The 44741-nt window shown below is 35.8% G+C and carries 44 protein-coding genes (1 of these 44 cut by a window edge); 25 read left to right on the forward strand and 19 right to left on the reverse strand.

The window, feature by feature from the left end; translation table 11 throughout:
* The 5 genes from nadC to BW946_RS09785 form a co-directional block, all read left to right on the forward strand.
* Window positions 1-338, forward strand: the final stretch of a protein-coding gene (gene nadC, locus BW946_RS09765; RefSeq protein ID WP_076595999.1) for a carboxylating nicotinate-nucleotide diphosphorylase. 523 nt of this gene lie to the left of the window's left edge; only the last 338 of its 861 coding nucleotides appear in the window; its start codon lies off the left edge, out of view; its stop codon occupies window positions 336-338.
* A gap of 208 nt (window positions 339-546) precedes the next feature.
* Window positions 547-3186 carry a TonB-dependent receptor gene (locus BW946_RS09770; protein WP_076596000.1) on the forward strand — a complete coding sequence of 880 codons (2640 nt, stop codon included), beginning with the start codon at window positions 547-549 and terminating at the stop codon, window positions 3184-3186.
* A 78-nt stretch (window positions 3187-3264) separates the two neighbouring features.
* A complete protein-coding gene (locus BW946_RS09775) occupies window positions 3265-3696 on the forward strand; it encodes a hypothetical protein (RefSeq protein ID WP_034691532.1) in 432 nt (143 codons plus the stop codon).
* 65 nt (window positions 3697-3761) lie between these two features.
* Entirely contained in the window at window positions 3762-4754 is a 993-nt protein-coding gene (locus BW946_RS09780; protein ID WP_047427247.1) for an aspartate-semialdehyde dehydrogenase, read from the forward strand.
* 57 nt (window positions 4755-4811) lie between these two features.
* Window positions 4812-5807, forward strand: coding sequence for a cation diffusion facilitator family transporter (locus BW946_RS09785; RefSeq protein WP_076596001.1), 996 nt, complete (start codon window positions 4812-4814; stop codon window positions 5805-5807).
* A 19-nt stretch (window positions 5808-5826) separates the two neighbouring features.
* Here the strand turns inward: BW946_RS09785 and BW946_RS09790 are convergent, their stop codons facing one another.
* Together BW946_RS09790 and xrtF are read right to left on the reverse strand one after the other, a co-directional pair.
* Entirely contained in the window at window positions 5827-6264 is a 438-nt protein-coding gene (locus BW946_RS09790) for an exosortase F system-associated membrane protein (RefSeq protein ID WP_076596002.1), read from the reverse strand.
* Window positions 6251-6781, reverse strand: a complete 531-nt coding sequence (xrtF, locus tag BW946_RS09795; RefSeq protein WP_076596003.1) for an exosortase family protein XrtF — start codon at window positions 6779-6781, stop codon at window positions 6251-6253. Before xrtF ends, BW946_RS09790 begins: the two co-directional genes overlap by 14 nt.
* Before the next feature lie 227 nt (window positions 6782-7008).
* Here xrtF and BW946_RS09800 point away from each other — a divergent pair, with 227 nt between their 5' ends.
* From BW946_RS09800 to BW946_RS09825, 6 genes are all read left to right on the forward strand, one after another.
* On the forward strand, window positions 7009-8028 hold the full coding sequence (locus BW946_RS09800; protein ID WP_076596004.1) for an aminoglycoside phosphotransferase family protein: 1020 nt from the start codon (window positions 7009-7011) through the stop codon (window positions 8026-8028).
* 86 nt (window positions 8029-8114) lie between these two features.
* Window positions 8115-8522 (forward strand): RapZ C-terminal domain-containing protein, encoded by a 408-nt coding sequence (locus tag BW946_RS09805; RefSeq protein ID WP_076596005.1) that lies wholly within the window; start codon window positions 8115-8117, stop codon window positions 8520-8522.
* A gap of 93 nt (window positions 8523-8615) precedes the next feature.
* Complete coding sequence (locus BW946_RS09810) at window positions 8616-9329, forward strand: nucleotidyltransferase family protein (RefSeq protein ID WP_076596006.1); 714 nt, start codon at window positions 8616-8618, stop codon at window positions 9327-9329.
* A gap of 8 nt (window positions 9330-9337) precedes the next feature.
* Entirely contained in the window at window positions 9338-10090 is a 753-nt protein-coding gene (locus BW946_RS09815; RefSeq protein ID WP_076596007.1) for an LOG family protein, read from the forward strand.
* Window positions 10091-10148: 58 nt separating this feature from the next.
* Complete coding sequence (locus tag BW946_RS09820) at window positions 10149-10619, forward strand: DUF6702 family protein (protein WP_170872069.1); 471 nt, start codon at window positions 10149-10151, stop codon at window positions 10617-10619.
* A gap of 276 nt (window positions 10620-10895) precedes the next feature.
* Complete coding sequence (locus BW946_RS09825) at window positions 10896-11447, forward strand: inclusion body family protein (protein ID WP_076596009.1); 552 nt, start codon at window positions 10896-10898, stop codon at window positions 11445-11447.
* A 94-nt stretch (window positions 11448-11541) separates the two neighbouring features.
* On the opposite strand, the gene BW946_RS09830 is transcribed toward BW946_RS09825, so the two are convergent.
* Together BW946_RS09830 and BW946_RS09835 are read right to left on the reverse strand one after the other, a co-directional pair.
* Window positions 11542-12966: a DUF5689 domain-containing protein gene (locus BW946_RS09830; RefSeq protein ID WP_076596010.1), complete on the reverse strand. Its 1425-nt coding sequence runs from the start codon at window positions 12964-12966 to the stop codon at window positions 11542-11544.
* A gap of 26 nt (window positions 12967-12992) precedes the next feature.
* Window positions 12993-15869, reverse strand: a complete 2877-nt coding sequence (locus BW946_RS09835; RefSeq protein WP_076596040.1) for a carboxypeptidase-like regulatory domain-containing protein — start codon at window positions 15867-15869, stop codon at window positions 12993-12995.
* 248 nt (window positions 15870-16117) lie between these two features.
* Here BW946_RS09835 and BW946_RS09840 point away from each other — a divergent pair, with 248 nt between their 5' ends.
* From BW946_RS09840 to BW946_RS09855, 4 genes are all read left to right on the forward strand, one after another.
* Window positions 16118-17308, forward strand: a complete 1191-nt coding sequence (locus BW946_RS09840) for an endonuclease/exonuclease/phosphatase family protein (protein ID WP_076596011.1) — start codon at window positions 16118-16120, stop codon at window positions 17306-17308.
* A gap of 51 nt (window positions 17309-17359) precedes the next feature.
* Window positions 17360-17779, forward strand: coding sequence for a DUF6146 family protein (locus BW946_RS09845; protein WP_076596012.1), 420 nt, complete (start codon window positions 17360-17362; stop codon window positions 17777-17779).
* A 251-nt stretch (window positions 17780-18030) separates the two neighbouring features.
* Window positions 18031-18294: a hypothetical protein gene (locus tag BW946_RS09850; RefSeq protein ID WP_139325992.1), complete on the forward strand. Its 264-nt coding sequence runs from the start codon at window positions 18031-18033 to the stop codon at window positions 18292-18294.
* 57 nt (window positions 18295-18351) lie between these two features.
* Entirely contained in the window at window positions 18352-19119 is a 768-nt protein-coding gene (locus BW946_RS09855; protein ID WP_076596014.1) for a GLPGLI family protein, read from the forward strand.
* Between the two features lie 133 nt (window positions 19120-19252).
* Here BW946_RS09855 and BW946_RS09860 read toward each other — a convergent pair whose 3' ends face one another.
* Together BW946_RS09860 and rho are read right to left on the reverse strand one after the other, a co-directional pair.
* Entirely contained in the window at window positions 19253-19849 is a 597-nt protein-coding gene (locus tag BW946_RS09860) for a superoxide dismutase (RefSeq protein ID WP_076596015.1), read from the reverse strand.
* Window positions 19850-20043: 194 nt separating this feature from the next.
* Entirely contained in the window at window positions 20044-21867 is a 1824-nt protein-coding gene (rho, locus tag BW946_RS09865; protein WP_076596016.1) for a transcription termination factor Rho, read from the reverse strand.
* Window positions 21868-22011: 144 nt separating this feature from the next.
* On the opposite strand from rho, the gene BW946_RS09870 reads away from it, so the two are divergent.
* The 4 genes from BW946_RS09870 (at window position 22012) to BW946_RS09885 (ending at window position 25903) form a co-directional block, all read left to right on the forward strand.
* Window positions 22012-22401: a DUF4293 family protein gene (locus tag BW946_RS09870; RefSeq protein ID WP_076596017.1), complete on the forward strand. Its 390-nt coding sequence runs from the start codon at window positions 22012-22014 to the stop codon at window positions 22399-22401.
* A 144-nt stretch (window positions 22402-22545) separates the two neighbouring features.
* Window positions 22546-23466, forward strand: a complete 921-nt coding sequence (locus BW946_RS09875; RefSeq protein WP_076596018.1) for a M28 family peptidase — start codon at window positions 22546-22548, stop codon at window positions 23464-23466.
* 232 nt (window positions 23467-23698) lie between these two features.
* Window positions 23699-25537, forward strand: a complete 1839-nt coding sequence (locus BW946_RS09880) for an ABC transporter ATP-binding protein (RefSeq protein WP_076596019.1) — start codon at window positions 23699-23701, stop codon at window positions 25535-25537.
* Between the two features lie 18 nt (window positions 25538-25555).
* Window positions 25556-25903 carry a DUF1801 domain-containing protein gene (locus tag BW946_RS09885; RefSeq protein WP_076596020.1) on the forward strand — a complete coding sequence of 116 codons (348 nt, stop codon included), beginning with the start codon at window positions 25556-25558 and terminating at the stop codon, window positions 25901-25903.
* 50 nt (window positions 25904-25953) lie between these two features.
* On the opposite strand, the gene BW946_RS09890 is transcribed toward BW946_RS09885, so the two are convergent.
* The 9 genes from BW946_RS09890 to rsfS form a co-directional block, all read right to left on the reverse strand.
* Complete coding sequence (locus tag BW946_RS09890) at window positions 25954-27738, reverse strand: hypothetical protein (protein ID WP_076596021.1); 1785 nt, start codon at window positions 27736-27738, stop codon at window positions 25954-25956.
* 365 nt (window positions 27739-28103) lie between these two features.
* Window positions 28104-28424: a transposase gene (locus tag BW946_RS09895; RefSeq protein WP_076596022.1), complete on the reverse strand. Its 321-nt coding sequence runs from the start codon at window positions 28422-28424 to the stop codon at window positions 28104-28106.
* Window position 28425: 1 nt separating this feature from the next.
* Window positions 28426-28839, reverse strand: coding sequence for a transposase (locus BW946_RS09900; protein ID WP_076596023.1), 414 nt, complete (start codon window positions 28837-28839; stop codon window positions 28426-28428).
* Window positions 28840-28936: 97 nt separating this feature from the next.
* Window positions 28937-29929 (reverse strand): helix-turn-helix transcriptional regulator, encoded by a 993-nt coding sequence (locus BW946_RS09905; protein ID WP_083688841.1) that lies wholly within the window; start codon window positions 29927-29929, stop codon window positions 28937-28939.
* 434 nt (window positions 29930-30363) lie between these two features.
* On the reverse strand, window positions 30364-31020 hold the full coding sequence (locus BW946_RS09910) for a phosphatidylserine decarboxylase family protein (RefSeq protein ID WP_076596024.1): 657 nt from the start codon (window positions 31018-31020) through the stop codon (window positions 30364-30366).
* A gap of 4 nt (window positions 31021-31024) precedes the next feature.
* Window positions 31025-31897, reverse strand: coding sequence for a phosphatidate cytidylyltransferase (locus BW946_RS09915; protein WP_076596025.1), 873 nt, complete (start codon window positions 31895-31897; stop codon window positions 31025-31027).
* A 24-nt stretch (window positions 31898-31921) separates the two neighbouring features.
* On the reverse strand, window positions 31922-32503 hold the full coding sequence (locus BW946_RS09920; protein WP_076596026.1) for an LUD domain-containing protein: 582 nt from the start codon (window positions 32501-32503) through the stop codon (window positions 31922-31924).
* A gap of 136 nt (window positions 32504-32639) precedes the next feature.
* On the reverse strand, window positions 32640-34661 hold the full coding sequence (gene ftsH / locus BW946_RS09925) for an ATP-dependent zinc metalloprotease FtsH (RefSeq protein WP_076596027.1): 2022 nt from the start codon (window positions 34659-34661) through the stop codon (window positions 32640-32642).
* Between the two features lie 21 nt (window positions 34662-34682).
* Window positions 34683-35048 (reverse strand): ribosome silencing factor, encoded by a 366-nt coding sequence (rsfS, locus tag BW946_RS09930; RefSeq protein WP_047376360.1) that lies wholly within the window; start codon window positions 35046-35048, stop codon window positions 34683-34685.
* A gap of 87 nt (window positions 35049-35135) precedes the next feature.
* On the opposite strand from rsfS, the gene BW946_RS09935 reads away from it, so the two are divergent.
* On the forward strand, window positions 35136-35849 hold the full coding sequence (locus BW946_RS09935) for a biotin--[acetyl-CoA-carboxylase] ligase (RefSeq protein WP_076596028.1): 714 nt from the start codon (window positions 35136-35138) through the stop codon (window positions 35847-35849).
* Here the strand turns inward: BW946_RS09935 and BW946_RS09940 are convergent.
* From BW946_RS09940 to BW946_RS09955, 4 genes are all read right to left on the reverse strand, one after another.
* The gene (locus BW946_RS09940) at window positions 35843-36955 is read right to left on the reverse strand and encodes an LptF/LptG family permease (protein WP_076596029.1); all 1113 of its coding nucleotides are present in this window, start codon (window positions 36953-36955) and stop codon (window positions 35843-35845) included. The genes BW946_RS09935 and BW946_RS09940 overlap by 7 nt on opposite strands.
* A gap of 6 nt (window positions 36956-36961) precedes the next feature.
* Entirely contained in the window at window positions 36962-38092 is a 1131-nt protein-coding gene (tgt, locus tag BW946_RS09945) for a tRNA guanosine(34) transglycosylase Tgt (RefSeq protein WP_076596030.1), read from the reverse strand.
* Window positions 38093-38159: 67 nt separating this feature from the next.
* Window positions 38160-38528, reverse strand: a complete 369-nt coding sequence (locus tag BW946_RS09950) for a DUF4296 domain-containing protein (protein WP_076596042.1) — start codon at window positions 38526-38528, stop codon at window positions 38160-38162.
* 5 nt (window positions 38529-38533) lie between these two features.
* On the reverse strand, window positions 38534-39250 hold the full coding sequence (locus BW946_RS09955; RefSeq protein WP_076596031.1) for a polyprenol monophosphomannose synthase: 717 nt from the start codon (window positions 39248-39250) through the stop codon (window positions 38534-38536).
* Between the two features lie 242 nt (window positions 39251-39492).
* On the opposite strand from BW946_RS09955, the gene BW946_RS09960 reads away from it, so the two are divergent.
* From BW946_RS09960 to BW946_RS09980, 5 genes are all read left to right on the forward strand, one after another.
* Window positions 39493-40161: a DUF4271 domain-containing protein gene (locus tag BW946_RS09960; protein WP_083688843.1), complete on the forward strand. Its 669-nt coding sequence runs from the start codon at window positions 39493-39495 to the stop codon at window positions 40159-40161.
* Window positions 40162-40173: 12 nt separating this feature from the next.
* Window positions 40174-40914 carry a uroporphyrinogen-III synthase gene (locus BW946_RS09965; RefSeq protein ID WP_076596032.1) on the forward strand — a complete coding sequence of 247 codons (741 nt, stop codon included), beginning with the start codon at window positions 40174-40176 and terminating at the stop codon, window positions 40912-40914.
* Window positions 40915-41280: 366 nt separating this feature from the next.
* On the forward strand, window positions 41281-42012 hold the full coding sequence (locus tag BW946_RS09970; protein ID WP_076596033.1) for a T9SS type A sorting domain-containing protein: 732 nt from the start codon (window positions 41281-41283) through the stop codon (window positions 42010-42012).
* 143 nt (window positions 42013-42155) lie between these two features.
* Window positions 42156-44204, forward strand: a complete 2049-nt coding sequence (locus BW946_RS09975; RefSeq protein ID WP_076596034.1) for a S9 family peptidase — start codon at window positions 42156-42158, stop codon at window positions 44202-44204.
* Entirely contained in the window at window positions 44201-44542 is a 342-nt protein-coding gene (locus BW946_RS09980; protein ID WP_076596035.1) for a hypothetical protein, read from the forward strand. The genes BW946_RS09975 and BW946_RS09980 overlap by 4 nt, the downstream gene beginning before the upstream one ends.
* The last annotated feature ends 199 nt before the right edge of the window (window positions 44543-44741 follow it).

The raw sequence follows: 44741 nt of genomic DNA on the forward strand, positions 1-44741 counted from the left end.
ATTACAACGGAAGCATTACTAATGCCGTGGCAATGGCAAAGGATTATGTTAAAAAGAATAAGAAAAAGTTAAAAATAGAGGTTGAAACCAGAAACCTTGAAGAGGTACAGGAAGCAATCAATGCAAAGGTGGACAGAATCATGTTAGATAATATGGATGTAAAAACGATGAAGCAAGCTGTAAAAATGATCAACGGTTCTTGTGAATCTGAAGCTTCAGGTGGAATTACCCGCGATATGCTGAAAGAAATTGCCTCTACAGGCGTTACCTACATCTCTGTAGGAGCCCTTACACACTCTGCTGAGAATATAGATCTGAGTCTCAAAGCAGTGAAATAGCGTTGAGTTTTTAACAAAAACACCCCCACTTTGTTAAAAATTCAATAACATGACTTTTTTCATACAAAAATTCAATTTTTAGCCATAATATTGATTTTTAACAATTTAACATTATTAAGACTGATTAAAAATTAACATTGAGTTAATAATAGTTAAATTTTATTTTGCGAATTTTGCAGAAAATTAAATCTAATTATTACTAACGATTATGAAATTAATCAACAAATCGATGCTATCTGCGGTTATTACTTTATCTACAGCTAGTGTTTATTACGCACAACAGGTTCAGGACACTGTTAAAGACACAAGGTCGAAAGACATTGAGCAAGTTGTACTAACAGGAGTTGCTGATATCGCTAAAGATAGAAAAACACCAGTTGCAGTTTCAACAATCAAAGCCGCTCAAATTGTAGAGAGGCTCGGAAATCAGGAGCTTCCTGAAATTCTTAACACAACACCTTCTGTGTATGTAACAAAAGGTGGTGGTGGTTTCGGTGATGCTTCAATCCGTATCAGAGGATTCGGAAATTCAAACATCGCTGTAATGATTAATGGTATGCCGGTTAATGATATGGAAAACGGAGCTGTTTATTGGTCAAACTGGGCAGGGCTTGCTGATGTCACATCAGCCATTCAGGTACAAAGAGGTTTAGGATCTTCCAAACTAGCCATTGCTTCAGTAGGGGGAACGATGAACTATGTAACCAAGTCAGCTGATAAAAAGAGAGAAGGTATTGTTAATATAGGAGTTGGTAATGATGGATATCACAAGGCATCTTTTGCCTACAATACAGGGAAATCAGCAACAGGCTGGTCTTCATCTTTCTTATTAGGAAGAACTGCAGGTGCAATGTATATTAATGGTTCTGATTTCGAAGCATATAACTATTATTTTGCTTTGGGTTATCAACCAAATAAAAAACACGACCTACAGTTCACATTAACAGGAGCTCCACAGTGGCACAATCAAAACTTTACTAATACTATTGGCACTTATATAAAGTACGGTAATGGTGTAGATCCAAACAGAAGGTATAATTCAAACTGGGGGTTACTAAATGGTGAACAATTCTCTACGAATACAAATTATTATTCTAAGCCTATAATGTCCATCAACTGGGATTGGAATATTTCATCTAAATCAAAATTATCAACTGTAGGTTATGCTTCTTTTGGTAGAGGTGGTGGAACAGGATTTCTAGGTTCTATCAATGGTAATAATGTTTTTAGTAATAAACTGAAAGATGCTAACGGACAAATCCGTTGGGATGATATTGTAACATGGAACCAAGGTGGTCTTGTTGCAGACTTTACAAATAATACAGGTGCTGCACCTTTGAATGCAACTCCAGGAATTGCTACCAGAAACAACGGTTTAGTAAGAAGAGCCCATGTAAACTCTCATAACTGGTATGGTATTTTATCCAATTTCCAGCACAAACTTAATGACAACTGGAACTTCTCAGTAGGTATCGATGCCAGATATTATTTTGGTTATCATCCAGGTGTAATTACTGATTTCTTAGGAAACAATCAGTACAGAGAAAATCAAAACCTCAACACACAGCCATACTACGTAGTAAATCAATCTTATAACGCCACCCCATCTGCAAATCCATTTGCAAAGGCAATTAAAGATGATTCTCAAATTGCAAGTAGAAATTATAATGGAGAAGTGTTATGGTATGGAGCTTTTGGTCAAGTAGAGTATTCTAATGACAAGATTTCAGCTTTCGCTCAAGGATCCCTATCAAATCAGGCCTTCCAAAGAATTGACAACTGGGTTATTGATGGTGTTACAAAACAACAAGGACAGGTAGTTAATACAAAAACAGGGTTCAAAGATATTTTAGGCTATAATGCAAAAGGGGGTATTAACTATAACATTAATGAAGTACATAACGTATTTGCTAACATAGGTTATTATTCCAGACAACCATTCTTAACAGCAGTTTATCCAAACAACCAACAAGTTGTTAATCCTAATCTGACAAATGAAAAGATTTTTAGTGCTGAACTTGGTTATGGATTAAGACTTTCAAACTTCAAGGCTAATGTTAACCTTTACAGAACTTCTTGGGCAGATAGATTTCAAAGAAGAACCAACCTAACTATTACCGATGCTAATGGGACAGTATTCCAAAACGCTTATGCTGAAGTAAACGGAATAACAGAAGTTCACTCAGGAGTTGAATTTGAAGCATTTTATAAGCTTGGAAACTATGTAGAATTAGAAGGTGCACTTTCATGGGGTGACTGGAGATACAAAGGAGATGCAAGCAGTGTTTCTTATGATGAAAACAACAATCCAATCAATGTAGCAGCAGGAAATAACGTCTCTACATTAGCATTAGATGGTGCTAAAGTAGGTGATGCAGCACAATTTACAACTTCATTGGTAGCCATTATAAAACCAGCAAAAGGGCTAAGAATCTTTGCAAACTGGAGATACTTTAACCAATTGTATGCAGGTTTCAACGTAAATGATTTTGATAACTCAAGAAACTCAGCTACTTATACTGCTCCAGCAACTGAATTTGGATCATTAGAACTTCCTTCATACAGCTTGTTTGACTTAGGTGCATCTTATAAGTTTACCATAAAAGGAGGACAAAGTTTCACAATAGGTGCTAATGTTTATAACTTGTTTGATACTACTTATATTTCAGAATCTACTTCTAATATCCATGCTAATCAAACCAGGAGAAATTTTGCAGCCGGAGCTTCAGGTGATTCCGCCTTTGCAGCATATCAGGCAGCAGGTACCTGGAAGGGTATAAGCCAACAAAACCAAGTTTATTTCGGTTTCGGAAGAACTTGGGCAGCTAACCTAACATTTACATTCTAAAAATTTATATCTTATAAATATCAATCCCGGCTTTGAGCCGGGATTTTTGTTATCTTTGTGTACAAAAAAAATAGGATTATGGATTTTTACAACATTTTACTTAATGCCCACAAAGGATTCGGGTATCTTGAAATTCTTTTGGTAACATTATTTGTTATCGCACTTTTAGCTACCATGTTCGGTTTCAGTGGAAAAGTGAACAAGTTTTTGAAGAAGACAACGCTATTCACGATGATTTTCTTTCATGTTCAATTTTTATTGGGAATCATTATGCTGATCACCACTTTCAGCAAAGGATTAAACATGGGAGAAGTAATGAAAAATGCAGCATTAAGATTCCAATATGTTGAACATCCATTCTCTATGCTTATTGCAGCCGTTTTGATGACCATTGTCAACAAAAAAGTAAAATCAAATGATACTATTTCTTTAGGAGTAGTAATTATGGGATTGATTGCAGTAGGTTTATTTGCATTCGCATTCCCTTGGACAAGAGTCTTCGGGGCTTAAAAAGATAAAAAAATTATATGTGTTATAATTTATAAATAGTTTAATCTTAAATTTTAATTAAATCAATGAAAGTAGCTGTAGTAGGTTCAACAGGAATGGTTGGACAAGTTATGCTTAAAGTTTTGGAGGAGAGAAACTTCCCTGTAACAGAATTAATTCCGGTAGCATCCGAAAGATCTGTAGGCAAGAAGGTGAAGTATAAACAGAAGGAATTTACCATCGTAAGCATGAAGGACGCTATAGCTGCCAAACCGGATATTGCAATCTTCTCTGCAGGAGGTTCTACTTCACTTGAATTCGCTCCTCTGTTTGCAGAAGCAGGAACAACAGTCATTGATAATTCTTCTGCATGGAGAATGGACCCTGACAAAAAATTAGTCGTTCCTGAAATCAATGCTGATGTTTTAACAAAAGAAGATAAAATCATCGCAAATCCGAATTGTTCTACCATCCAATTGGTAATGGTTCTTGGACCTTTGAACAAAAAATATGATTTAAAAAGAGTAATCGTTTCTACCTACCAGTCTGTAACAGGAACAGGAAAAGCTGCTGTAGACCAGTTAAACGGTGAAATCAGCGGAGATGATTCTACTGAAAAAGTATATCCTTATCAGATCTTCAAAAATGCATTACCACATTGTGATGTATTTGCTGATGATGATTACACCAAAGAAGAGATCAAACTGATGAAGGAGCCTAAGAAGATTTTAGGAGATGATACCTTCAACCTAACAGCAACTGCTGTAAGAGTTCCGGTTCAGGGAGGGCATTCTGAAAGTGTAAACATTGAATTTGAAAATGAATTTGAACTGGATGAAGTAAGAAAAATCTTATCTGAAACTCCTGGTGTTATTGTAATGGATGATGTAAAAAACAACCACTACCCGATGCCGCTGTACTCTGAAGGAAAAGACGAAGTTTTCGTTGGAAGAATCAGAAGAGATCTGTCACAGCCTAAAACGCTCAACCTCTGGATTGTTGCAGACAATCTGAGGAAAGGAGCAGCAACAAACGCTGTACAAATTGCAGAATACCTTGTAGCAAATAACTTAGTATAAACTAACAAAATAAAAAAGAGTCTCAAAATTGAGATTCTTTTTTTTATCAAACTCTATATGAATACCCACAAAGAAAAAATAGGATTCCAGAAACTTATTGCCGTATTTGGAGTTATTCTTTTTATCGGAAAGATTATTGCCTGGAAACTTACCAATTCTGATGCTGTATTTTCCGATGCCATGGAAAGTATCGTTAATGTTATCAGTGCATTCATGGGATTATATTCTCTCCACCTTGCCGCCAAACCTAAAGATGAAGATCATCCTTACGGTCATGGAAAGGTAGAGTTCGTGACTTCCGGTATTGAAGGTGCACTTATCGCTATTGCCGGCGTGATGATCATTTATGAAGGAATCCATAGTCTTATTGTAGGAAAAACGCTAAGTAAAATTGATCTTGGGATATGGATTATTGCAGCCACTGCAGTTGTTAATTATCTGCTGGGATATATCTCTATAAAAAAAGGAGAAAGAGAGAATTCTCTGGTTCTTATTTCGTCCGGTAAACACCTTCAGTCAGATACTATTACAACCCTTGGAGTAGTGGCCAGTTTAATCATTGTTTATTTCACTAAAATCTATTGGCTGGATTCCGTAGTAGCATTAAGTTTTGGACTTTACATCATATTTGTAGGCTATAAAATAGTCCGAAAATCATTAAGCGGTATTATGGATGAACAGGATCCTGAAATACTCAATCAGGTCATTAGAATCCTTGAGGAAAACAGGCATGTAGAATGGATTGATATACATAATATGAAAATCCAGCAATTCGGATCTTCTCTTCACATTGATGCTCATATTACGCTTCCCTGGTATTATGATCTTCGCGATGCCCATGGTGAAATGGAAAAAGTCATTATTCTTCTTGCAGAAAATATTAAACGTACTATTGAGTTTAATTTTCATATGGACGACTGTAAACCTATTTCGTGTCCGGTATGTCAGATCAAAGATTGTCCTGTCCGCGAAAAAGATTTTATCAAACGTGTAGAATGGACTCCGGAAAATGTTACCAGTGTGGATAAACATACAATCATTGAAGGAGAATAAGCAAATCGCTTTTAATTTCTCAGCTTTCTTTACTGATCACCTGTTTTCTATAATAGAACATCGGAACAATCAAGAGTATAATCAACGGCTGAATCACAAATCTTCTCATATAAAAAGAAAAAAGATATCCTATTTCAAATTTGCTGTGAATACAGTAAAGGTAAATCGGAAATGTAATGGAAAATACAACAATCATTAACACTACTCCCTGTATCGTCCAGTCTTTATTTTTAAATAAACCGTAAATAATCAGGCAGGAAAAAAAAAGATTTAAAATAAACCTGAGCACATGTCCGGCAATCAGTTTTCCCCATTCAAAGGCAGGGAATTCAATATTTTTATTCGCTTCATGAAAATAGCCTAGGAAAGGATCATAAAAGAGGGTATCCTCCAGAACTCTTACTCCTATCAAACCGCAGATTCCTGCGATAACCAACACCCAGCTAAGAATTTTCATATTTTAAAGCAAAAAATTTAATCCAGATCAGCCAAAGTAAAACAACGCCTCCATAAATAATAGCAGGGAAAATGAAATCATGAAACATTTTACCATATTCCTTATAGTCGGACATCACGATATTTAACCCTACAATTCTCAAAAGATTTATAATGTATAATAATACTAATCCTGCTCCTGCAAAAACAAAGGTTTTCACTCCTTTATAAAAGGCAAAAACAAAAGACACAAATAAAATGATGACAGAAACGGCATTGCATCCTTCCACCATTCTCGTCACATAATTCTGTTTTACATAAAACCAAACCTGCTCATTCTTTACATCATTATAAAGTTCTGTAGGGTATCCTATCGCATTCTGGAGAGACATTACCTGATTGGCAATCATCCTTGAAAAAGCATCCAACCCGGAATCTTTACCGCTGTTCAGGTAGAACTGATAGGCAAAAAGCAATACCAGGTAGATAACAATAAAACGCAATAAAATACCTAAAACAGGCTTAAAGTCTTTCAGCATAGTGCAAAGATAAAAATTAGACTGTAATATACTGAATTTGAATAAAGAAAGTTAAAACCCAAAAAGTAAATTTTACAATATTGAGGCACAATTCTGAAAATTTTTCACAAAAACATTTAATAAAAAAAATTATACAACTCAATTATCATACTCTTCAACCCTAATCGATCGGTTCTTTAAACTATGATTTCCAACTCATGTTAATTTAGTATATTTGTTTTCATATTATGACTTCTGAAAACGCAAAACGATTTTTTGAAAACCATTTAGGTCAAAAATCTTCTGAATTCGTCACATTAGCTCAAAGCGGTTCTGCGAGGGTAAATTTTCTGGCCACTGCAGGTACCGGGAAATACATTATCACGTACAATGAAAATATCCCGGAAAACGAAAGTTTTCTTTACTATTCCCAAGTATTTTCAGAACTAAATCTTAATACTCCTTACATTTTTGCTGTTTCAGATGACAGGAAAATGTACATCCAGGAATTCTTAGGACAGCATACTCTTTCTGAGGTGATTACCAAAGAGCAGCGGTCTCCCACTGTAAGACATTTGGTACAGCAAACCTTAGAAAAGCTTTTCCAGATGCAGATGCAAACACAGGGAAAAATTGATTTTTCAAAAACCTTTGAATACGAAAGTTATGATGAACTTCCCGTGATTCATGATCTTTACTATTTTAAAAATTTCGTTGCCGATTTTCTGGAACTTGAATACAACAAATCTACCCTTCTGAAAGAATTCAAAAGAATTGCAGCTTTTATTGAAAATATTGAACCTAAAGGAATTATGATCCGTGATTTCCAGGCAAGAAATATCATGGTGAATGAAAAGAATGAAGTCTCTTTCATCGATTATCAATCGGCCATGAAAGGACCTTTACTATATGATGTCATATCTTTTCTTTTTCAGGCTAAAGCCAATTTCCCGGAAGATTTCAAACAGGAAATGCTGGATTTTTATATTGAGCATTTTGAAAATCCTGAAACAAAGACTCAGTTAAGAAATGCAGTGATGCCTATTCAAATGATGAGATTTTTACAGGTTTTAGGAGCCTACGGATTCCGGGGCCTGATTCAGAGGAAACAACATTTCCTGGGCAGCCTGGAAAAAGGGATCCAGAATATTATACAGTTTTCAAATTCCTGGGACTCAATGAAGGATTACCCTGAACTAAAAAAAGTAATTCAGCAGTTAACGTCTGATAAGGCAAAACAAAAAATTGAGGAAATATTAAATAACTAAGTCTTCGACTCCGCTCAGACTGACAGAAAAGAAATAAAACACTTCAACATCACTAAATAAGCCTTAATGGTTTAAAAATAAAAAATATGCTACACATCGAGATACACAGTTTTTCATACAAAAAAGGAGGAATACCTAAAGACCACTCAGGAAATGGCGGAGGTTTCGCTTTTGACTGCCGTGGAATTTTAAATCCGGGAAGAATTGAAGAATATAAAATCCAGACCGGAAATGACATAGGAGTTCAGGAATACCTGGAAACAAAAACGGAAATGCCAAAGTTTTTAGAACTGGTAAAATCTCTTGTTTCCATCAATATCGATGATTACCTTGCAAGAGGTTTTGAACATCTTCAGATCAATTTCGGATGCACAGGCGGGCAACACAGATCAGTATATTCCGCTATAAAAATTGCAGAATTTATCAAAGAAAAATATCCTGAAGGAACTGAGGTTACTCTTCATCACGATGAACAGCCGCAACTGAATCAATAAATGATAAGTGATCATTGATAAATGATTTAATTGTCATTTATTGATGATAAAAAGTATTATCATTCATCAATTACCATTTATCAATTATAAAAAATGAAAGCTTTAATCTTCGCAGCAGGGAAAGGCACCAGATTGAAACCCTTTACAGATCATCACCCAAAAGCATTGGCAAAGGTAAATGAAGTTCCGCTTCTGGAAAGAAATATCAAATACCTGAAAAGTTTCGGAATCACTGATTTTGTTATTAATATTCATCATTTTGGAGATCAGATTGTCGATTTTTTGAATAAAAACAGTAATTTCGGATGCAAGATTGATATCTCTGATGAAACCAACGAACTTCTGGAAACAGGGGGCGGCTTGATATTTGCAAGAAAATTTCTTGATCACGGAGAAGATTTTTTAATCATGAACGCTGATATTCTAACAAACCTGAATATCAATGCACTGGTAGACTACCACAAAAAGATAAAAGATTTTGCTACTTTAGCGGTTTCGGACAGAGAAAGTTCGAGAAAACTCCTTTTCAATGATGATATGGTTTTGAGAGGCTGGCTGAATGTACAAACCGGAGAACAAAGGCTTGCAGAATTCAACAAAGGATTCAGACCCCTTGCATTCAGTGGAATTCATTGTATCAATCCTGTCATCTTTGAAAAAATAAAAAGAACAGGCAAATTCTCTGTTATGGAAGAATATCTTGATCTGATGCAGACCGAACATATACATGGTTTTGTACACGACAGTATTCTTATTGACGTTGGAAGACCTTCGTCCGTAATAGAGGCTGAAAAACATTTTAAATAAATTTTACAATGGAAATTGATGGAATCAGGGATGAAAGTTTAGTAAATCCAGAACTTGACATAAACGAAACAAAACTGCACAACAGTTTCAGACAGAAAACCTGGGACGAAACAATCACCAAAGACAGCTGGATGGTCTTTAAGGTCATGGCTGAATTTGTAGATGGTTATGAAAAACTGGCTAAGATTGGCCCGTGTGTTTCTATATTTGGTTCTGCCCGACTGAAGCCGGAGAACAAATACTATGAAATGGCAGTCGATATTGCTGAAAAAATCACCAAGCTAGGTTTCGGAATTATTACAGGAGGCGGTCCGGGTATCATGGAAGCAGGAAATAAAGGAGCATTCAATGCCAAAGGGAAATCTATAGGACTTAATATTGATCTCCCTTTTGAACAGCATTTTAATCCCTATATCAATAAATCCTATTCCATGAATTTTGATTACTTTTTCGTGAGAAAAGTAATGTTTGTAAAATACTCTCAGGGGTTTGTAGTAATGCCCGGAGGATTTGGAACATTGGATGAGCTGACTGAAGCGATGACCCTGATTCAAACCAATAAGATTGGAAGATTCCCAATCGTTTTGGTGGGAAGTGAATTCTGGAGAGGATTACTGGATTGGTTTAAGGCAACGCTGTTGAAAGAAGGAATGATTGCCGAAGATGATCTTGATCTTTATCGTGTGGTAGACACTGCTGACGAGGCTGTAGCGCATATTAAAGCCTTCTATGATAAATATTCTGTGAATGTAAATTTTTAATTGGCATATTATTTGTGACTTATAACAAACAGCTATGATTGTAAATCTATTAATTAAGATGAAAAAACTTTTATATATATCAGGAATTTTAACATTTTTTGTGTTAATGAGTTTTATGTATGCAGACTTTTTCTCTTCAATGACCAAAGTTGACTATATTGATGGAAGCAAGACGTTGAAGTTTACCACAAAAATGAATACAAGCCATATCTCTGATGCTATTAAAATAAACCCTAATACGGCAGGATTTGAAGCGGAGGTAAAAAAATATGTGAACAATAATTTTGATGTATTTGTCAATGGGTCTCCTAAAACGATTACCTTCACAGGAAGTCAGGTCAGCGGAGAAACTGTATGGGTGTATTTTGAAGCCGGAGGCGTTTCGGACATCAGCACCTTAAAGATTAAAAATACGATCCTTTTAAGCGCTTTTCCTAAGCAGATCAATCTGGTAAACATTGCTTATAAAGGCAGCCAGAAAACAATGAACTTCCAAAGAGGAAAAGAAGTAAACGAGGTCTCTTTTTAAACGAAAATTAGATTTAACCATTATAAAATGGGTACCCTGGAAAGTTGAACTTTTCAGGGTATTTTTATTCCCCGAAAAATAATCACACAAAAGGGACTAATTAAGTACAAATACCTAATCTTAAATTTCAGCATTTTCACTCTAACATTTTCACTTTCACCCATGTACATTTGTATTGTAATTACAACCAACAATGTGAAGCCGGAATCACTTAAATAACGGGGCGGAATCTGAAAAGCCATATGAGTAAGAAAACACCAGACAAAACTAAATATCATGGAAGATATAGAACTAAAATCGTCCAGTCAGGAAATTGATGTCCTGATCGTTATAGACACGGATTATGTAAGAAATACTTATAAAAGCCCAAGTACAGATCCTAATAATCCTACAGGAATTGATCATAACAGCCAGCATATGATTGTTTCGAATGCCAATGCTATTTCCGGGCAAGGTACAGCCGATCTGAACTTCAGTGCAAGAGCCGGAGACACCGTTTCTTTCAGAGGAACTTCAATTTATCAAAACTCTGATGATGCTGTCATTATCTACAATATTAAATACTGGTCCGGAGATCAGGTTTTTAACAGCTTTATCTACAATTCTGTTGAAAGAAGACAGGCTGCGGTACCTAATTTGAATTCTCAAAACGGTCTTCCTGCTGCCAGCGCTGATATTACTTTTGCAAGTATCGACTCTAAAGTAAAAGCTACAGGAACAGAGAATTTCTATGTACAGTTTGGACTTTACATTTTAGATCCGAATGACAGTAACAAACAGATTCTATACGGTTACTTTTACTGGGATCCAACAATTACGGTTAAATAAACGCAGATAAAATCTCGTATAAATAAAAATCGGGCAGCTTTTCAAGCTGCCCGATTTTTATAAATTGTATCAGAATATATTTTATCCTAATGTTTTATTCAATTTTGATGTTATCAATCTGAAGATCATACACACCGTCTTTTCCTGTTTTAAGGGCAAACATTGGTTTTCCAGCGGTAGTATTAAGATCGGTAAGGCCTGTAAGCGTAAGCTCAATCAGTCTCCATTGTCCGTTCGTATTGATAGATCCGTTATATGAATTCGTACTTTCCGGGCTTAAAGTAGCACCTGTAGAGAATGTTGCTAAATTGAATGTATAGAAAGCAGATGTATTAGGAGCTAACGGTGTTGCTCTGTATACATTGAAAGAAAGTGATTTTCCTGATGCAGTACCTTTAATATACATTGTAATTCTCTTTGGAGTTGCTGGTATTCCTGACGCAGCATTTGCTGTAAATACATAGTCGTTATTGGCAGGTGTCCCTTTAATCTGAAGGGAATTTGTACCGTTATACCCCAAACCAATACCTTGAGATGCATAAGGCATAAGCCCAAAGCTATTTAAACTTGACAGGAAAGATGGCCAGTTTTCAAAATCAGAGCTAGGGAAAAGATTGACAGCATTGGCAGATGGAAGTTCCGGCTCACCTGGAGTGAATCTCGCGTTCGGAAAGTTTATATCATCCAGATTTCTGATATAAGCCTGATCTGTGAAAATCGTTGCATTACTTGAGCTGGTAAAACGGCTCAGAAGAAGAACGATATCACCACTTTTTGCATACTTAGGAGAGATCGGTGATTTCGCAAAAGTTGCATAGTTACTGAAACGAAGATCTAATCTACCCGCCTTTTTATCAGTGATATAACGGTCTCCTGTTCCTGATTCATCAGCAAAAGTTTTTGTCAATTCAGGATCTTCGAACTGAACATTTTTAATTTTTACGAGCTGATTGATGTGAGCACCATTTTTAAGAGCATCAGAGATAGAGTTGAACTCTAATGGCTTCATTGCAGCTACTACAGGCTTTTGTCCATCGCAAACTCTTGCCATGTAATTGGATAATTTATTAGGGTTGATTCTTCCAATAGGATAGTTAGGGTCATAAGAACCTACTTTAATGTTTCCATTAACTCCCTGAACGATCAATCCTTTCAGGTTGATTCTTACTAAAGCTCCAATAGGATAATCAAGATACTGATTTCCGCCATCGATGTCAATTTCAATCCCTTGCGTTGGGTTTTCAGGTTTATCCTGAAGGAACATCATTTTGTAAAGGTTTGAAGATTCATCACTTGAAGAGACATAAGCTTCTACGATGAAATCCTCTTTAATGATATCGGCTTCACCCGGTTTTGCTTTGGCAATTGTTGTAATCTCAGATAACTGATGATTAGCCGCTGCAAATTTGTTGTTACATTTGATTTCCGGTACCTCATAATCATCAGTTTTCACACAAGACGAGAATGCCAGCATTGAAATAGCACTAAAGATCACCGCTTTAAAATATATATTTTTCATTGTTTTCGATTTTTAATTTTAGTTTTTTAGAATCTGAATTGAAGATTAACAAAATAAGATCTACCCTGGTTATACCAATATTTAGGAGCGAATACCATGTTTCCGCTGTCGTAATCATTTGCATAATCAATATAGTTAACGTTTCTGGTCTGCTCAAATCCTCCTGTAATATAATTTCTGTTATTAAGGATGTTATTAACCGATGCAGACACCAATACATAATACTTACCAATCATCCAGGACTTCCCTGCATTGACATTGAAGAAGAATGCTGAAGGAAGCTTTGTAGGTGTAAGAACTCTTGCAAGTTCTTCATCAGTTACCTGATCATAAGGAACTCCAGGTGTGTTAGGATTGGTATAGAATCTTGCGGTTCTGGTTACCGGAGACGGATCCAGGAACGAATGTCCGAAATAGTTCCATGTTGCTCCCAGCCACCAGTATTTAGGGCTGCTGTAACGAAGACCTAGCGTATATGCTTCCTGAGGCGTTCCACCCTGTCTGTAGTTTTTAAGTGTTGCTTCCCCCATATTGGTATAAGATCTTGATACGATATTTCCGTTCCCATCAAGCTCTCTGAATGTTCCAACAGCGTCAGATGCGAAATAAACAGTAGGATTATTGGTATACGTATATTGCCCTAAGCTTAATAAACCACTTGCTGTTAAAGTAGGAGTTACTTTTACTTGTGCGCCAAGCTCAATCCCCATATTTCTCTTATTGGCTCCTGCCAATACCTGTGTAATGAAGGCACCATCCTGAATCGGAGCCTGATCACCGCTCTCCGTAAGGTTTGTCAGTTTAACACCTTGCGCAAAATATCTCTGTACGCTTGTTTCGTTTTGAGTATTAACAAGGTAACCTGTCAGTCTAAGTTTAACAATCGGAGTAGAGATTACATAACTAAGATCGTTGGCATCAACAACAACATTCTTGATTCCCGGCGTTGTAACACCACTTACTCTTGTATTAAAATAAATATCATTTAAGAAAGGAGACTGTGAGAAGTAAGCTCCGTTATAAACAAGGAAGTTTCTACCATTGATTTTATAGGTAACCTGACCTTTCACCCCTGCATTCCAGAAGTTTTGGTCTGCACCTTTTCCATAAGAAGACTCATACAGATAATGTTGGAATAATCCTTCTCTGCTGTTTGTCGTATATCCGAATAATCCGGAAATAAAAACATCAAATTTCCCTGTTGAGAATTTGAAAGCGGGGTTTATTTTGAATTCCTGTCTTCTGAAAATATAGCTGTACCCGATTTTATCGCCTTCTCTTTTAGCAACATCTGTATCGCTTTCTCTCGTATTAAATTTTCCCCAAACGCTTCCTGCATTCGTATTGGATGCAAACGGATCCATATTCAGGGCAAAATCAGCACCTAAAAGGTCATTTACTTCTCTATACTGTTCAGATCTGTAATTCTGGTAAGATAAGTTTAAGATAAAACGGGAAGTATCCGTGAAGTTATAAGTATAGTGAGTAGATACATTCCAAACTTTATCGTCTTTTACATCATCTACAAGATAATAAGCAGCTCTTCTTCCGCCCAATAATGCATTGTATTCTACATTTCGGTTGGCATTATAAAGATTATCCCAGTTGATCTGTGTGTGTGATTGATCGTCATTGGTCCACCAGTCTCTCGTAATTCCGATATTGGCAGCCTGTTCCGGTGATGGATTTGTATAATTTAACCAATAGCTTGGCAGATTACGGTAATAGGTTGGAGAAGGGTTATTGGCTCTGTACCAATCCAGTCTTGAACTGTACTCTTTACCGAACTGGTAAGAAACAGATGTCCATAGCTGAGAGTTTTTATTGATTTTCCAGAAATCCTGCAACTGGATCATCGGCTGGAATCCTCTTTTCACTCTTTCATTTCTTTTATCTCCGTTCTGCCATCCCCAATAAGAGTTGTAATGAACTCCTCTGAAGTCATATACTTCCTGAGTACTTGGACTTGAGGAACTTCTTGCATATTTAGATCCAATGGCATTTAAAGTCATGGTATGACTATCACTGAATTTTTTTTCAATACCAAGATACCCACTGTATGCATCATAAGCGGTACCATCCTGGATCCCTTCCTGTGCCCATCTTCTGGCAATCATTCCTGTAAATGCCCATCCGTTCTTATTCATTCCGGATGAAAACCTGTAGGATAATCTATTGGTATAATTTCTGTTGGTCAGAGAGTAGGTTAACTGACTTCCTTTTCTATACTCGCTGGCTCTTGTATTCTTATAAAATACTCCGGTAGTTCCTCCGAAAGCATATTCTGAAGGGGCATGGTTGGCTGCAATTTCCGGGTAACGGGTAATTTCGTTCAATCCTCCCCAGGTACTGAAGTCTACATCTCCATTATCTGCAGCGGCCATAGAAACCCCGTTAATCATATTCTCACCTGTTCTGCTGTCAATTCCTCTTGGGCGAAACCAGTAGGGCCCCAAATCAAAACTTGCCATTCTGTTGAAAACATCCTGAGAAGACTGTAGTAGTCCTACGGTTGCAGTTTGCTGTGCACCACCACCGTCACTTTCCCCGGAATCTTCTATGATAGCCAACCCCTGATCTGCACCATTCAGTGCAGAATAAAGAGTAATTACTCCAAGATCTTTTCTTTTCTCATCACTGGTTACATCAAATTCAAAAACTTTAGTTTCAAAATTGGGTTTTGTAACCATAATCTGATAATGTCCGGGCATCAAATCCGTAAATTGGAAATATCCGATTTTGTCTGCCTTTGCATCATTTCCTGCTCCTTTTAAATCTACACTTGCCTGCTCAACAGGCTTGCCTTCCGCATCCTTAAGATACGCAAACACTGTTGTCTGCGCATAATAATATGATGCAGGCAGCAAGGTAAATAAAGAGATCAATGATAATTTTTTAATCATGAGTATATTTATTTTTTTAATACTTTTCTTGTTAATTTTCAACAGTTTAAAAGTTGGGGGCACAAATTTAATCAAATTTTGCAATCCGGAACTTTTTTAACGGATTTTTTTCTTAACATTGCAATCTTTTAAGAATCATTATAAAAGAGAGATTCGAATTACTGCTTTTAAATTTACAAATATTTAAAACGCAGTGAGTTAAAAAAAAGTAAATTTGTAATTAATAGAATAATAAAAACTCTAAAGAGATGAAGAGATTTTCGAGTTTGTTTGCCCTGTTTATTTCGATCGTGGCATTCTCACAACAACAAGGAAAACTGAGAAAAGTAGCAACCGTGGGTTTCTTAAATGTAGAAAACCTTTGGGATACTATTCGCTCAGCAGATTATATAGACGGAACCAAAGACATTAAAAATCCCGCTTTCCACAGAAGTATTCCTATAGATTCTATTAAGTTTCTGGAAGCTGAAAAATATGACGGGCCATGGAGTGACGGAGCTTTAATTGGCAAAAAAGTAGTTAGAGAACAAGGTGGTTCTGAAGAGTTTACTCCAAAAAGTGCAAAGAACTACGGAAGTAAAATTTATAAGGCAAAGCTGGCTAACGAAGCTAAGGTAATTTCTGAAATGGGAGCTCAATATACCAAAACAGCTCCCGCGGTAGTGGGTCTTATTGAAGTTGAAAACAGACAGGTGATTCAGGATCTTGTGAATGAGCCGGCTTTAAAGAAATATGATTACGGAATTATCCACTACAATTCTTATGATTACAGAGGAATTGATGTGGCGTTGATCTATCAGAAAAGAAGATTTACTCCTACCAATTCATTAAAAAAAGAACTGGTCATTTACGGTGATAGCGGAAGAAGAGAATATACAAGAGATATTCTTGTGGTAACAGGATTTTTAGATAATGAAAAAGTAGCATTTTTCATGAACCACTGGCCTTCAAGAAGAGGTGGTGAAGCAATTTCTTTACCTAAAAGAAATGCTGCCGCAGCGTTATTAAAAAAACAAATGGACAGTGTAAGAGCAGCAGATCCCACCACAAAGCTTTTTGCAATGGGCGACTTTAATGATGACCCTGTAAGCCCAAGTTTAAAAAACCATTTGAAAGCTCAGGCCAATCCAAAAGATTTAAGCGAGGAAACTCCTTATCTTAACCTGATGTATCCTTTATATAAGAAAGGGGTTGCTTCTTTGGCTTACCAGGACGCTCCCAACCTGTTTGACCAGATTATCGTTTCAAAAAACGTAATTTCAGATCAGGTAACTAAAGAATATTCTGTGTACAAAGCAGAAATTTTTGCCCCGCCTTACCTCGTTAATAAAGAAGGGAATTATAAAGGATATCCTTTCAGATCCTGGAATGGAGACCAGTTTACTGGAGGCTACAGTGACCACTTTCCTGCATTTGTAGTTCTTCAGAAAGAACCATAAAAAACTTAGGCACTCTTATTGGAGTGCTTTTTTTATATAAATACCTATATCATGAAAAGTATTATTTTATTAGTAATGATTGCCTTGATTCCTTTCAGCTGTTTTTCTCAGGAAACTCCAAAGAAAAATAAGGAGCAACATGAAATGAAGCCCTCTAAAAATGAAGACGGAGAATGGGATCTTACGGTCATTGATACCCAATTTGACTATTTTCTGAGCGCTGTAGCCCGACCCATCAGCCAGTACACAGAATCTTATCTGAAAACAAAAAATACGTTTTTGGTGAATGAATGGAATGGTTATTATAATTCCGGCAGATACAGAAATATTATAGAATCCGGAATAGATTATGATCCTAAGGAAAATTACGGAATCAGGTTTGAATATAAATTATATCAGGTTTTCGTATATGTAAACTGGAAGTATAAGCTAAGATTGAATGGATTATCCGGAAGCGATGCGATAAGATAAATTTAAAACATCCTCAATAAAAAGGTTCAAAGTAATTTTGAACCTTTTTTATATAAATGCTGTTTAAATTCCATTGAAATACTCAATAGAATGTCTTTCTTAATAGTATTTCGAATTTCCGTAGTAAAAACACAATCCTTTAATTTAACGACGCAAAAAACAACTAAAAAACAGAGAGTTAACATAAAAAAATAGTTCACGACAAGTTGATTTTATTTTATATTTTAGTAATGAATAAAAAAAAACTCATTATGAAAAAAATTATTTTATTAGCAGCTTTCGGAGTTGCTGGATTAGTAAATGCTAAAAGCACAGTGGCATCAAATCTTTATTACAAGGTTACAGAAATCAAAGAAGAGGAAAAGGAAAACAAAGTAAAAGCATTTGGATGTATGCAAGTTTTTGTTCAAACATCTTGCGGACTTAATTCATACACAACATGGTGTAGCGAATGGGGAACCGAGTGTTTAATGAGCGATGCAGAAGCCGTTGAACAAATTAACTGTCATCAGTAATAAAAAAAATAACTCAGATAGTTTATTTACTATCTGAGTTTTATAATTATGTAAAAAATGAAAAAAATATTACTACTATTTATTATTAGCATAACAACTTTCATTCAAGCACAAGAAGTGAAATCAAGTACCGTATTTTATTATAAGTACACGTTCATGCGTGATTCCTTAGATAAAGACCGGAAATTTGAAGAGACGATGGTACTACTTTCAGATGGTAAAGGATCTATCTATAAAAGCTTCTCAAAAATGCGTAGAGATTCAATCGTACAAAGCAACTTTGACAAAGGAAATTACACTATAAACTTTGCGTCCATGCCTCAAGCAAGGGTAAATCATGAGGTATTTTACAGTATAGACAAAAAAATCAAAGTACTTGATAAAATTGTCAATAAGTTTTACGGATATCCCGCCGAAACAATAAACTGGACAATAGAAAATGAGAAAAAGAAAATAGGTGAATTTAATTGTCAGAAAGCAGTTTGTATGCTCGACAATAGAAAGTTTACTGCTTGGTTTACTTCTGACATACCATCTCATGATGGACCATTTCGATTTAAAGGACTCCCAGGACTGATTGTTGAAGTGTATGATTTAAACCATTATTTTACATTTAGTTTGGTTGGTGTTAAGAAACAAAGTTTGAATATAACCTTACCAAAAAACTTTATTGAAACAACAAAAGCAAATTTCATTAAAGAAAGAAACGATTTTTACGCTGATCCTGCTGGAAAAGCTAAAATGTATATGGGGAGTAGTGTTCAATTAGCAGACCCAAAGGTTATTAACGAAAAATTTAAAAAAGACAATCTATTCATAGATTAAAGGACAAAGGAGACTGTCTAAAATCACCTTTCTCTCAGACTCTTGTGTGACAAATTTTGTCATTTAAGAAATTCTCAGAGTATTGGTCTACCTTTTGAGACAGTCTCCTTTTAATTTTTATAATAGCTGAAAATTATTTATTGAATAATTCCTCTACTTTATCCCAGTTTACTACATCGAAAAATGCAGAAACATAGTCAGGTCTTCTGTTTTGGTAGTTTAAATAATAAGCGTGCTCCCAAACGTCTAATCCTAAAACCGGAGTTCCTTTAACGTCTGCTACAGGCATTAATGGGTTATCCTGGTTAGGGGTAGAAGAAACAGATACAGAACCGTCAGTATTTTTTACTAACCAGGCCCATCCTGAACCGAATCTTGTTTTAGCAGCCTCAGAAAAATCAGTTTTGAATTTATCAAAACCTCCGTAATTTTCGATAGCAGCCTTTACATTTCCTACAGGCTCTTTGCTTCCACCGGGAGTTAAAATTTCCCAGAATAAAGAGTGGTTAAAGTGACCTCCTCCGTTATTTCTTACTGCTGGCTTGTCAGTTCCTGTCTGGCAGATTTCTTCAATAGTTTTTCCTGCTAGTTCAGTTCCTTCAACTGCTTTATTTAAATTGTCAATATATGCCTGGTGGTGTTTTGTATGGTGGATTTCCATAGTTCTTGCATCGATCGTTGGTTCCAATGCATCGTATGCATATCCTAGTTTTGGTAATTCAAATGACATAATCTTTATTTTTAATGTTATTATTCAAAATTAGCCAATATTTAAGGTATTATCAAGGATTGTGGATTACTTTAATAAATCTTTAACATTGATATATTGATTTAGAATGAATTAAGTTTTAATTTTTTTATCATATTAATAAAAAGCACGAACCCAATGATCCGTGCTTTCTATTTAACAATATTAAATTAAATTTATTTATTCATAGACATCAGAAATTCCTCATTATTGAGAGTACCTTTGATGTTTTTATTAACAAATTCCATTGCTTCTACAGGATTCATTTCAGAAAGATATTTTCTGAAGATCCACATTCTCTGAGAAGTTACTTCATCCAGAAGCAGATCATCTCTACGTGTGCTGGAGGAAATAAGGTCAATAGCAGGATAAATTCTTCTGTTCGCAATTTTTCTGTCTAGCTGAAGCTCCATATTACCGGTACCTTTAAATTCTTCAAAGATAACTTCATCCATTTTAGATCCTGTATCAATTAATGCCGTTGCAATGATGGTAAGAGATCCTCCTCCTTCAATTTTTCTTGCCGCTCCGAAAAATCTTTTAGGCTTGTGAAGAGCATTGGCATCTACCCCACCGGAAAGTACTTTACCAGATGCAGGCGTTACGGTATTGTAAGCTCTTGCTAGTCTTGTAATAGAGTCCAGTAAAATCACTACATCATGTCCGCATTCTACCATTCTTTGTGCTTTTGCAAGAACAAGGTTGGCTACTTTTACATGTTTTTCTGCTGCTTCATCAAATGTAGAGGCAATTACTTCTGCATTTACGCTTCTTTCCATATCAGTAACTTCTTCCGGACGCTCATCAATCAGAAGAACCATCATATAAACTTCCGGGTGGTTTGCCGCAATAGAGTTAGCGATATCTTTAAGCAACATCGTTTTACCGGTTTTAGGCTGTGCAACAATCATTGCTCTCTGACCTTTTCCGATAGGTGCAAATAAATCTACAATTCTGGTAGAAATGGTAGAATTACTTCCTGCCAAATTGAATTTCTCTTCCGGGAAAAGGGGAGTAAGATATTCAAAAGCAACACGGTCTTTGATAAATGCAAGGTCACGTCCGTTAACTTCTGTTGGCTTTAACAATGAAAAGTATTTCTCCCCTTCTTTTGGAAGTCTTACAATTCCTTTCACCGTATCTCCGGTTTTTAACCCGTAATTCCTGATCTGAGCTGTAGAAACATACACATCATCAGGAGAAGATATATAACTGAAATCTGAAGAACGTAAAAACCCGTAGTTATCCGGTAAGATCTCCAAAACCCCTTCAATACTTACCAATCCATCGAAATTGAATTCTTTTTTATGGTCGTGCTGCTCCTCTCCTTTTTCAGAATTTCTGTTTTGATTCTGATTTTGGTTTTGATGCTGCTGGTGCTGTTGGTTTTGATTTTTATGTTGGTTTCCACCGTTCTGTGGATGGTTGTGTCCTTTTGGAGGTCTGCTAGCCTGCTGTTGTTGAGGGTTGTTAGGCTTTTCTTCAGCCTGAACAGGCTCTTGAGGTTCTGTGTTTTTTGGAGCTTCAACTCTTTCCTGAGATACTTCTGCGTTAGCTGTATTGGTAGAAACTCTTTTTCTTTTCTTTTTTGCCTGAGCGCTTGCTGCTGATTCTTCTGTTGCTACAGCGGTTTCAGCTTTGGGTTCTTCCGGTTTTATTTCTTCAGAAACAGGTATCTTTTCTTCTGTTATTTCCTCTGTTTTAGTTTCTACCGGAGCTTTTGCAATTGCTTTTGGCCTGGCTGCTGTTTTTTTCGGGGCAGCTTTTTTTGCCGGGGCTTTGGCAGGTTTCTCTGCTGGAGCCTCTTCAGTATTTACACTGGCGGTTTCTGTGGCGTTGAAATAATCTTTTGCAACTTTAGGGTTAGAAGCCTGAAAGTCAAGAATAGCAAAGATCTTGTCATTTTCATTGCTGGTTCTTGCAACTTTAACGCCCAAATCTTTTAAGATTTTAGTCAGTTCCGTTACGGATTTTGACCTTAACGTTTCTATGTTAAACATATTTAATGTAAAAATGTAATTAATTGTGAGTAAGAAAAGTAAGTCCGGCGACTTTGGTTTTCAAGTACATTGTATAATGCAAATCTACACTTATTTTTGAATTGTGCAAAATTTATATTATTTTTGCCAAGAATTTAATATTCAATGCTACAGAGAATACAAACCATATGGACCTTATTAGCAGTTTTAGCTGCAGTTTTCCTTTTTATAACAGGACAGGATGTTGTCATTTCAGACAGTATTCCTCTACTTAATATAGGCTGTATGGTACTTGTTATCACCGGAGCATTAAGTATTTTCAGTTTCAAAAACAGAAAAAGACAAATTTTGCTGAATACCATCAGCATCATTATAAACGCTTTGTTGATTGGTGTGTTGGCGTACTGGTTACTAAACTTATCCGGAGGAATTCAAATTCCTGAGAAGGGTATTGAGCCGATTTTCCCATTGATTGCGGTAATCTGTCTGCTTATAGCAAACGTTTACATCCGTAAAGATGAGAGGCTCGTAAAATCTGTAGACAGACTTCGATAGCCTTACAACGATTTTTTGAGTGAGAACAGCTTCTTTTTAGGAGCTGTTTTTTTATTTGTCATCTATTCTTAATTTAAATTATGTAAATTCATTGCAACTTTTTGATTAAAAACACGACATATCATATAATTTTAACAAAAGACAATGAAAAAGTTAACCTATCTTACTTTATCACTATTCTCCATATTTACCTTTGGACAGGAGGTTTCCAAAGAAAGAGTAAAAACAGTTCTTTCCACTCTCGCTTCAGATGAAATGAAAGGCCGTGAAATCGGGACTCAGGAAAATGAAAATGCTGCCAATTATATCGCTAAACTTTTCAAAGAAAATAATCTGGAATACTGTACCGGAACATCTTATCTGGTTCCTTTTGAATACAACGGAAAGACGGTATACAATGTTTGCGGAATCAAAAAAGGAAAATCAGGTCAGTATCTTGGTTTTTCAGGGCATTTTGATCATATCGGAACCAGTGATAAAAGCGGAGACAATATTTATAACGGAGCAGATGATGATGCCAGCGGAATCACTACTCTGGTAGGTATTGCCGATTATTTTAAAAACAAAAAACCGGAATTCTCCATGGTATTCATGGCATTCAATGGAGAGGAAAAAGGAATGCTGGGCTCACGAGCTATTTCCACAGATAAAAATCTGGATCATATTTATAATAAGATGACAGCTCTTTTCAATTTCGAAATGGTAGCTACAGAATCTCAATGGGGGAAAAACGCATTATATATGACAGGAGACGGATTCTCAGATCTTGACGAGCTTTTCAATAAAAATGCAGTAAACGGATTAAAAATTAATGCAGATCCTTATGCGAAACAGCAGTTGTTTTACCGTTCAGACAATGTGAGTTTTGTAAAAAAGAAAATCATTGCCCATTCATTTTCTACCGTTGATATGACAAAAGCATCTCATTACCACCATGAAAATGATGATGTCAATATTGTAGACTTCGATAACATGACACAGATCATCAATAACTTTGGAAAAACACTGGATCAACTGGGTCCTAAAAATTTTGCTCCGAAGTACAATGACCGGGTTAAATTGTAAGTGAAATCATAAAAAATTGCTGTTGCAGCAGTTTTTTTTTACTAAATAGCAATACCTTTTTATCTCCTGTTCTTAAGCCATGTTAAGGTTTATTTATTCAAAAAATAAAGCTGAATAGCGCTGGGTTGTAACAAAAAGATACTTTTTGAAACTTATCCAATAAAGTAAAACAGGATTAAGAACGTCTTATCTTGTAATTTTACGTAATTTTGCTATCCAATTTTTTCATTGAATGAACGAGTATAAAAAAATCTTAAAGTTCGCGAGACCGCATCAGAAATATATCTACGGCAGTTTATTTTTCAATATCCTGTACTCTGTATTTCAGATTGCTTCCTTAGGGACTATTCTACCGGTTTTGGGAATGCTTTTTGGCACCATAAAACCCGAGAAATATAAAACTGCACCTGTTTATTCCGGTGATCTTATTGACTTTTTCTCTTTTGCAAAAGATTATTCCAATTATTTTATTCAGTCATTAGTTTCTGAATATGGCTCTCTAAAAGTACTTGCCTGGCTATGCATTATCACAGCATTTATGTTCCTCTTAAGAAATATTTTCAGGTATTTAGGCTCACTTTTATTGATCAACTACCGTGTAGGTGTTACTAAAGATTTACGGGGAGCTATGTACAGGAAAATATTGACTTTACCCGTTTCTTTTTTTACAGAAAGCCGAAAAGGAGATATGATGTCCCGTATGTCTAATGACGTAGGAGAAGTGGAAGGAAATATTCTGGGAAGCTTAGTTGAATTAATCAACGCGCCTTTTATGTTGATCAGCACTTTGATTTCTTTATTTATTGTGAGTCCGGAAATGACACTTTTCTCATTATTGGTATTGCCTGTAATGGGAACAATGATCGCTTTGATTGGAAAAAGTCTAAAAAAAGACTCCCATGAAGCACAAAATGAGCTGGGAACCATCTTTTCTATCGTAGACGAAACACTAAAATCTTCAAAGGTTATTAAAATATTTAATGCTGAAAAGATCATGGATAACCGCTTCATGCAGTCCATGAACAGATGGATTTCCAGCTCAATGAGTTTGGGAAAAAAGAAAGAATTAGCATCGCCAATGAGTGAATTTCTAGGTTCTATTACCTTTTTAATCATTGCATGGTATGGAGGAAAACAGATTATTGTAGACCAAAGTTTATCGCCTGCAGGGTTTTTGGTATTCTTGGGAATGTTTTTCCAAATCTTACCACCGGCCAAAAGCTTATCTACATCCATTTCCAATGTACAGAAAGGAGAAGCTTCATTGAAAAGAGTATTGGAAATTCTTGATGCAGACGTAAAAATTGATGAAATACCCAATCCTGTTTCGATCTCAACATTAAATCATTCCATCGAATTTAATAATATTGGTTTTTACTACGATAAAGATCATACCATTCTTAAAAACTTCTCACTTTCTATCCCTAAAGGGAAAACAGTTGCTCTTGTTGGGCAAAGTGGAAGCGGTAAAACAACGATTGCCAATCTTTTAGCCAGATTCTATGATGTTTCGGAAGGAGAAATTCTGATTGACGGAACCGATATCAAGCATTTAAAATTACAGGAATACCGTAAGCTATTGGGAATGGTAACCCAGGAATCTGTATTGTTCAATGATTCCGTTTATAATAACATTCTGATGGGTAAACCTGATGCTACCAGAGAAGAAGTAATTGCTGCAGCAAAAATTGCCAATGCAGACTCATTTATTACAAGGCTTCCTGAAGGTTATGATTCCAATATCGGAGATGACGGTGGTAAACTTTCCGGAGGTCAGAAACAAAGAGTTTCTATTGCCAGAGCGGTATTAAAAAACCCGCCAATCATGATTCTGGATGAAGCAACCTCTGCGCTGGACACGGAATCTGAAAGATTCGTACAGGATGCACTGGAGAAAATGATGGAAAACAGAACGTCTTTAGTCATTGCCCACCGCCTTTCAACCATTCAGAAAGCAGACTGGATTGTAGTGATGGAAAAAGGAGATATTGTGGAACAGGGAACCCACCACGATCTGATCGCAAAAAGAGGAATGTATCACAAACTTGTTGAACTTCAAAACTTCGACTAACCTTTTAACTGAATTAAAATGAACCCTATACAAGAGTATTTCTACAGAATCCAAGAACCTGAAAGAAGTACTCTTTTATTTTTGCGTGATACCATCTTAGCTTCAGATCCGGAAAATATTACAGAAACATTCAGTTTCGGACTTCCGTTTATCAAATACAAAAAGAAAATGCTGTGCTACTTTTATTACAGCAAAAAATATCAAAAGCATTATCTGAGTTTTTATCATGGTGACAGACTTGATTATCCTGAATTGATACAGGATGGCAGAAAGAAGTTTAAAATCCTTCTTATCGATATGGATAAGGATATCCCTGTGGAATTAATATTAAACATGATACAGGACGTTAAAAAACATATAAAATAAAAAACTCCGGCACGAATAATCGTGCCGGAGTCATCTTTAAAAAACTTTTATCATTGTGTGTTTATTCCATTGAATTCTGCCTGTTTGATTGCCCAAGCCACTACATTAGCGAAAATAATTGAGTTCTGTACAGCCATACTTCCTAACGTATTTCCGTTACCTGCAAAACCATAAGCAGTTTTTGCTACCGGAAAATTACTGGTATTTGTAGCAAATGGATAAGCCGTATTACTTGCAATTGTTCCATTGGCGTTGAAGTTACTCAAAAATCCACCATCGCCTACATAGAAGAGATTTAAATTCTTATGCTTAAACATAGTTGTTCCTGCGAATACACTCGTAGAGTTTATAGCACTAGCCCCGCTATATGAAGTAATAAAAGATTCAGAGACTCCGTCTAATGCGGATGTTGCACTCGCATCTTCACCCCAGTTTTTACCTCTTACATCACCAAACGGACCATTAAGAATCTCATCATTGATATTGATCATCTGATATACAGCTCCTCCACTGTTTCTTCCCGTAGCATTAATCTGAGGACTTGCAAATATACTTCTCATCAAAGCCTGAATAGAAGCATTTTCTTCCAGCTGGGCAATTACTACTCCTCCTTTATTAAGATAGTCCACAATAGCGGTTCTTTCTGCTGCGTTTGGAGAATAAGGATACCCCATGATAACAATATCAGGTTTGTTATTAAGAGCCGCAATAGCAGGCGCTCCATCTGCGGGTGCAAGGTGAGTAAATCCTTCAAATTTAACCACACTAGTTGCTAATGTTCCGAAATTAGCAGCAGCATCCATTAAATTTCTGGAGGCATCTTCTTCTGCACTGTAACCATGATCTCCAGTACCACCAAGATGTACAACTGTTTTTACAGGGATAACTACAATTACATTTACTGTACAAGTTGTAGATACGCCTCCCTGGCTATCGGAAGTAATAGTAATTGTCTTCACTGATGTAGAAGTTGGAGTTCCTGTTCCGCTTAATGTAATATTCTGATTTCCTGTAGAGGTAAATGTCCCTGATCCGCTGAAAGAAATTCCGTCAACGGTATTGGTTGTAACCGTGTAACTTCCCAATGCCGAAACATTTACAGGCAATGTAATTGTATTGGACGCTGTAAGTGCTGTTCCCACTTTATACACGCCATTTACGGTTGCACTTCCACAGCTCATGGTATAAGATCCGGCCGGGCTTAGTACTGCAATAGAAATTGCTGGTGTACAATTAACTGCTGCCCCATTGGCTTCAAGTGTTATATTATCCGTCTGCACATTCTGAGGAGTTCCCTGCCCCGGAATCTGTATTGTTTGTACGCCTGTATTAAGGAAAACACCTGTTCCATAAAAGTTATATCCATTCGGTGTAGTTCCTGTAATTGTATAATTTCCTAATTTAGTTACATTTACAGCAATACTCAGGTAATTTGAACTGGTAAGTTCTTTTCCTTTAACATAGCTTCCCATTGCTTTGGAAGAAGAGCAATCTACTGTAAAAACAGCTTTCCCCATCTGTCCGCAGACACTTTTCCACTCATTATCAGCAAGACTCCAGTAATTAATACAGTCTTCTGTTGTATTATAAATTGTCAAGCCATCATCTTGAGCATTGTTGATTACAATAGCATTTCTTTGTGCTTCAGTAAGTCTAGGGATAAGAACCCCTTTGTTGTTATTACTAGAAACAACATCCAATACAGAATTGGCATTAGGTGTTGTAGTATTAATCCCTACTGCACCATTGGTGCTTTGAGAATAATATTCTCCAAAAGTAAAGAGAAGTGCAATTAAAATGCACTTGATCGAGGGCGATTTAAATTTTGTACTCATCATATTAAGTTATAATTGTTTAATGGTTAATTATTTTAACTAAAATTATAAAACTTTTCGCAAAATAACAACAACTTTTATTTAATATCATGATTTTAGCTACGCAATACTACTCATGCGTAGCTAAACTCATAAACAACCAACGAATTATAACACATATTAAATAATAATTAAACTTAAGTGATTTTATAAAAAAGAAAAATGATTATGAACATTAAAAAAATAATCAAAACATTAAGAGCATTAAAACATGCACCGCTTTAAGCATAAAAACAGAACAATGTCTTATGTTTTAAGTTTTTCATAAAGACCTTAAATAGTAAATAGTCTTTGATAACGTAAAAGTTGTTGGCAAAAACACCTTTTCATTCATTAAAAATAGTTTTCCATTTGGAAATAGTATTTCTACTTATCTTAAACAGTCTGCTCAGCTGGAGATTATTAAGTCCGTTCTGTTTCTGATATTTCAGAATTTTCAATATAGATTTTTCGTCATATGAACGAAGTCTTTGATTATTAAATCCAACCGCATATTCAGGCTCTCCAAAAACCAGCTGATTAAACTTGAGAACATCAAAAGCCGAATTCAATGTTTTAAGCTTAAGCCTGATTGTAGCGTCTATTAACTTTTCCGGGAACTTTTCCTCGAGAATATCAGTATAAATCTGTTTGTAATCGGGAGTCATATTATATTTTTTTCATCCATTTGTATAAAGTAGTTTTAGGTATTTTATACCTTTCCACAGCATCGCTGACAGTCATTGTTCCGGTTTTTATTTTTTCCAGAATAAAATCCTTAACCTCTTGCGTATAAATGCTTTTTCTGAAAATCAGGGTATTTTCCTTTTTTCTGAATGCATTATCAATTCTGGACTGCGGAGAATACAAAATAAGATGCCCGGTATAAAATCTAAAGAAATCAAACTTTAAAAGCTTGCACCATTTCAGAAGGATATCGGTATCCATACTTTTTGTATGGTACATTTTTTCTATATCTTCTTCCGTTTGCTCGAAAAATCTGCAGATTCTTTCTATAGAAATCTGATGCTCTTCTACTTTGGACCTGATCAGATCCCCAATATTAATGTCCTTAATATTCATCACAATATTTTTAAGTAAAAATATTGACAAGAGAAGCAAACATCACTAAGAAAAACTACTCAAAACTACGTATAAGTAATAAAAAACAGGATTCTGTTTAAATTTTTATAAGAAAGCTGTTGATATTGATCTCCGAGGAAATATTCAGTTTTTTCCGGATTCTGTATTTTTTACTTTCTACGGCGCGAATACTGTTATTGGTACACTGTGCTATTTTCTTAGTATCAAAATCCAGCTTCATCAAAGCACAAAAATACAACTCAGAATGAATGAGATTAGGATTGATCGTTAAAAGATCTGGAATAAAATGAGGAAAAAACACCTGAAACTTTTCAAAAAACATAGGCGAATTGTTTTCTGCCAACATTAAAATTTCCCTGATATTTTCTTCCGAAAGATGATTGATAAGCATTTGATGCTTCATCAGCTCTGCATTCGTTTTTACAAGATCTTTGATGGTAGAATCTTTCTCATTTTTATCTGTAATTAAGCCATGGATCAACTGATCTTTCTGGGTTATAAAAACGATATCCACCAGAAAAGAGGCAACAGAAAACAAAATATTCAGCAATTTTATGGTCTTAAAATCCTCTTTTTCTATAAATCTGCTTTTAGGAAGAAAATCAAAATCAAAGTAAAGGCAAGCAATAAAGTTAATGCTGATAATAAAAGTAATAAAAAAAATTGCAAAAGCATCTTTTTTATAGTTCAGAAAGAATGGAACGGCAAACAAAAGACAAAAATAGAAATACTCTACTCCTGCATTTTTATAGGTATAGATATTAAAAAAGTTCACTATAAAAGTAAGTAAAACGAATATTCCGATTATGGAGGTTTTCAAAATCTTTTTAAAACGTTTCGTTTTTCCTTTTATAGCAATCAGAAACAGCCAGAAAAAGGTAATGACAGTAAGGAATATGGAGATCAGCATATCTCCGAAAAAAGTAATAATAAAAATAGAATAAAACAGGAATATGAAAAACAATAAAAGCAAATACCGGTTAATAAGATGAAGATAATTACTTTCAAAATCATCATCCATGTTCTCAGCTTCGTCGTTGATCACCTTAAATAAAAATTTATAAATCATCTTGATGTTTTTTATGTTTTCACAAGCTTAAGTTGGCATTTGTACTCCTGAAGGCATAAATTTCCCAATATTAACAGCTTTTTATGCAAAAAAAACTACAAATGAAATTTACTAGTCTTTTTCAGCATTAAAAGAATATGATTAAGGTGTTTTTTCTAGCTACAATTTACTAAAAATTGATATTAAAATTATCAAATGAAATATCATTTTTGAAAACAAATTAATAAGCATTTACCTCATATCACTTAAAAAGCATGAGCTTGTGTTTTTTGAGCATGCAAAATTATTAATCACAATGGAAAAGCACCCATCTTACAATACGCAATATTACTCATGCGTAATTTAAACTTTATACACTTAAATGTGGTTTCGTATTACTAAATAAAAAAGAGAGCTGTATAAGCTCTCTTTTCATTCTATATGCGATAAGAATATTAATTTTCTTTCAGTTTGGCGATAACATCCTCACCACCTTTTGTAATATCTCCGATTTTACAGATAATCTCAGTATCCAAAGGCAGGAATACATCCATTCTGGAACCGAATTTGATAAATCCGAATTCATGTCCGGCTTTTGCCTTATCTCCTTCATTACAGTAGAAAACGATTCGTCTTGCAACATAACCTGCAATCTGTCTGAAGACTACTTTATGATCAGTCATCGTCTGAATAGCTACCGTAGTTCTTTCGTTCTCCGTAGAAGACTTTTCATGCCATGCTACAAGATACTTTCCAGGGTGGTATTTTTTGTAAATAACATCTCCCGAAACCGGATATCTACAAATGTGAACATTGAGAGGAGACATAAAAATAGAAACCTGGATAGCTTTTCCTTTGATAAACTCATCCTCTTCCACTTCTTTGATCATTACCACTTTTCCGTCCACCGGAGCAATTACGTTTTCTTTGTGATCAAGAATATTACGATCAGGAACTCTGAAGAACCAGAAAACTAAACCGTAAATAACCAATAAAGGCATAATGATCACCAGTGACCATATTTTAAGGAAATAGATTGCGAGAGCACCCAGTATAATAAAAAGCAGGGTTGCAACGGTAATCGTTCCTTTTGATTCTCTATGTAATTTCATGAGACTAAATAAATTTTTCTAAAATAAAGTACAAATATACGACAGGAACGCAGATAATAAAACTATCAAGTCTGTCTAAAACTCCTCCATGTCCAGGAATAATGTTTCCACTGTCCTTTACACCGAAGTTTCTCTTCAATTGACTCTCCACCAAATCGCCTAATGGCGCAAAGGCAGCCACTAAAAATCCTACGACCATCCAGTTCCCCCTCAACTCCGGCTGATAATGCTCAATAAAGTAGGATAAAACCAGTGTTAACACGACACCTCCCGCATATCCTTCCCATGTTTTTTTAGGAGATATTTTAGGGGCCATTTTATGTTTGCCGAAGAACTTCCCTACCAGGTAAGCAAAGGTATCGCTACTCCAGATCAGAATGAACAGAAACAGAACCTCCAAAGAGAAACTATCACTATAGCTGGAGAACTTTGGCAGCCCTAATGCAAAACTAAATGGCAGTGCTACGTAGATAACAGTAAAAATAAGCTTTCCGCTGTCGAAGTATAATTCGTTAGGATATTTGAATAAAGTAACTACAGCAATACCAATAAGTGCCAGTGCCAGTATTTCACTGAGCCTGAAATCAAAAAAGAAATCGTGATTAAAATATCTTTTGGAAAACATGTAGAAAATAAAAATGACCAATGGATATACGACCCATTTTTCATAGCCGTTTCCAAACTTCATGATTTTAACACATTCCCAGGTTCCTACAATCAGCAGCAGACTCATCAATCCATGATAAAGATACTGTTGCTTGATAAGACCCGGTACAATATTGTTCAGCAGCTGTGCTCCCAGCGGAGTAGAACAAAGAATAATGATAGCTACATAAACGATACCTGATATGGTTCTTTGAATGAGATTTTTGTCCAAAATTTAAAATTTAGAAATGGTTGCTTAATCTTCAAGCAGCAATAAAAACAGTTTTGTACTGGAATTGGAAGAACTGTCCATTTTTGATTGGCTTCCGCTAATGGAAGTAAGGTTCTTGATATTTCCGTTCCTTTTTATTTTCCCCATAGCATCATTCAGGTTGTTTACAATCTGAGAAACATTGGCAATGATGATAATTCTATCGGGAAGCCTTGAAGAATGATAATGAAGAATATTATTATGTGAAAGCATAATTCTGCCATCATAGGCGATCAGGTATTCACAGGTGATGAATGCGGCGTCATTAGACGGCTGAAGTTCTGAAGTGTAGGTAGACTTCACAACATTCAAAAAGTTCTGAAGTTCTTTATCCCAACAGAAAAGGCTTTGAATAGCTTCTATTTTGACAATCTGATTTAAAGTTTGTAGAGCTTCCGCTTCGTCTGCACAATAATTAAAAAATCCCCCGGAATGCGTAAATAATTGCGCAAACTTATAGTCAAGATCCGCATTTTTCAGCGAATCCCCAAGCTTCTCCAGGCTCTGTTTATCCTCTTCTTCAGGCTGGTTGGTAAGTTTGCTTACAATCCTCTTGAATAAATTCAACTTAATCTATTTTTAGTCAACTTTATACAAAAATAGAAAATAAATTACAATAGTGTCCAAAATATCTCCTTAAATATGAAAAAACCTGACAATTTTACAGTTGTCAGGTTTTATGAATTATATTTTTTTTAGAATCTTAAAGCTGTGTCGGGCTTTCCGGAGCCTGAATTTCGCTTTCTTCTTCTTTTTCTTTGACCTGAGGTGTTTCCACTACTACCGGCTCATCTTTTTCAGGAATAGTATTGGTTACAGGCTTCTCTGTCAATTCTGGATCCCATGCTCTTTTTCCGAATATTTCTTCTAAGTCTTCACGGAAGATCACTTCTTTTTCTAACAGTTTATTAGCCAAAGCATCAAGCTTATCTTTATTTTCTTCAAGAATTCTTACCGCTCTTTCATACTGATTTTCGATGATCAATTTGATCTCAGCATCAATTTTGGTAGCCGTTTCTTCGGAATATGGTTTTCCGAAATTGTATTCAGACTGGCCAGAACTGTCATAGTAAGAAATATTACCGATATTAGGGCTTAAACCGTAGATTGTAACCATTGCCTGAGCTCTCTTTGTTACTGTTTCCAGATCAGAAAGTGCTCCTGTAGAAATATTATTGAAGATCACCTGCTCTGCTGCTCTACCTCCTAATGTTGCACACATTTCGTCCAACATCTGTTCAGTAGTGGTAAGCTGTCTTTCTTCCGGAAGATACCATGCTGCTCCTAAAGAACGTCCTCTTGGAACAATCGTTACTTTCAAAAGTGGAGATGCATGTTCTACCAGCCAAGAGATTGTAGCGTGACCTGCTTCATGATAAGCAACTCTTCTCTTTTCAGATGGTTTGATTGCCATGTTTTTCTTTTCAAGTCCACCGATAATTCTGTCAACCGCATCCAGGAAATCCTGTTTTGTAACAGAAGTATGGTTATATCTGGCCGCAATAAGCGCAGCTTCGTTACAAACGTTTGCAATATCTGCCCCACTGAAACCTGGAGTTTGTTTGGCCAGGAAATCTCTGTCCACATTATCGTCAAGCTTGATCTTTTTCAAGTGAACATCAAAGATATGTCTTCTTTCGTGAAGCTCCGGAAGGTCTACATAGATAGAACGGTCAAAACGTCCTGCTCTCATCAAAGCTTTATCCAGGATATCTGCTCTGTTGGTTGCAGCCATTACAATTACATTCACATCTGTTCCGAAACCGTCCATTTCAGTAAGAAGCTGGTTCAGGGTATTTTCTCTTTCGTCGTTTCCGCCGGAGAAATTATTTTTTCCTCTTGCACGTCCGATGGCATCAATCTCATCAATGAAGATAATTGCCGGAGATTTTGCTTTTGCCTGAGCAAAAAGGTCTCTTACTCTTGAAGCACCTACTCCTACAAACATTTCAACGAAATCTGAACCTGAAAGTGAGAAGAACGGAACTTTAGCTTCCCCAGCAACGGCTTTTGCCAATAACGTTTTACCTGTTCCCGGAGGCCCTACCAAAAGAACACCTTTAGGAATTTTACCTCCAAGTTTTGTATATTTTTCGGAGTTCTTCAAGAAATCTACCACTTCCTGAACTTCTTCTTTGGCTCCTTCCAATCCTGCAACATCTTTAAATGTTACCTGAATTCTTTCTTTTTCGTCGAAAAGCTTTGCTTTGGATTTTCCGATTGAGAAGATCTGTCCGCCAGGACCTCCGCCTCCACCCATCTTTCTGAAAAGAAGGAAGTAGAATAATCCAAGAATAGAAATCCAAACCAGCGCAGGAACCAAGATGTCCATTAGAGCACTTTTGCCTGTTCCGTAATCTTTAGTTGTTTTAATAGCCGGATTGCTGGCTTTGACCTGCTCAAATTTCTGAAGGAAAAGTTGAAGGTCTCCGTATTTCACAGAAAAATCTGCTTTAGGAGCCATTTCGAAAGCAGAAAGAGGATTGTTTTCTTTTCCTGCTTTGGAAACCATTGCCGTTTTCGCTTCTTTTGTTAGGAAAACATCAGCTTTCTCTATGTCTTTGTATATAATTATATTCTGGACTTTGCCCGCCTGCATTTCTCTAAAGAAACCATCTTCATCAATAGATTTTGCTGCATCACCTCCAAGGAAATTGGAACCAAAGAATAGCAAAAGAGCTACGATTGCAATAGGAAAGAACCAGTTGAATCCTTTATTATTCATTTAGACTTTTTAAAATTTTTATTATTCATTTTCAATTTTGGTAATGACTGCGTCACCCCAAAGTTCTTCTATGTCGTAGTACTCACGTACCTGTTTTTGGAATATATGAACCACCACTGAAACGTAATCCACCAATACCCACATTGCATTTTCAGTACCTTCTACGTGCCAGGGTCTGTCCTGTAGTTCGTTTCTTACTTTCTTCTCTACACTTCCTGCCAATGCAGCTACCTGTGTATTTGAGTTTCCGCTGCATATCACGAACGTTTCTGCTACGGAGTTTTCGATGTTGGAAAGATCAAAGATCATAATGTCTTCCCCTTTTACATCCTGGATAGCTTCAACGATTTTATCTATTAACGCTTGTTTTTCTGCTGTTTTATTCATTAAAAAAATACTATAATCTGCAAATTTATTGTTTTTTCTTTACTTTAACCTTACTTTTACCATCTTAATCTCTTAAAGTTTTCTTAAATGAGTCAACTCTTCTATCTGAAAGAATGTTCTTCTACTAATGACGAAATATCAAAGTTTTTACTTTACGGAGATTCAAATTTTATAGGGCTTCATACTTTTAATCAAACAAAAGGCCGTGGTCAGTATGGAAATGTCTGGACTCAGACTGCCGGAAAAAACCTGGCTTATACGCTGGCAGTGAATACTCAGAACATCCTGTGCTCCGACTTTATGTTCAATTATTATACCGCAATGGTGATCCGTGATTTTCTTGCCAATTTGTCTGACTCTGAGGTAAAAATCAAATGGCCGAATGATATTATCCTTAAAGGTAAAAAAATCGTTGGAATTTTAATAGAAAAGAAAAAAATTAATCAGAATAATTATTTCATCATCGGAGCAGGCATCAATATTCTGCAGGAAAATTTTGATGAAATATCCAATGCAGGATCACTCCTGACACAGACAGGACTCCAATTTGACCTGGAAGAGCTTGCTTTAAACCTTCATGAATATTTGTCCGGAAAACTGAAAAACATGCCTTCCGATCAGGAAATTCTGGATGGATTCAATAAAAGACTTTTCAGAAAAGATCAGATATCGGTCTTTGTAATTGAAAAAGAACGACAAAATGGCATCATCCGATATGCAGACGAAAAGGGCGAACTCTGGATCGAACTGGAAGACGGAATGCATTCCTTTTATCACAAAGAAGTAAAACTCCTTTACTGATTGGCTCTTTTGATATAAAGATAAAGGGTAAGCGGTAAAAATACCATATTAGGCAGCCACATGGCTACTGCTGGAGACAGGCTTTTATTTTCTGAAACCACTTTTAAGGCTTCGAATGAAAACACAAAAATAAAGGCCAATGAAATCCCTATTGCAAGGTTAATTCCCAACCCTCCTCTTTTCTTTTGTGATGACAGGGAAAGCGCCAGAAATGTCAAAATAATGATCGAAACGGGCATTGAAGTTCTTTGGTGAAGTTCATTCAGGTAAGAATTCAGGTTACTGTTTCCTCTTGCTTTTTCTCTTTCAATAAATTTCAGAAGTTCCGGTGTGGTTTTATTCTGTCCCAAAAGCTCATTAGGGAAAAGTTCTTCCGGCGAATGGCCGTAGTTCTTCCTTAATTCTATCCCGTTTCCGAGTTTTTCGGTATTGTCTTTATTGATTGTTTTTTCCAGATAGTTATTTAAAACAAACTGCTTTTTTTCTTTATCCCAATATACTTCGCTTGCTTTCAGCTCATAGATCATTTTTCTGTCTTTATCATATTTCTGATAGACAAAACTTGATCCTCTTTTTTCTCTTTTATTCCATGAATCAACGAAAATATATTCCGTTTTACTCAGCTGTGAAGAAGCCGGAGCTGTTCCTAAAATCTTTTCTTTATTAGCTGCATTATAAGTATATGCTTCCAACTCATTTTTCTTGATATTGGCCCACGGCAGCACCATATGGTATACCACAAGGGCAATCAATCCAATAAAAACAGATGTAAATAGGTAAGGCTTGGAAAACCTGTGAAAACTGGCTCCACTACTTATAATAGCAACAATCTCAGTATTATTTGCCATTCTGGAGGTAAAATAAATTACTGATATAAACACCAAAATAGACAAGAATGTTACCACAAGGTTGATGATCCAGAAGGGATAAAAATGGATAAGGAAATACGTCAGATCCAGTTTAGGATCAATGGCTTTGGCATTTTCTATCCTTGGAATTTTTTGCTGAACATCAATGACCAGTACAACTATAGACAATAACACCAACATGAAACTGAAAGTTCCAAGGTATTTTTTAATGATATATCTGTCTACAATTTTAAGCATATTCTTTTACAGTCTTTGTCTGAGAACCGGTACTACAGCGTTTTTCCATTCGTAAAAATCTCCTGCCATAATATGTTCTCTGGCTACCTTTACCAAATCCAGGTAGAATGCGAGATTATGAATCGAAGCGATCTGTTTTGCCAGATATTCTTTAGATACAAACAGGTGGCGAAGATACGCTTTTGAATATTCACGGTCTACAAAACTGGTTCCAAATTCATCCAAAGGCGAAAAATCGCGCTTCCACTTTTCATTTTTAAGGTTCATTACCCCTTGCCATGTGAAAAGCATTGCATTTCTTGCATTTCTTGTTGGCATCACGCAATCCATCATATCAATTCCTAATCCGATAGACTCAAGGATATTCCAGGGAGTTCCTACTCCCATCAGGTATCTTGGTTTTTCTTTCGGAAGGATATCTGTCACTTCGTCAGTGATTCTGTACATTTCTTCTTCGGGCTCTCCAACGGAAAGTCCTCCGATAGCATTTCCTTCTGCTCCTGCTTCAGAAATCACTTCAGCCGAAATTTTTCTAAGATCAGAATAGGTAGATCCCTGAACAATCGGGAAAAGCCTTTGTTTATGTCCGTATAATTCAGGATTATCATTTGTCCATTCAATACATCTTTTCAGCCAGCGGTGGGTAAGCTCCATAGATGATTTTGCCTGGTTGTAATCACATGGATAAGGAGTACATTCATCGAAAGCCATGAAAATATCGGCTCCAATCTGTCTTTGAATCTCCATTGATCTTTCAGGAGAGAACATATGATAGCTTCCATCGATGTGGGATTTGAATCTCGCACCTTCTTCTGTCATTTTTCTGTTACTCGCCAGCGAAAAGACCTGAAAACCACCTGAATCGGTAAGAATAGGAAGATCCCAGTTCATGAATTTGTGCAAACCACCTGCATCCTGCATCGTTTCCATACCCGGACGAAGGTATAAATGATAAGTATTTCCCAGAATAATCTGAGCTTTAATGTCTTCTTTTAATTCTCTCTGATGAACTGTTTTTACACTGGCTACAGTTCCCACAGGCATAAAAATAGGAGTTTGAATCTTCCCGTGATCTGTGGTAATTTCCCCTGCTCTTGCTTTTCCTTCAGAGGTTTTTTCTATATTAAAAAATTTCATCTCTATACTTTTTTAAATGCACTGTTGTTTTCAGTGATTTTTGTGAAACAGAAACTCTCAGGCTAATTTACCTTACTACAGGTATTACAGCACCATTTTGTTTCAGTTTCTCCTTTACATATTTATCTGCTTTGGGATCTTTTTTCAGCAATATTTCCTGCGCATCATTGGTGATCCCCTCCATTTCTTCTTTAATCACATAGTATTTGAAACTATTTACAAAATCATCAGGCTTTACTTTATGTGATTTCAAAACAGCTCTTGTCCCTGCTTCCATATTTTTGTCAGGATATACAAAGATAGCCTGATCGTTGATCGCAAGATCGGCAATAATTTCTGCCATTATATCTTTATCGATCAGATTTTTAGGCTTATCAATATAATCGCCGCACGAAAACAGGCCCAACAAAACGAAAATAAAAATTAAATTTTTCATCAGTTTCATAATCTGTTGATGATTGATTTCCATTTTAAGTTCAGCACTCCGAAAACTGCTTCATGGATAATCCCTCCATTCATTTTGCTTTCTCCTAAAATTCTGTTGGTAAATATAATAGGAACTTCTACAATTCTGAAACCTTTTTTAAAAGCTCTGAATTTCATTTCTATCTGAAACCCGTATCCTTTCAGTTTCACGTTATCCAACCCTATTTCTTCCAATACTTTTCTTGAAAAACATACAAATCCTGCAGTGGTATCATGAATTGGAAGTCCCAATACAAACCTTACATATTTGGATGCAAAATAAGAAAGCAGCACTCTTCCCATAGGCCAGTTCACTACATTTACTCCTTTTGAGTAACGGGAACCTATTGCCATATCTGCATTTCTGCATGCTTCAAAAAGCTTCGGCAGATCGTTAGGGTTGTGTGAAAAATCGGCATCCATCTCAAAAATATAATCGTATCTATTTTCAATGGCCCATTTAAACCCATGGATATATGCCTTTCCCAATCCGTCTTTTACATGCCTTATGGACAGATGCAGATAATGCGGATGTTTCTTCTGCAGTTCTTTTACAATTTCTGCAGTTCCATCAGGAGAAGAATCATCTACTACTAAGATATGAAAGTCGTCCTCCAATGCAAAAACAGCGGAAATAATATATTCAATATTTTCCTTTTCGTTATAGGTTGGGATGATGACGAGTTTTTTCATTTCAGTTTGCAAAGATAGTTTATTTAACCTTTTTATTTTATACAAAATAATCTATAATTTTGCAAAAATATTTCTCGGGGATTAAGCGGATGAAACAGAAACTTTTATTCAACAGATCTGAACAAACGTAAAATCGATGAGAGCAAATATTTTAACTGCAGATTCACGGATCTGGGTGACAGGAAAATCTGTGCCGGGCTTTGTTATCTGAAGTTAAATAATAAATAAAAAAAACTTAAATTTTGCCATCATCACAACACTTCATCAATCACGTAAGAATACCTGAAAATAATGATTGGGTAATCTTTATCCTTGTGGGCTGTATATTTTTATATGTTTTTATGATGAACGTCATAGAGAGAGATGCCAGCCTTAAAGATTTTTTGCTTCAGAAATATTTTGATGCAAGCAACAACCTTCCCAGCTGGATCATCACGTCCTGTGTAACTACACTTACCCTGTCTGTATTAATTTCACAGTACGTTCCTATAGTACCGAAATATATTGCAGATCTTCAGCTTCTGGGGTATCAGCTTAATAAATTTGGATATACATTGCTGGCAGTGCTGCTTTTTTATTTAATAAAGTCAACATTAGGATTTTTATTTTACCAAAGTATTGGGGATGGAAAAAAGTGGACTATCTTTTATTTTACTTCCACAAAGTTTTATTTCATTCTTTCATTTTTGCTAATAATTCTTTGTGTAGCTCATTATTCCTTTCCGATAGACAGAAATAAAATGTTTCTATATTATTTCTGCTTTTTCGCTTTTGTATTCATTTTCAAAGTTTTTTTCTATTTATTTCACAAGAACAAGATTCTTCCCGAGAAATGGTATTATAAATTTTTGTATATTTGCACCCTCCAAATTGCACCATTATTATTGCTTTGGAAGCTGTTATTTTTTTAATAAATGTCAATGATGAGAATAAAGTCTATATTGGTTTCTCAACCAGCGCCTAGTGAGTCTTCTCCATATCTGGATATAGCGAAGAAGGAAAAAATAAAGATTGATTTCCGTCCATTTATCCACGTCGAAGGGGTTGACAATAAAGAGCTCAGAACACAGAAAATAGATCTGACGCAGTATACCGGTATTATTTTTACCAGTAAAAATGCGATTGACCATTACTTCAGACTAGCAGAGGAATTGCGTTTTGCCGTTCCGGATACAATGAGATACATCTGCCAGTCGGAAGCAATTGCCAACTACCTTCAAAAGCATATTGTGTACAGAAAGAGAAAAATCAGCTTTGGGGAGAAAAACTTCTCAGACCTGCTTCCTCTTTTCAAAAAGTTTCCTACTGAAAAATATCTGTTGCCATCTTCAGATGTTTTGAGTCCGGATATTGTAAAAACCATGGATGCATCTAATGTAGAGTGGACAAGAGCAATTATGTACCGTACCGTATGCAGTGACCTTACCGATATCAATGTCAAAGATTACGACATGCTGATTTTCTTCAGTCCGCAGGGAATCAAATCGCTGCAACAGAATTTCCCTGATTTCAAGCAGGATGAAACCAAGATTGGAGTTTTTGGAAACACAACTCTGGCAGCTGCAGAAGAAGCTGGATTAAAAGTAGATTTAATGGCTCCTACGAAGGAAACTCCTTCTATGACGATGGCCCTTGAAAAGTATATTAAAGCTCTTCACAAATAGGCTTACTATAAAAATTCAAATCCGCCTTTTTCTTTGAAAAAGGCGGATTTTTTTATTAAAAACAGAATGTTTGTTCATTTTTCAAAATGACCAGTATACTCCCACGCGAGCTGATCTCTAGCTCTTTTTTATCATTTTTTGGAGATATTTTACATTTAAAACCCCTTTTCGTCTCAATATTTTTTTCACCTCTACAACTATTTGTGACTATTTACTTCTATACAAAACTCAATTAAAAAAAAGCCATTAGCCATTAACAACCAAACAGTTAAATACATTTAATTTATCACAAAGTTAATAGTAATTAAGTACATTAGATTCAGAAAAACAATTCAATTATTATTAATAACTAAAAAAAACGTATGTATGAAAAAACTATTATTTGGTTTAGTCTTCCTGACCGCTACATTTGCCAATGCGCAGAACGATAATTGCTCAGGAGCAACATCACTGACTGTAGGAAACGATTTTACTTCCGGAGCCATTACCGTAGACAATACAGGAGCTACCACAGATGGAAATCCTTCATCCTGTAACTCAGAGTCTGAAGAAAATATCTGGTTTAAAGTTACCGTTCCTCCAAGTGGAAATGTTACGATTGAAACAGCAGCAGCTTCTGGTTCTTTATTTGATGATTCTGTACTTGCGGTTTACAGCGGAAGCTGTGGTACTTTAACTGAAATTGACTGCAATGATGATAAAGACATTGATAATGAAGATTATTTCTCATTAATTTCTTTAAGCGGACAGGTCCCAGGCACTACGCTGTATATAAGTGTTTGGAAGTATTCTTCAGATACAGACAGTGGTCAGTTTAAGATCTCAGCATATGATAGCTCCAATTTATCAACGAATGAAGTTTATGACAACAAAAAAAGAATTCAGATATATCCAAATCCTTTCAGCAAAGAGCTTAGTATTGCTGATATCTCAGAAGTAAAAGGCATTTCTGTCACAGATACTTCGGGAAAAGAAGTCAAAAACATTGGAAAACTATCGAATCCTATTGATCTGAGTGACTTAGTAAAAGGAATATATTTCATTACCCTGAAAATGAATAACGGAACATTAAAAACTACTAAAATCATAAAAAAATAACTCCTTCCATTTAATATTACTAGAAAGGCTATCATAAATTTGATAGCCTTTCTTATATTTGAACAAGAATTAACATTGAATAAAACGTCTCTGGAAAAATTTCTAAAAAGATATATATAAGACGTAAAAAATAAAATACCAGGATGAAAGCTCCACAGGCAAAAAAAATAGAAAAAATATTAGAAACACACGGCGACAGAAGAATTGATAATTACTTTTGGCTGAACGAAAGGGAAAACCCTGAAGTCATCCAATATATTGAAGAAGAAAATGCCTACGAAGAATTCATCATGAAAGATACGGAAGCTCTTCAGGAAGAGCTTTTCGAAGAGATGAAAGCCCGCTATAAAAAGGATGATGAGTCTCTCCCTTATTTCTTTAATGAATACTGGTATATTGTGCGTTATGAAGAAGGCAAAGAATATCCTATCTTCTGCAGAAAGTATAAAAGCCTTGAGAACGAAGAAGAAATTGTACTCGATGTTAATATTCATGCGGAAGGGAAAGAGTTTTTTGAAGTAGGAAGTGTAGCGGTAAGCCCCAACAACGAACTGGCTTGTTTTTCTTCAGATGATGTAGGAAGAAGAATTTATACTCTTAATTTTAAAAATTTAAAGACTGGAGAAATTTTGCCGGACACAATTGCCAATACGACAGGAAAAGCTGTTTGGGCAAATGATAACCAGCATATTCTTTACATCAGGAAAGATAAAAGCCTTCGTGCATTTCAGGTTTATAGACATCAGCTGGGAACAGATTCAGCAGAAGATGTTCTGATCTTCCACGAAGAGGATGAGACTTTTGATGTCAATGTATTTAAAACAAAATCGTTAGAGTATATTTTTATTGCAAGCTCAAGTACTATTTCTGATGAACACCGTTTTATTCCTTCTGACAATGTATTTGCAGAATGGACAGTGATCCAGCCAAGAATAGATGATCTTGAATATTCTGTAGAGCATTATGAGGATGAATTCTATATCATTACCAATGCTGACGATGCCATTAATTTCAAGATTGTAAAGACAAAGATTGATAACTGCAGCATGGAAAACTGGATTGATGTCATTCCGCACCGCGCAGAAGTTCTACTGGAAGGTTTTGAGATCTTTAAAGACTATCTGGTTCTTGAGGAAAGAGAAAGAGGCTTGCTTCAGATCAAAATCATTGATGAGAAGACACAGGAATCTTATTATCTCCCTTTCTCCGATCCTACTTATACGGCTTATATTGGAATCAATCTGGAATTTGATACAGAGATTTTACGTTACGGTTACACCTCTCTTACACAACCAAGCTCCACCTATGAATATAACATGAAGGATAAGACAACAAAGCTTCTGAAACAACAGGAAGTTTTGGGTGGAAAATTTGCTCCTGAAAATTACGTTTCAGAAAGAATCTGGGCAGATTCAAGAGATGGAAAGACCAAAGTTCCTATTTCATTAGTGTATCATAAAGATACCAAAAAATCTGCTAACACTCCGCTTCTTCTGTATGGATATGGAAGCTACGGACATACGGTGGACGCCAGCTTTTCAAATGTAAGATTATCCATTCTGGACAGAGGTTTTATTTATGCTATTGCTCATATCCGTGGTGGAGAATATCTGGGAAGAGAATGGTATGAAGACGGAAAAATGCTGTTTAAGAAAAAAACATTCTTTGATTTCATTGATGCAGGGAAATATTTAATCAAAGAAAATTATACTTCATCGAAGCATATGTATGCAATGGGAGGAAGTGCCGGTGGTCTGCTGGTAGGCGCCGTGGTCAATTATGAGCCTCAGCTATTCAACGGAATTGTAGCACAGGTACCTTTTGTAGATGTTGTTACAACAATGTTGGACGATACAATCCCATTAACTACCGGAGAATATGACGAATGGGGAAATCCAAATGATGAAGAATACTATCATTATATGAAAGATTATTCTCCATATGATAATGTAGAAGCTAAAGATTATCCCCATATGCTGATCACAACAGGATTCCACGATTCACAGGTACAGTATTGGGAACCTGCCAAATGGACGGCAAAACTTAGAGAATTAAAAACAGACGATAATATTTTAGTCTTTAAGACTGACATGAGTTCAGGACATGGAGGAGCAAGCGGAAGATTTGAATCCCTGAAGGAAGATGCGTTGGAATTCGCATTTCTGTTAAAACTAGAAAATCAAAAAGAATGATCAACGAAGCTGAATACTGGAAAAAAATAGAACAATTCTTTGAAGACAATTTCCAAACGGAGAAAAACCCGCCTATTGAGACCCTTTTATTTCTGATAGGGCTTCAGGAGCTGGGAAGCGGCCAGCAAAAATACACAAAAGAAGATAAAGTAAACCTGATCCACATTGCTGTCTGCAGATTACTTGAACCTTTTGGATATTATAAATTTACACACTATGAAGACGGATGGCCACATTTTGAAACTCTGGAAGAACTTCCGGAATTAAAACCTAATGAGCAGACTTTGCTGATGAAAAAGGCAATTATCCAGTATTTTCAGGAAGAGGAGCTTTTGTAAAGGCATGAAGCTTGAAGAATGAAGCAGGAAGTTAACTCCTGTTGATAAATAAATAAATAAGAGGATTTTCCATGGAAAATCCTCTTTTTCATAAATGATTATTTTTTGGTAGTGTTTCACTAACTGTGTAAGTTAAAAAGTTATTCTGGAAAATTTTGAGCCCTCATAGCTCAAAAAATTTTACGGAAATAACTTTTTA

Source organism: Chryseobacterium sp. RU33C (assembly GCF_900156015.1).
GTDB lineage: Bacteria > Bacteroidota > Bacteroidia > Flavobacteriales > Weeksellaceae > Chryseobacterium > Chryseobacterium candidae.

Coding starts and splice junctions, on each gene's coding strand:
- BW946_RS09770 (WP_076596000.1), top strand. CDS start 547: ATGAAATTAATCAACAAATCGATGCTATCTGCGGTTATTACTTTATCT.
- BW946_RS09775 (WP_034691532.1), top strand. CDS start 3,265: ATGGATTTTTACAACATTTTACTTAATGCCCACAAAGGATTCGGGTAT.
- BW946_RS09780 (WP_047427247.1), top strand. CDS start 3,762: ATGAAAGTAGCTGTAGTAGGTTCAACAGGAATGGTTGGACAAGTTATG.
- BW946_RS09785 (WP_076596001.1), top strand. CDS start 4,812: ATGAATACCCACAAAGAAAAAATAGGATTCCAGAAACTTATTGCCGTA.
- BW946_RS09790 (WP_076596002.1), bottom strand. CDS start 6,264: ATGAAAATTCTTAGCTGGGTGTTGGTTATCGCAGGAATCTGCGGTTTG.
- xrtF (WP_076596003.1), bottom strand. CDS start 6,781: ATGCTGAAAGACTTTAAGCCTGTTTTAGGTATTTTATTGCGTTTTATT.
- BW946_RS09800 (WP_076596004.1), top strand. CDS start 7,009: ATGACTTCTGAAAACGCAAAACGATTTTTTGAAAACCATTTAGGTCAA.
- BW946_RS09805 (WP_076596005.1), top strand. CDS start 8,115: ATGCTACACATCGAGATACACAGTTTTTCATACAAAAAAGGAGGAATA.
- BW946_RS09810 (WP_076596006.1), top strand. CDS start 8,616: ATGAAAGCTTTAATCTTCGCAGCAGGGAAAGGCACCAGATTGAAACCC.
- BW946_RS09815 (WP_076596007.1), top strand. CDS start 9,338: ATGGAAATTGATGGAATCAGGGATGAAAGTTTAGTAAATCCAGAACTT.
- BW946_RS09820 (WP_170872069.1), top strand. CDS start 10,149: ATGAAAAAACTTTTATATATATCAGGAATTTTAACATTTTTTGTGTTA.
- BW946_RS09825 (WP_076596009.1), top strand. CDS start 10,896: ATGGAAGATATAGAACTAAAATCGTCCAGTCAGGAAATTGATGTCCTG.
- BW946_RS09830 (WP_076596010.1), bottom strand. CDS start 12,966: ATGAAAAATATATATTTTAAAGCGGTGATCTTTAGTGCTATTTCAATG.
- BW946_RS09835 (WP_076596040.1), bottom strand. CDS start 15,869: ATGATTAAAAAATTATCATTGATCTCTTTATTTACCTTGCTGCCTGCA.
- BW946_RS09840 (WP_076596011.1), top strand. CDS start 16,118: ATGAAGAGATTTTCGAGTTTGTTTGCCCTGTTTATTTCGATCGTGGCA.
- BW946_RS09845 (WP_076596012.1), top strand. CDS start 17,360: ATGAAAAGTATTATTTTATTAGTAATGATTGCCTTGATTCCTTTCAGC.
- BW946_RS09850 (WP_139325992.1), top strand. CDS start 18,031: ATGAAAAAAATTATTTTATTAGCAGCTTTCGGAGTTGCTGGATTAGTA.
- BW946_RS09855 (WP_076596014.1), top strand. CDS start 18,352: ATGAAAAAAATATTACTACTATTTATTATTAGCATAACAACTTTCATT.
- BW946_RS09860 (WP_076596015.1), bottom strand. CDS start 19,849: ATGTCATTTGAATTACCAAAACTAGGATATGCATACGATGCATTGGAA.
- rho (WP_076596016.1), bottom strand. CDS start 21,867: ATGTTTAACATAGAAACGTTAAGGTCAAAATCCGTAACGGAACTGACT.
- BW946_RS09870 (WP_076596017.1), top strand. CDS start 22,012: ATGCTACAGAGAATACAAACCATATGGACCTTATTAGCAGTTTTAGCT.
- BW946_RS09875 (WP_076596018.1), top strand. CDS start 22,546: ATGAAAAAGTTAACCTATCTTACTTTATCACTATTCTCCATATTTACC.
- BW946_RS09880 (WP_076596019.1), top strand. CDS start 23,699: ATGAACGAGTATAAAAAAATCTTAAAGTTCGCGAGACCGCATCAGAAA.
- BW946_RS09885 (WP_076596020.1), top strand. CDS start 25,556: ATGAACCCTATACAAGAGTATTTCTACAGAATCCAAGAACCTGAAAGA.
- BW946_RS09890 (WP_076596021.1), bottom strand. CDS start 27,738: ATGAGTACAAAATTTAAATCGCCCTCGATCAAGTGCATTTTAATTGCA.
- BW946_RS09895 (WP_076596022.1), bottom strand. CDS start 28,424: ATGACTCCCGATTACAAACAGATTTATACTGATATTCTCGAGGAAAAG.
- BW946_RS09900 (WP_076596023.1), bottom strand. CDS start 28,839: ATGAATATTAAGGACATTAATATTGGGGATCTGATCAGGTCCAAAGTA.
- BW946_RS09905 (WP_083688841.1), bottom strand. CDS start 29,929: ATGATTTATAAATTTTTATTTAAGGTGATCAACGACGAAGCTGAGAAC.
- BW946_RS09910 (WP_076596024.1), bottom strand. CDS start 31,020: ATGAAATTACATAGAGAATCAAAAGGAACGATTACCGTTGCAACCCTG.
- ftsH (WP_076596027.1), bottom strand. CDS start 34,661: ATGAATAATAAAGGATTCAACTGGTTCTTTCCTATTGCAATCGTAGCT.
- rsfS (WP_047376360.1), bottom strand. CDS start 35,048: ATGAATAAAACAGCAGAAAAACAAGCGTTAATAGATAAAATCGTTGAA.
- BW946_RS09935 (WP_076596028.1), top strand. CDS start 35,136: ATGAGTCAACTCTTCTATCTGAAAGAATGTTCTTCTACTAATGACGAA.
- BW946_RS09940 (WP_076596029.1), bottom strand. CDS start 36,955: ATGCTTAAAATTGTAGACAGATATATCATTAAAAAATACCTTGGAACT.
- tgt (WP_076596030.1), bottom strand. CDS start 38,092: ATGAAATTTTTTAATATAGAAAAAACCTCTGAAGGAAAAGCAAGAGCA.
- BW946_RS09950 (WP_076596042.1), bottom strand. CDS start 38,528: ATGAAAAATTTAATTTTTATTTTCGTTTTGTTGGGCCTGTTTTCGTGC.
- BW946_RS09955 (WP_076596031.1), bottom strand. CDS start 39,250: ATGAAAAAACTCGTCATCATCCCAACCTATAACGAAAAGGAAAATATT.
- BW946_RS09965 (WP_076596032.1), top strand. CDS start 40,174: ATGAGAATAAAGTCTATATTGGTTTCTCAACCAGCGCCTAGTGAGTCT.
- BW946_RS09970 (WP_076596033.1), top strand. CDS start 41,281: ATGAAAAAACTATTATTTGGTTTAGTCTTCCTGACCGCTACATTTGCC.
- BW946_RS09975 (WP_076596034.1), top strand. CDS start 42,156: ATGAAAGCTCCACAGGCAAAAAAAATAGAAAAAATATTAGAAACACAC.
- BW946_RS09980 (WP_076596035.1), top strand. CDS start 44,201: ATGATCAACGAAGCTGAATACTGGAAAAAAATAGAACAATTCTTTGAA.